General features: G+C 65.1%; 59 protein-coding genes, 2 pseudogenes and 1 riboswitch (1 of these 62 only partly in view). Of the genes and pseudogenes, 40 read left to right on the top strand and 21 right to left on the bottom strand.

The genetic code is table 11. From position 1 onward, the window contains the following. Both EKL94_RS07805 and EKL94_RS07800 read left to right on the top strand, forming a co-directional pair. On the top strand, positions 1-1,792 hold the 3' portion of the coding sequence (locus EKL94_RS07805) for a tetratricopeptide repeat protein (RefSeq protein ID WP_126928650.1). 278 nt of this gene lie to the left of the window's left edge; 1,792 of the gene's 2,070 nt are visible here — the last part of the coding sequence; its start codon lies off the left edge, out of view; its stop codon occupies positions 1,790-1,792. A 10-nt stretch (positions 1,793-1,802) separates the two neighbouring features. Then, a complete protein-coding gene (locus EKL94_RS07800; RefSeq protein WP_126928649.1) occupies positions 1,803-2,411 on the top strand; it encodes a YbhB/YbcL family Raf kinase inhibitor-like protein in 609 nt (202 codons plus the stop codon). Between the two features lie 155 nt (positions 2,412-2,566). On the opposite strand, the pseudogene EKL94_RS07790 reads toward EKL94_RS07800, so the two are convergent. Next, positions 2,567-3,295, bottom strand: a pseudogene (locus EKL94_RS07790) (META domain-containing protein); the annotation flags it as partial. A 28-nt stretch (positions 3,296-3,323) separates the two neighbouring features. After that, the gene (locus tag EKL94_RS07785) at positions 3,324-4,118 is read right to left on the bottom strand and encodes an undecaprenyl-diphosphate phosphatase (RefSeq protein WP_126928647.1); all 795 of its coding nucleotides are present in this window, start codon (positions 4,116-4,118) and stop codon (positions 3,324-3,326) included. A gap of 224 nt (positions 4,119-4,342) precedes the next feature. Between EKL94_RS07785 and glnA the strand changes: the two genes are divergently transcribed. From glnA to EKL94_RS07690, 17 genes and pseudogenes are all read left to right on the top strand, one after another. Further along, the gene (glnA, locus tag EKL94_RS07780) at positions 4,343-5,752 is read left to right on the top strand and encodes a type I glutamate--ammonia ligase (protein WP_004153533.1); all 1,410 of its coding nucleotides are present in this window, start codon (positions 4,343-4,345) and stop codon (positions 5,750-5,752) included. A gap of 344 nt (positions 5,753-6,096) precedes the next feature. Beyond that, positions 6,097-6,435 carry a P-II family nitrogen regulator gene (locus tag EKL94_RS07775; protein WP_004134334.1) on the top strand — a complete coding sequence of 113 codons (339 nt, stop codon included), beginning with the start codon at positions 6,097-6,099 and terminating at the stop codon, positions 6,433-6,435. Between the two features lie 21 nt (positions 6,436-6,456). After that, a complete protein-coding gene (locus EKL94_RS07770; protein WP_126928646.1) occupies positions 6,457-7,887 on the top strand; it encodes an ammonium transporter in 1,431 nt (476 codons plus the stop codon). 206 nt (positions 7,888-8,093) lie between these two features. Further along, positions 8,094-8,558, top strand: a complete 465-nt coding sequence (locus EKL94_RS07765) for a hypothetical protein (protein ID WP_148105801.1) — start codon at positions 8,094-8,096, stop codon at positions 8,556-8,558. A gap of 137 nt (positions 8,559-8,695) precedes the next feature. After that, a complete protein-coding gene (locus tag EKL94_RS07760; protein ID WP_126928644.1) occupies positions 8,696-9,271 on the top strand; it encodes an imm11 family protein in 576 nt (191 codons plus the stop codon). Positions 9,272-9,322: 51 nt separating this feature from the next. Continuing rightward, on the top strand, positions 9,323-9,829 hold the full coding sequence (locus EKL94_RS07755; RefSeq protein ID WP_126928643.1) for a hypothetical protein: 507 nt from the start codon (positions 9,323-9,325) through the stop codon (positions 9,827-9,829). 162 nt (positions 9,830-9,991) lie between these two features. After that, complete coding sequence (locus EKL94_RS07750; RefSeq protein WP_126928642.1) at positions 9,992-10,300, top strand: hypothetical protein; 309 nt, start codon at positions 9,992-9,994, stop codon at positions 10,298-10,300. Positions 10,301-10,365: 65 nt separating this feature from the next. Next, positions 10,366-10,572: a hypothetical protein gene (locus EKL94_RS07745; protein WP_185830005.1), complete on the top strand. Its 207-nt coding sequence runs from the start codon at positions 10,366-10,368 to the stop codon at positions 10,570-10,572. Continuing rightward, entirely contained in the window at positions 10,569-11,282 is a 714-nt protein-coding gene (locus EKL94_RS07740; protein ID WP_126928641.1) for a hypothetical protein, read from the top strand. Before EKL94_RS07745 ends, EKL94_RS07740 begins: the two co-directional genes overlap by 4 nt. A 356-nt stretch (positions 11,283-11,638) precedes the next feature. Continuing rightward, positions 11,639-12,088 (top strand): hypothetical protein, encoded by a 450-nt coding sequence (locus EKL94_RS07735; RefSeq protein ID WP_126928640.1) that lies wholly within the window; start codon positions 11,639-11,641, stop codon positions 12,086-12,088. A 78-nt stretch (positions 12,089-12,166) separates the two neighbouring features. Next, positions 12,167-12,424 carry a toxin C-terminal domain-containing protein gene (locus tag EKL94_RS07730; protein WP_126928639.1) on the top strand — a complete coding sequence of 86 codons (258 nt, stop codon included), beginning with the start codon at positions 12,167-12,169 and terminating at the stop codon, positions 12,422-12,424. Positions 12,425-12,823: 399 nt separating this feature from the next. Further along, positions 12,824-13,261 carry a hypothetical protein gene (locus EKL94_RS07720; RefSeq protein ID WP_126928638.1) on the top strand — a complete coding sequence of 146 codons (438 nt, stop codon included), beginning with the start codon at positions 12,824-12,826 and terminating at the stop codon, positions 13,259-13,261. Positions 13,262-13,747: 486 nt separating this feature from the next. Next, on the top strand, positions 13,748-14,533 hold the full coding sequence (locus tag EKL94_RS22540) for a hypothetical protein (protein WP_221767981.1): 786 nt from the start codon (positions 13,748-13,750) through the stop codon (positions 14,531-14,533). After that, on the top strand, positions 14,533-14,814 hold the full coding sequence (locus EKL94_RS07705) for a hypothetical protein (protein ID WP_126928636.1): 282 nt from the start codon (positions 14,533-14,535) through the stop codon (positions 14,812-14,814). Before EKL94_RS22540 ends, EKL94_RS07705 begins: the two co-directional genes overlap by 1 nt. After that, positions 14,811-15,206, top strand: a pseudogene (locus tag EKL94_RS07700) (N-acetylmuramoyl-L-alanine amidase); the annotation flags it as partial. The gene EKL94_RS07705 and the pseudogene EKL94_RS07700, both read left to right, overlap by 4 nt. 2 nt (positions 15,207-15,208) lie before the next feature. Next, a complete protein-coding gene (locus EKL94_RS07695; RefSeq protein WP_126928635.1) occupies positions 15,209-15,628 on the top strand; it encodes a hypothetical protein in 420 nt (139 codons plus the stop codon). Then, positions 15,628-15,972 (top strand): DUF596 domain-containing protein, encoded by a 345-nt coding sequence (locus EKL94_RS07690; RefSeq protein ID WP_126928634.1) that lies wholly within the window; start codon positions 15,628-15,630, stop codon positions 15,970-15,972. The genes EKL94_RS07695 and EKL94_RS07690 overlap by 1 nt, the downstream gene beginning before the upstream one ends. 544 nt (positions 15,973-16,516) lie before the next feature. Here the strand turns inward: EKL94_RS07690 and EKL94_RS07685 are convergent. Then, positions 16,517-16,771, bottom strand: a complete 255-nt coding sequence (locus tag EKL94_RS07685; RefSeq protein WP_126928633.1) for a hypothetical protein — start codon at positions 16,769-16,771, stop codon at positions 16,517-16,519. Between EKL94_RS07685 and EKL94_RS07680 the strand changes: the two genes are divergently transcribed. Beyond that, the gene (locus tag EKL94_RS07680) at positions 16,764-17,156 is read left to right on the top strand and encodes a hypothetical protein (protein WP_126928632.1); all 393 of its coding nucleotides are present in this window, start codon (positions 16,764-16,766) and stop codon (positions 17,154-17,156) included. The two genes, EKL94_RS07685 and EKL94_RS07680, sit on opposite strands and share 8 nt — an antisense overlap. 141 nt (positions 17,157-17,297) lie before the next feature. After that, positions 17,298-18,044 carry an N-acetylmuramoyl-L-alanine amidase gene (locus EKL94_RS07675; RefSeq protein ID WP_126928631.1) on the top strand — a complete coding sequence of 249 codons (747 nt, stop codon included), beginning with the start codon at positions 17,298-17,300 and terminating at the stop codon, positions 18,042-18,044. Positions 18,045-18,132: 88 nt separating this feature from the next. Here the strand turns inward: EKL94_RS07675 and EKL94_RS07670 are convergent, their stop codons facing one another. Next, complete coding sequence (locus EKL94_RS07670; RefSeq protein ID WP_126928630.1) at positions 18,133-18,834, bottom strand: LytR/AlgR family response regulator transcription factor; 702 nt, start codon at positions 18,832-18,834, stop codon at positions 18,133-18,135. Continuing rightward, the gene (locus EKL94_RS07665) at positions 18,822-20,531 is read right to left on the bottom strand and encodes a histidine kinase (protein ID WP_126928629.1); all 1,710 of its coding nucleotides are present in this window, start codon (positions 20,529-20,531) and stop codon (positions 18,822-18,824) included. The genes EKL94_RS07670 and EKL94_RS07665 overlap by 13 nt, the downstream gene beginning before the upstream one ends. A gap of 127 nt (positions 20,532-20,658) precedes the next feature. On the opposite strand from EKL94_RS07665, the gene EKL94_RS07660 reads away from it, so the two are divergent. The 7 genes from EKL94_RS07660 (at position 20,659) to EKL94_RS07630 (ending at position 27,684) form a co-directional block, all read left to right on the top strand. After that, on the top strand, positions 20,659-22,170 hold the full coding sequence (locus EKL94_RS07660) for an alpha/beta fold hydrolase (RefSeq protein WP_126928628.1): 1,512 nt from the start codon (positions 20,659-20,661) through the stop codon (positions 22,168-22,170). A 64-nt stretch (positions 22,171-22,234) separates the two neighbouring features. Further along, the gene (gene mltA, locus EKL94_RS07655) at positions 22,235-23,392 is read left to right on the top strand and encodes a murein transglycosylase A (protein WP_126928627.1); all 1,158 of its coding nucleotides are present in this window, start codon (positions 22,235-22,237) and stop codon (positions 23,390-23,392) included. Between the two features lie 72 nt (positions 23,393-23,464). Beyond that, positions 23,465-23,779 (top strand): hypothetical protein, encoded by a 315-nt coding sequence (locus tag EKL94_RS07650; protein ID WP_032130155.1) that lies wholly within the window; start codon positions 23,465-23,467, stop codon positions 23,777-23,779. Between the two features lie 81 nt (positions 23,780-23,860). Further along, complete coding sequence (locus EKL94_RS07645; protein ID WP_126928626.1) at positions 23,861-24,922, top strand: two-component system sensor histidine kinase NtrB; 1,062 nt, start codon at positions 23,861-23,863, stop codon at positions 24,920-24,922. Beyond that, complete coding sequence (gene ntrC, locus EKL94_RS07640) at positions 24,915-26,363, top strand: nitrogen regulation protein NR(I) (protein WP_126928625.1); 1,449 nt, start codon at positions 24,915-24,917, stop codon at positions 26,361-26,363. Before EKL94_RS07645 ends, ntrC begins: the two co-directional genes overlap by 8 nt. Positions 26,364-26,456: 93 nt before the next feature. Next, positions 26,457-27,026 carry a superoxide dismutase family protein gene (locus EKL94_RS07635; protein ID WP_014645498.1) on the top strand — a complete coding sequence of 190 codons (570 nt, stop codon included), beginning with the start codon at positions 26,457-26,459 and terminating at the stop codon, positions 27,024-27,026. Between the two features lie 31 nt (positions 27,027-27,057). Further along, positions 27,058-27,684 (top strand): superoxide dismutase family protein, encoded by a 627-nt coding sequence (locus EKL94_RS07630; protein WP_126928624.1) that lies wholly within the window; start codon positions 27,058-27,060, stop codon positions 27,682-27,684. A 122-nt stretch (positions 27,685-27,806) separates the two neighbouring features. Here the strand turns inward: EKL94_RS07630 and EKL94_RS07625 are convergent, their stop codons facing one another. Next, the gene (locus EKL94_RS07625) at positions 27,807-28,694 is read right to left on the bottom strand and encodes a hypothetical protein (RefSeq protein WP_126928623.1); all 888 of its coding nucleotides are present in this window, start codon (positions 28,692-28,694) and stop codon (positions 27,807-27,809) included. A 93-nt stretch (positions 28,695-28,787) separates the two neighbouring features. Here EKL94_RS07625 and EKL94_RS07620 point away from each other — a divergent pair, with 93 nt between their 5' ends. After that, entirely contained in the window at positions 28,788-30,083 is a 1,296-nt protein-coding gene (locus EKL94_RS07620; protein ID WP_126928622.1) for an acetyl-CoA C-acetyltransferase, read from the top strand. A 119-nt stretch (positions 30,084-30,202) separates the two neighbouring features. On the opposite strand, the gene EKL94_RS07615 is transcribed toward EKL94_RS07620, so the two are convergent. From EKL94_RS07615 to EKL94_RS07605, 3 genes are all read right to left on the bottom strand, one after another. Next, positions 30,203-31,498, bottom strand: coding sequence for a heme biosynthesis HemY N-terminal domain-containing protein (locus tag EKL94_RS07615; protein ID WP_126928621.1), 1,296 nt, complete (start codon positions 31,496-31,498; stop codon positions 30,203-30,205). 6 nt (positions 31,499-31,504) lie between these two features. Beyond that, positions 31,505-32,482, bottom strand: coding sequence for a uroporphyrinogen-III C-methyltransferase (locus EKL94_RS07610; RefSeq protein ID WP_126928620.1), 978 nt, complete (start codon positions 32,480-32,482; stop codon positions 31,505-31,507). 104 nt (positions 32,483-32,586) lie between these two features. Then, positions 32,587-33,396 carry a uroporphyrinogen-III synthase gene (locus EKL94_RS07605; RefSeq protein WP_126928619.1) on the bottom strand — a complete coding sequence of 270 codons (810 nt, stop codon included), beginning with the start codon at positions 33,394-33,396 and terminating at the stop codon, positions 32,587-32,589. 35 nt (positions 33,397-33,431) lie between these two features. Here EKL94_RS07605 and EKL94_RS07600 point away from each other — a divergent pair, with 35 nt between their 5' ends. The 5 genes from EKL94_RS07600 (at position 33,432) to EKL94_RS07580 (ending at position 36,516) form a co-directional block, all read left to right on the top strand. Beyond that, positions 33,432-33,899, top strand: a complete 468-nt coding sequence (locus EKL94_RS07600; protein ID WP_005407593.1) for a YiiD C-terminal domain-containing protein — start codon at positions 33,432-33,434, stop codon at positions 33,897-33,899. 32 nt (positions 33,900-33,931) lie between these two features. Then, positions 33,932-34,357, top strand: coding sequence for a hypothetical protein (locus EKL94_RS07595; protein WP_126928618.1), 426 nt, complete (start codon positions 33,932-33,934; stop codon positions 34,355-34,357). A 57-nt stretch (positions 34,358-34,414) separates the two neighbouring features. After that, the gene (locus EKL94_RS07590; RefSeq protein ID WP_004153552.1) at positions 34,415-34,852 is read left to right on the top strand and encodes a rhodanese-like domain-containing protein; all 438 of its coding nucleotides are present in this window, start codon (positions 34,415-34,417) and stop codon (positions 34,850-34,852) included. A gap of 99 nt (positions 34,853-34,951) precedes the next feature. Continuing rightward, positions 34,952-35,470 (top strand): protein-export chaperone SecB, encoded by a 519-nt coding sequence (gene secB, locus EKL94_RS07585; RefSeq protein WP_005407596.1) that lies wholly within the window; start codon positions 34,952-34,954, stop codon positions 35,468-35,470. Between the two features lie 20 nt (positions 35,471-35,490). Next, positions 35,491-36,516 (top strand): NAD(P)H-dependent glycerol-3-phosphate dehydrogenase, encoded by a 1,026-nt coding sequence (locus tag EKL94_RS07580; RefSeq protein ID WP_010487166.1) that lies wholly within the window; start codon positions 35,491-35,493, stop codon positions 36,514-36,516. A 143-nt stretch (positions 36,517-36,659) separates the two neighbouring features. Here EKL94_RS07580 and EKL94_RS07575 read toward each other — a convergent pair whose 3' ends face one another. Next, a complete protein-coding gene (locus tag EKL94_RS07575) occupies positions 36,660-37,115 on the bottom strand; it encodes a YybH family protein (protein WP_126928617.1) in 456 nt (151 codons plus the stop codon). Between the two features lie 136 nt (positions 37,116-37,251). Between EKL94_RS07575 and EKL94_RS07570 the strand changes: the two genes are divergently transcribed. Next, positions 37,252-37,917 carry an Ivy family c-type lysozyme inhibitor gene (locus EKL94_RS07570; protein ID WP_126928616.1) on the top strand — a complete coding sequence of 222 codons (666 nt, stop codon included), beginning with the start codon at positions 37,252-37,254 and terminating at the stop codon, positions 37,915-37,917. Between the two features lie 36 nt (positions 37,918-37,953). On the opposite strand, the gene EKL94_RS07565 is transcribed toward EKL94_RS07570, so the two are convergent. From EKL94_RS07565 to EKL94_RS07545, 5 genes are all read right to left on the bottom strand, one after another. Beyond that, entirely contained in the window at positions 37,954-39,336 is a 1,383-nt protein-coding gene (locus EKL94_RS07565; RefSeq protein WP_126928615.1) for a HipA domain-containing protein, read from the bottom strand. After that, entirely contained in the window at positions 39,333-39,596 is a 264-nt protein-coding gene (locus EKL94_RS07560) for a helix-turn-helix domain-containing protein (RefSeq protein WP_126928614.1), read from the bottom strand. The genes EKL94_RS07565 and EKL94_RS07560 overlap by 4 nt, the downstream gene beginning before the upstream one ends. Positions 39,597-40,028: 432 nt before the next feature. After that, complete coding sequence (locus EKL94_RS07555) at positions 40,029-40,715, bottom strand: hypothetical protein (RefSeq protein ID WP_126928613.1); 687 nt, start codon at positions 40,713-40,715, stop codon at positions 40,029-40,031. 156 nt (positions 40,716-40,871) lie between these two features. Further along, positions 40,872-41,144 carry a hypothetical protein gene (locus EKL94_RS07550; protein ID WP_012509703.1) on the bottom strand — a complete coding sequence of 91 codons (273 nt, stop codon included), beginning with the start codon at positions 41,142-41,144 and terminating at the stop codon, positions 40,872-40,874. 212 nt (positions 41,145-41,356) lie between these two features. After that, positions 41,357-42,352 (bottom strand): DUF2268 domain-containing putative Zn-dependent protease, encoded by a 996-nt coding sequence (locus EKL94_RS07545; RefSeq protein WP_260473402.1) that lies wholly within the window; start codon positions 42,350-42,352, stop codon positions 41,357-41,359. Between the two features lie 161 nt (positions 42,353-42,513). Between EKL94_RS07545 and EKL94_RS07540 the strand changes: the two genes are divergently transcribed. From EKL94_RS07540 to EKL94_RS07520, 5 genes are all read left to right on the top strand, one after another. After that, a complete protein-coding gene (locus tag EKL94_RS07540; protein WP_126928611.1) occupies positions 42,514-43,089 on the top strand; it encodes an OmpO family porin in 576 nt (191 codons plus the stop codon). 125 nt (positions 43,090-43,214) lie between these two features. After that, on the top strand, positions 43,215-43,982 hold the full coding sequence (locus tag EKL94_RS07535) for a helix-turn-helix transcriptional regulator (RefSeq protein ID WP_126928610.1): 768 nt from the start codon (positions 43,215-43,217) through the stop codon (positions 43,980-43,982). Between the two features lie 67 nt (positions 43,983-44,049). Continuing rightward, entirely contained in the window at positions 44,050-44,418 is a 369-nt protein-coding gene (locus tag EKL94_RS07530) for a VOC family protein (RefSeq protein WP_126928609.1), read from the top strand. 123 nt (positions 44,419-44,541) lie between these two features. Then, positions 44,542-45,516, top strand: a complete 975-nt coding sequence (locus EKL94_RS07525) for a Dyp-type peroxidase (protein ID WP_126928608.1) — start codon at positions 44,542-44,544, stop codon at positions 45,514-45,516. Positions 45,517-45,697: 181 nt separating this feature from the next. Further along, positions 45,698-46,114 (top strand): hypothetical protein, encoded by a 417-nt coding sequence (locus EKL94_RS07520; protein ID WP_126928607.1) that lies wholly within the window; start codon positions 45,698-45,700, stop codon positions 46,112-46,114. 103 nt (positions 46,115-46,217) lie between these two features. On the opposite strand, the gene pnuC is transcribed toward EKL94_RS07520, so the two are convergent. The 6 genes from pnuC to EKL94_RS07490 form a co-directional block, all read right to left on the bottom strand. After that, positions 46,218-46,787 carry a nicotinamide riboside transporter PnuC gene (gene pnuC, locus EKL94_RS07515; protein WP_126928606.1) on the bottom strand — a complete coding sequence of 190 codons (570 nt, stop codon included), beginning with the start codon at positions 46,785-46,787 and terminating at the stop codon, positions 46,218-46,220. Between the two features lie 8 nt (positions 46,788-46,795). Further along, positions 46,796-48,985, bottom strand: a complete 2,190-nt coding sequence (locus tag EKL94_RS07510) for a TonB-dependent receptor (RefSeq protein WP_126928605.1) — start codon at positions 48,983-48,985, stop codon at positions 46,796-46,798. A 70-nt stretch (positions 48,986-49,055) separates the two neighbouring features. Continuing rightward, positions 49,056-49,151: riboswitch (TPP riboswitch) on the bottom strand. A 43-nt stretch (positions 49,152-49,194) separates the two neighbouring features. Continuing rightward, a complete protein-coding gene (locus EKL94_RS07505; protein ID WP_126928604.1) occupies positions 49,195-50,319 on the bottom strand; it encodes a phosphotransferase enzyme family protein in 1,125 nt (374 codons plus the stop codon). Positions 50,320-50,444: 125 nt separating this feature from the next. After that, a complete protein-coding gene (locus EKL94_RS07500; RefSeq protein WP_005407617.1) occupies positions 50,445-50,852 on the bottom strand; it encodes a glycine zipper 2TM domain-containing protein in 408 nt (135 codons plus the stop codon). Between the two features lie 246 nt (positions 50,853-51,098). Beyond that, entirely contained in the window at positions 51,099-53,090 is a 1,992-nt protein-coding gene (locus EKL94_RS07495) for a peptidoglycan-binding protein (RefSeq protein ID WP_126928603.1), read from the bottom strand. Between the two features lie 111 nt (positions 53,091-53,201). Next, positions 53,202-53,918: a hypothetical protein gene (locus tag EKL94_RS07490; protein WP_126928663.1), complete on the bottom strand. Its 717-nt coding sequence runs from the start codon at positions 53,916-53,918 to the stop codon at positions 53,202-53,204. Positions 53,919-54,066: the final 148 nt, after the last annotated feature.

Here is a 54,066-nt window from a genome sequence, read left to right as displayed (position 1 = left end):
CGGGCTCGACCCGAACTCCTTCTCCGCCTACCTGATGCAGGCGCACCTGGCCATCGGCCGCAACGACTTCGATGAAGCCCAGCGCCTGTCCACGCTGGCTTCGCGCGTTGAGCCGGATCACCCGGAACTGCTGACCATCGACGGCATGATCGCGCTGCGCCGTGACGACCCGGATCGTGCGCTGACGCTGCTGTCGGCGGCCAACCAGGCGCAGCCCAACGACACCCGCGTGCTGTACGCACTGGGCTTCGCCTACCTGGGCAAGGACATGCTGGCCTTCGCCGAGCAGGCGTTCCGCCGCGTGCTGGAATTGAACCCGGCCATCAGCTCGCTGCATGGCCTGGTGGTGCAGCTGGCGTTGCGCCAGGGCAACGTGGAGGCCGCTGCCGAAGCGATGCAGATCGCTTTGCAGCAGGAAGGCATGGATACGCCGTCGATGCGCCGCCTGGCCGGTGAGCTGTCGCTGCGCGGTGGCCAGCCGCTGCAGGCGCTGGACCATCTGCTGCCGTTGCTGGAATCGATCCCCGACGACCGCCAGGTGCTGCAGCTGCTGCTGATGTCCTGGCAGCGCCTGGGCCGCGAAGACGAGGCCCGCGCGCGCCTGGACGCCGCCCTGGAGCAGCATCCGCAGCTGCACGACCTGTGGCTGGCGCGCCTGGCCGTGGAAGAAGTCGGCAGTCCGACTGCCGCGGCGACCGTGGAGCGCTGGATGGACGCGATGCCGGGTCATCTGCCGGCACTGGAAGCACGCCTGCGCCTGCATGACATGGTGGGTGAACACGAACAGGCCGAAGCCATCGCCGAGCGTATCGTCAGCCTTGAACCGGGCCGCGTCAGCGGCGAAACCCGTCTGGTCGAAGGCCTGCTGCAGCGTGATCCGGTTGCCGCGATCGCGCGCGTGCAGGCGCTGATCGACAGGGCGCCGGACGGCCATCGCGCCGACCTGCGTACCTGGCTGGGTGAAATCCAGGATCGCGCTGGCCAGCCGGAACAGGCGCTGCAGACGTGGATGGCGCTGCAGGCCGACCAGGCGCCGCAGCGCCTGCCGCTGCCGCCGCAGGCCAAGGCGCCGCCGAGCTGGCCGGAGAAGGGCGAGATCGACAGCGATGCCAGCTCCGCGCCGATCTTCCTGTGGGGTGCGCCGGGTTCGGGTGTGGAGCGGGTTGCGACCGGCCTGGCGGCCGCCAGCCCGGTGCTGCGCAGCGACCGCTACACCAGCAATCCGCCGGATGATGCATTCCAGAACTACCACACGCTGCAGGATCTCGCCTCCGGCGTGCTGACTCCGGAGCGGCTGGTGCAGCGCTGGCGCGAGCAGCTGCCGGCGCGCGGCCTGCAGGGCGATGCCGTCATCGACTGGCTGCTGTGGTGGGACAACGCCCTGCTGTGGGCGCTGCGCCCGCAGCTGCCGCAGGGACGACTGGTGCTCGTGCTGCGTGATCCGCGCGACATGCTGCTGGACTGGGTGGCCTACGGCGCTGCCGCTCCGCTGGCGATGACCTCGCTGGCTGAAGCCAGCGAATGGCTGGCGCGCGCGCTGGCCCAGGTTGCCACCCTGCATGAGGAAGAGCTGTACCCGCACGTGCTGCTGCGCATCGACCAGATCGGCAACGATCCGCACGCGATGGCCGAGCTGCTGGGACGCCTGTTCGAGCGGCAGATGCCGCCGGCCGCACAGCTGGGCGCACCGCGCTTCCCGCCGGGCCACTGGCGCAACTACCGCGACGTGATGAGCGCCGCCTTTGCCAAGCTCACCCCGATTGCGGTGCGCTTGGGTTACCCGGAAGAGTAAGGAGAAGCCGATGCAACTGAGCAGCCACAGCCTGACCAACGGCGCGCCGATCGACCGCGAGTTCGCCGCCGGCGACGCCGCCGGTTTCGCGCCGGACCGCAATCCGCACCTGGCCTGGAACGGCGCACCGGAAGGCACGCGTTCGTTCCTGCTGGTGTGCGTGGACCCGGATGTGCCGACCGTTGCGGAAACGGTCGGCCGCAGCGACATGACCGTGCCGCGCGACCAGCCGCGCTGCGACTTCGTGCACTGGGTGATGGCCGATATTCCGGCCTCGGTGCAGGAGATCGCCGCCGGCAGCTGCAGCGATGGCTTCGTGGTGAAGGGCAAGCCCGCGCCTGCGGGTCCGGCCGGCAGCCGCCAGGGCCTGAACGACTTCACCGGCTGGTTTGCGGGCAACCCGGACATGGCCGGCGATTACCTGGGCTATGACGGCCCGTATCCGCCGTTCAACGACGAGCGCGTGCACCGCTATTTCTTCCGCGTGTTTGCACTGGACGTGGCCTCGTTGGAGCTTCCGGCACGCTTCACCGCCGCAGACGCGTATCGCGCCATGCACGGCCACGTGCTGGCCGAAGCGGCGCTGCACGGCACCTACACGCTGAACCCGGCGCTGTAACCGCAACTCCGGTAGTGCCGGCCGCTGGCCGGCAACATCCGTGTGTTGGCGGTGCTCCGCAGGGCAGCCGGCCAGCGGCCGGCTCTACCCACAACGAAGAAGGGCGGCCTTTCGGCCGCCCTTCAAGTGCCAGCCGACCAGCAGTCGGCTCTACATCACTTCTCGATGGCCGACTCGACCACCATGTCCAGCACGTACGCCTGCGACGACCCATCGGCCGGCGGGTTCTTCACTTCGTAGCGCTTCACGCGCACCACGTTGCGCACGCCGTCTTCGTGGGTGTAGCCCTCGATGTTGCCGTAGAAGTTCTCGAACTTGCCCGGCTCACCCTGCTTCAGGCCCTTGTCGTCGAACTTGACCTCACGCACCTGCAGGCACTGGTAGTCCGGGATCAGCGGGTGCGAGCACTTCTCGGTCTTGGCGGCCACTTCCAGGAACACGGTTTCACCGGCGCCGCCGTAGCGGGTTTCAGCGGTCGGTTCCGGGTTGAAGACCAGCTTGTCGCCCTTGGCGGTGGTCAGGGTCAGCTTGCCGTCGGCATCCTGTTCGGCCTTCAGCTCGCCCTGCAGGCGGCTCGACACGGCTTCGTCCAGCGCCATCAGCGCCTTGTCGGTGCAGGCCATCATGGTCGAGGCCATCGCACTGACCGTCAGCTTGCCGTCGGCCAGGGTGTAGCCGCCACCCATGTGGTTGCAGGCGTTGCTGACCGACAGGCGGCCATCAGCGAAGTCCAGGGTGACCGGCTTGTCTTCGCGGGCGAACAGCGCGTCGATGCGCTTGCCGTCGGCGCCGGTGGCCTGCTGCAGCAGCCAGTGCTGGCTCTGCAGGCGCTGCGCGTCCAGGTGCGCCAGCGTCTGCTGGTCTGCTGCCTTGGCCGCGGCCGGCAACGGGGTTACCGTGCCCCGGCGCTGTTCAGCTGCCGGACGGCAACCACAGCAGCAGTGCTGCGCCCAGCGCGATGCGGTAGATGGCGAAGGCGGTGAACTTGTGCGACTTGATGTAGCCCATCAGCCACTTCACTACGACGAAGCCGGTGACGGCCGCGGCAAGGAAGGCCACGCCCACGTCCGCCCAGTCTTCGCTGCCCAGCTGCCCGGCCTTGGCCATCTCCAGGAAGGTGTAGGCGCTGGCGGCGAACATGGTGGGAATGCCGACCAGGAACACGAACTCGGCGGCGGCGGCGCGGCGGCTCAGGCCCAGCAGCATGGCCAGGAAGATGGCCGAGGCCGAGCGCGAGGTGCCGGGGAACACGCCGGCCACCACTTGCGCCAGGCCGACGCCGATCGCCACTGTCCAGGTCACCTGGTCGCGGTCGGGCAGGCGCGCGGTATAGGCCTCCACCAGCAGCATCCAGACGCCACCGATGATCAGCGCCCAGGCCACCGGGCTGACCGTCTCCGGCAGCGACCAGCCGGCCTTGCGCACCACCAGGCCGACCACGGCAGTGACCAGGAAGGCGGCGCCCAGCTTGAACACGTACTCGCGGTTCTCGCGCTGGTTGAAGCCGGTGGCCAGCTGCAGCAGGCGCTGGCGGAACACCAGTACCACCGCCACGATCGCACCGGCCTGGATGACGATGTTGAAGAAGTCCGAACGGGCACCCAGCCAGTGCTGGGCGATGAGCAGGTGGCCGGTGCTGGAGATCGGCAGGAACTCGGTCAAGCCTTCGAGGATGCCCAGCAGCAGGGCGGAGAGCAGGTCGGACATGGACGGTGCGGGCACGCGCGGCAGGAAGGAAGAAGGTCGAGAGGATAGACGATCACCGCCGCACCAAACGGGTGCGTCTGGTGATCGATGCACCTGTTTGGTGCGCTCCGTTCTGCACCGACGCGGGGCGGTCTTTTTCAAATCAATGACTTGCAGCCTGATAAAAGTTGGCACGGTCGTTGCTGTACCTCAGCAGGCATTCATCCCCATCCGAGGTCGTACCGATGTCCGTGGAAAACGTTGAGAAGCTGATCAAGGACAACCAGATCGAGTTCGTCGACCTGCGCTTTGTCGACATGCGTGGTGTCGAGCAGCACGTGACCTTCCCGGTCAGCATCGTCGAGCCGTCGCTGTTCGAAGAAGGCAAGATGTTCGATGGCAGCTCGATCGCCGGCTGGAAGGGCATCGCCGAATCGGACATGGTGCTGCTGCCGGATACCGCCAGCGCCTACGTCGACCCGTTCTACGCCGATCCGACCATCGTGATCAGCTGCGACATCCTTGATCCGGCTACCATGCAGCCGTACGGCCGCTGCCCGCGCGGCATCGCCAAGCGCGCCGAGGCCTACCTGAAGTCCTCCGGCATCGCCGAAACCGCGTTCTTCGGCCCGGAGCCGGAATTCTTCATCTTCGACTCGGTCCGCTTCGCCAATGAAATGGGCCACACCTTCTTCCAGGTCGACTCGGAAGAAGCGGCGTGGAACAGCGGCGCCAAGTACGACGGCGCCAACAGCGGCTACCGTCCGGGCGTGAAGGGCGGTTACTTCCCCGTGCCGCCGACCGACACCCTGCACGACCTGCGCGCCGAGATGTGCAAGACCCTGGAACAGGTCGGCATCGAAGTGGAAGTGCAGCACCACGAAGTGGCCACCGCCGGCCAGTGCGAGATCGGCACCAAGTTCAGCACCCTGGTGCAGAAGGCCGACGAACTGCTGCGCATGAAGTACGTGATCAAGAACGTCGCGCACCGCAACGGCAAGACCGTCACCTTCATGCCCAAGCCGATCGTTGGCGACAACGGCAGCGGCATGCACGTGCACCAGTCGCTGTCCAAGGGCGGCACCAACCTGTTCTCCGGTGACGGATACGGCGGCCTGAGCCAGCTGGCGCTGTGGTACATCGGCGGCATCTTCAAGCATGCCAAGGCCATCAATGCCTTCGCCAACTCGGGCACCAACAGCTACAAGCGCCTGGTGCCGGGCTACGAAGCACCGGTGATGCTGGCCTACTCGGCCCGCAACCGTTCGGCGTCGTGCCGCATTCCGTGGGTCTCGAACCCGAAGGCACGCCGCATCGAAATGCGCTTCCCGGACCCGATCCAGTCCGGCTACCTCACCTTCACCGCGCTGATGATGGCCGGCCTGGACGGCATCAAGAACCAGATCGACCCGGGCGCACCGAGCGACAAGGACCTGTACGACCTGCCGCCGGAAGAAGAAAAGCTGATCCCGCAGGTCTGCTCCTCGCTGGACCAGGCGCTGGAAGCGCTGGACAAGGACCGCGAGTTCCTGAAGGCCGGTGGCGTGATGAGCGATGACTTCATCGACGGCTACATCGCGCTGAAGATGCAGGAAGTGACCAAGTTCCGCGCGGCCACCCACCCGCTGGAATACCAGCTGTACTACGCCAGCTGACCGGTGGCGATGGCGGTGGGCATCCCCCTCCCACCCGCCGCCATCGCTTCCGTTCTCGTGGCTGGGGAGCCGCACGGCGGGCCCCGGCCGGCCGTGGTAGAGCGGGTCGCTGGCCCGCTGTGGCAGAGCGGACTGCTAGTCCGCTGAAACAGGGCAAGAGAAAGACCGGATACGCGACCAGGGCCGCCCTCCCTCCCGCGTCGGTCGTGCAAGGAGAGAGGCACGGCCGTCCCGGCCCTGTACGTGTCCGGTGCAACAGCCGCGGCCATCACCCTGATGGCCGCTGGTTGCCTGATGCCAACGCGCGCTGGCGCGATGGCCCCATCCACCCTCGGGACATGCGCATGAAACTGATCTCCGCCATCATCCGGCCGTTCAAGCTCGACGAGGTCCGCGAGGCCCTGTCCGACGCAGGCGTGTCGGGCATCACCGTGACCGAAGTGAAAGGCTTCGGTCGCCAGAAGGGCCACACCGAGCTGTATCGCGGCGCCGAGTACGTCGTCGATTTCCTGCCCAAGATCAAGATCGAAACCGTGGTCACCGACGAGCGTGCCGACGCGGTGATCGAAGCGATCCAGTCGTCTGCAGGTACCGGCAAGATCGGTGACGGCAAGATCTTCGTCACCGCCGTCGAACAGGTCATCCGCATCCGCACCGGCGAAATCGGTGCCGACGCGCTGTAACCCCCTTCCGGAGACTCCCCCATGAAGATGCGCCTTCTCACCGGGTGGCAAGCCCGGTTCCATCTGGTGTGCCTGTTGATGCTGCTCAGCGCGCTGGCTGCCGGTGCCTGGCCGGGCAGTGCCCATGCCCAGGTGCAGGTGTCGCCGCTGCCGAGCGAGAGCGTGGCGGTTGAACCACTGCAGGATCCGGTTGCCGCAGCGGCTGCGCCGGCCGTGGCCGAAGCGGCGGCCGCCTATGATCATGGTGATGTGGCCTGGATGCTCACTTCCACGCTGCTGGTGCTGCTGATGGTGGTGCCAGGTCTGGCCCTGTTCTACGGCGGCCTGGTGCGTTCGAAGAACGTGCTGTCGGTGCTCAGCCAGATCCTGGTGGTGTTCTCGCTGGTGCTGCTGCTGTGGGTGGCCTATGGTTACAGCGCGGTGTTCAGCGCGGGCAATCCGTTCTTCGGCTCGTTCACCGAATTCGCCTTCCTCAAGGGTTTCACCCCCGAGTCGGTCGGCAACACCCCGATCAAGGGCCTGCCGGACTACCTGTTCGTCGCCTTCCAGTCGACCTTCGCCGGCATCACCACTGCGCTGATCGTCGGTGCCTTCGCCGAGCGCATCAAGTTCCGTGCGGTGCTGCTGTTCTCGGCGCTGTGGTTCACCCTCAGCTACATTCCGATGGCCCACATCGTCTGGGGCGGCGGCTACCTGGGTGAGATGGGCGCGATCGATTTCGCCGGTGGCACCGTAGTGCACATCAACGCGGGCGTGGCCGGCCTGGTCGCCGCGTGGTTCGTCGGCAAGCGCCTGGGCTATGGCCAGACTGCGCTGAAGCCGCACAACGTGCCGTTTACCTATATCGGCGCGATGCTGCTGTGGGTGGGCTGGTTCGGCTTCAACGCCGGTTCGGCCGCCGCCGCCGATACCGTGGCCTCGCTGGCCTTCCTCAACACCGTGCTGGCCACTGCTGCCGCCGTACTCGGCTGGACCCTGGTGGAAGCAATCGGCAAGGGCAAGCCGTCGGCACTGGGCGCGGCCTCGGGTGCAGTGGCGGGCCTGGTCGGCATCACTCCGGCCTGCGGCACCGTCGGCCCGCTGGGTGCGATCGTCATTGGCTTCGTCGCCGGTATGGTCTGCGTGTGGGGCGTGACCGGCCTGAAGCGCCTGTTGAAGGTGGATGACACCGCCGACGTGTTCGGTGTGCATGGTGTCGGCGGCATCGTCGGCGCGATTCTCACCGGTGTGTTCAGTGCACAGTCGCTGGGTGGCACCAAGGCCGATCTGGATATCGCCCATCAGGTCTGGGTGCAGGTGGTCAGCGTCGGCCTCACTGTGGTGTGGTCGGCGGTGGTGACCACGCTGATCCTGCTGGTGGTGCGCAGCGTGGTCGGCCTGCGCGTGACCGAGGAAGCAGAGCGCACCGGCCTGGATGTGACCTCGCACGGCGAGTCCGCCTACGAGGCCTGAAGTAGCGGTGGAGCTACTGCATTGATGTTGTGGGTGCCGACCGTTGGTCGGCACTTCTACTGTTCTGCTGGGTGCCAAGCTTGCTTGGCACTGTCGGCGACTCAGCCACGCATGGCGTGGCTCTACCGTTCCTGCTTCAATGGTTGTCCGCAGGTGTGCGTGTACGCGCCACCAACGACTTCGATGGACTACAGAACGGAGTAGGCGTGATTCAGGCGACTTCCGCAGCAGTGATGGAAGACATCGAATGGTATGTCTACCTGCTGACCCTGGACGACTACAGTCCGCATGCGCTGGTGGGTAGTGTGGCCGGCGCAGCAGATCGAGAACACTGGAGCTTCGCGGTGGAGCTCACCTATCGCTGCCTTTCCTCCGGTCTGTGGCGGCTCTCCTACGGCCTGCCTGCGGAGCTGGGGCTTTCCAGCATCGATGCCTTCTGCCACAAGCTCTCGGTTGTCCGTCCGGATCAGCTTTCCGACGAGGGGCAGGTGCTGTGGCTGGATACCTACATGGAAGCGACGGAGCTGTGCCTGGATCTGGTCTCGCGTTACCTGCGTTCGCAGTCGAGCGTTGAGGTGACATTTCATCCAGGATTCCAGGATGAGATCGAACGGATGTTTTCCGATGCCGGCGTGGCCTGGAGCCGTGGGCCGGTATTCCCCATCGGCTGAAGCGCCTTTGGGGAACGGCTGCTCGTAGGAGATGCCTTTTTCCTTCAAGCTATGATCCGGATCAGGATGTCCTGTCCCGTTACCGGGACGGGTGTCGCTCCAGGTTCTCAACGACGACCAGCGCGCAAGGAGCAGGCGTGAACTATTTCAGACTCAGACCATGCATCGGCGTTGGTAACAAATGGGTGCTGGGCGATGTGGATCACGTGGACAACTGGCTGTTCATCCAACCACCAGTGAATTTCATGGAGCCGGGGCGCTACAGCCTGCAGGTGAAGCATGACGGCGCACAGAGGGATTTTTCGCTTGCTGGCTATGCCAGCGTTCCCATCGTGAGTGCCCGGTTCCGTAACGCATTGGAAGGTCTGCCAGAAGTCGACGAACCCCATGCGAACACCGTGATGGAACCTGTCGTGATTGAAGGCCAGCGCGCGCGGGGAAGCTACTTTGTACTGATTGTCGAAACCTGCGTCGATTGCGTCGACGAATCGCGCTCCGCATTCGAGAAGTTCGAGCGGGATGACCCAGTGAGACCTGATCTTGCAGGGCAGTATCGCGCGTTTGCGAAGTTGGTTCTGGATGGCGGGAAAGTGGGTTCGTGGCATATCTTCCGGCTTGGCGGATTCGGTGCTGCGCTGATCGTCAGTGAGGAAGTGAAGTCACGCCTTGAGCGGGCTGGCGTGACTGACGTGATCTTTGAGCAGGTCGGGTAGACCGGAAGTGGGACAAGGGTTTCCGTTGTGGAGACAGTGAATGGGTTTCGAATGACCATCCAGGCAGTTCTTTTTCCCTACTGGACTGGCGATTGCCACGTTCCTTCCAGTGAAGAGAAGATCGGTGACGCGCCGGTCGTCCGCCATGGGCAGGGACGGGGTGTCGGTGAAATCGCAGCGTGGCTGGATGGAGACTTCGGCCATCTCGGCCGCGACAGCGAACTGCGGACCCGGAGCGCCTTCGCCGCGCCTACAAATGGTGGCGAGGGCAGCACGTGCGTCCATTGTGGAGAGGGACATGCTGTCCTTCGGGTAGCCGATTTCTTCTTGGTGTACTCGCGATGGAACCCCCAGGACGTTGTCTTGTTGACGCGGCCTCAGATACTGGCTGTGCTTGAGGGCTATGCCGCGTTTCGAAGCATGAATCCGCGAAAGATGCATCGTCCGCCGATGCCGTTCGCCATCGAGTACGAGGCCGAGGGTGAAGAGGCGATCCGATGGGTCACACAGGCCGGGGGCTGCTTCGACCCGGAGATGGATGCTGGACCGGAGTACTGAGCGAAAGCCATGTGGCTCTGGCCCCCGGTACACCCGCGCACGTGCGCTGCACGAAGGAATGGCATGGCGGGCATGAGGCGTGGATCGCGGAAATCTGCCCCGGGCAGCATATGCATCGGTCATTGATCGGTACGGGTTCAGTCAACTCGAACGGAGACGGGAATGAGTAGCGCAGATAGGTGGACCTTGCTTCTATCAAGCGCCAGCGCACTGGCCTGGCTTTTCCTGCTCGCCCTTTGGGGGGCGGTCACTTTCAATCGGAACACCGACAACTCCCTCGGCATTTACGAGCTGTCCACTGTGCCGGGTGTAGACACGCTCTTCTGGGTCTGCTTCTTCGGGCAGCCCATGCTGACCGTGGTGATGTTCATCCGGATGGCATTGCGGCACCGTTCCGCGTTCTACGAGATCCCACTCGCGATCGCGGTCTGGGGCCTTTTCCTGTACAACCTGTCGTTCTTTAGAAGCTGAGCGGCATGCCAGCTGGCCGAGCGTCGGCCTGACCAGGCTCCGCGGTCCATGGTTACAATCTGCCCATGATCAGCCCCCGCCTTCTGGTTTCCGCACTGCTGGTGCTGACGGCCTGCACCGCCACCGCGCAGCACAACCCGCTCGCCATCTGGGCGCCGTCGCCCAACCAGAACGCGCGCACGCCGGCCATCAAGGTTGTGGCCGAAGCTCACTACTTCATCCGACAAAGTGGTATGGACGATGTGATTTCTGTGAGGATCAGAAATCAGTGAGCACTGAGCGCATTGCAATCCATCTTCAGGCACGGCCTGACAGATCCATCTCGATTGCCGAGAGGCATCTCAATGTCATGGATAGGATGTCGGCAATCGAGTGCCCATTGGGATTCCATGGTCTCGAGCTGCCGCCTGTACCCGACTGTGGAGAAGAATTGCTGGCAAGCTATGAGATCAAGACTGGACTGAAAGGTCTGTCGATCATCGGTACATACGCTTTCAGGGGGCCCGGGTACGAGTACGCGGATGTGGCTGCGTTGGACGAGATCATTCTGTATGGGTTCAGAAGCAGCAACAAGGCACTGGACTATCCGAGCGTTCTGAGGAACGGCGTCGCTTCTGTTGCCGAGGCGTTCGGTGCGTACAGAGTGAAGGTCACGTACGGCATGTATTCGATGGACTATCAGGACGGTGTGGGCCGAGAGGGGCCAACCCTTGAGGATCTGAAAGCGGCTGGAGTCAAGGATGTCGACGGGAGGAAGAACATCCTGACGATGTACCCTGCCCAGTTCTGGGATGCCCGGCTTTGCAGCGACGCGCTTGGATTTGGACCCGAGGAGGTTTTCTCCCGCCTTGAAGGCAAGGTTGATAAGGTGGAACTGACAGACAGTGGTGTCTACATTCTCCTGAGTGACAAGGTTGATCTTTCCTATGAGGAGTATCTGGAGTTCAATCGCCGCGCAAAAGCGCTTCTGGGTTTGCAGTAGTCCGGAGCGTGACGGGATGACCCGACTGGTTACGTAATGCACCTCGTCGATCCGAGCACCAGCAGTCTGATCAACATCACGGTGCCTGGAGCACATGCATCGGATCCGGGCTTTGTGATCCGACAGGTGCTTCCGGATGGATTCGGTGGATTCTCTGTCTCAACCAGAGGCTGGGGTACGGGTTCGAGTCCAATGTTCAACTCGAATCCGTGGGCCGATAGACAAGTGTGGAGTTCCAATACGCGCGATATTGGTAGCGAAGTTGGCAAGTTGCAGTGGCCTTGGAGTACTTTTCCCTCAAGGCAGAAATGCATGAGCTACCGGGGCCCTGATGGAAAGATGGTGGAGGTCTGCCAGTGAGTGAGCGTGAGTTGGGGGCAAAGATTGTGTCCGTGATTGCCAGTTCCGTGCTTGGAGCGGCTCTATTCATAGGCATTCCGCTGAGTTCTCGGATAGGCAGCTTTTCGCAGGCTGCAATTTTCACATCGCTGGTTTGCGCCATAGCCGCTGTGTTGGGCCTCATCTTCGGTGTGCCCGGGGTTATGCTTGTGGATAAATTTCTTCCGCGGTTCAAAGCTCGTCATGTTGTAGCTGCACCAATCTGTGCCTTGTTGGCGTGGCTCGCGTTCGAGGGTGCGTTCTCTCCTGGTGCTTGGATAAAGGTCTGGACCAGTCCTTCCTTTTGGTTTGGGTGGGCTCCCAGGCGCGCTGGCATCATGCTTTTCATCGGGTTGGCCGTGGGCGCCTTCTACATGTTGATCTGGCCGCGGATTGGACGAATGATGAAGGTCAACACGGCCTTGTGACTGAGGGCGATGGAATCGGGGGCCTGTGCGCAGCAAGGTGGCGGCGGCAAATAGCCAGGCATACAGCGGCGCGGGGAAGTGGGGCGCCTCGATGAGTACAACCGTGCACTGAACGCAGTGACGACGGCGCTGGTGGGTGGTGTGGCGGGACAGGGCGCTGGTCAGGTCGCGTCCAATGCACTGGCGGCCTATGCCGCTTACTTCATCGGCAGCAAGCTGGACCCGAACCACGGCAGCGATCCCAAGGCGGCGAAGTCGGTAAAAGCGCTGGGTAGCCAAGATGCCCGGCTTGGTACGTTTGATTCCAATTTGAAGAAGATAGGGGGTGAATTTTGAGCGGGTCTTCTTGGGTGGTTCGTGGTAAGACGATCCGAGATTTAATTGAGGAGCTTACGACTTTCGAAGATCAGGGAATGTATGTAGAGATTTCAGTTGATGGTGGTGATACCGTTCGGCCGATAAGCTTGGTTGGGAAAGATGAAGGAAAGTGCGTGCTGTTCTATTTCGGTGATGACGCTTGATGCTAGGTATTTCCTCTCTATATCCTGCCTCAGGAATACACTGTAGCTGCACTGGCGGAGTGGGCCGGCAATCTTGAAAGGACGATCGATCAGTACGGCCTCTTCTCGAAGAAATCGTCAGCTGAGCTGGGGCTTGGACTTGCGAAGGTACTGCTTCGAAAATATGGCGCTGTTACCATAATCGAAGGGAACGGAGGCCTCGGGAAGGGCGCGAATGCAGGCAGTTCTGAAGCGCTGCGATGAAGGGTTTGGAAAAAATTCTCTGGCGAAGAAATTATTACTGGTAAGTGAGTGGCTGCTTCTAATGTCTGATGTTTTCGAAAAATTCTCCTGCATTGATTTTCCGGCTCTGTATGGAAATATTGTTTCGTTGAGGGCTTTTCTGGTTGTTCGTGGTAGGGAATGCTTTCTGGTGGATGGTCGTGATCATCAATTTTCTGATCTTAGGGTGGAGGTGAGTTCACCTGGTCTCGAAAGATTGCTTGATGAGGCAGTGGGAGGATGGGTTGGTGGTGTTGCCTCATACCTTGATGAGGTCCTCATCTCGGGAGTAGTTCGCGAAGCGACGACCCGAAGAGATCTTGCGTCCATTGCGGAAGTTTCAAGGCTTACGCTTTTTAGGGATGAATTGGTGTTTGAAGTGATAGTTTAATGTCAGTTGTTTGTGGGTATTGATTGGTACTTTGTGATCTGATTGAGGTTGTGGGTTTTTGATTATTTTGGTTGTTATTGGAGGGTGGGGCTGTGGCTATTGTCGGGCGGGGCGTTGTGGACAGGGTCGCTGGTTCCACCCCGGGCGCGGATGCAGCATTTGCTTATCGTCAGCTTAAAAATGGCGCCCTCGCTTCAGGTATGACAGCCGTCGGAGAGATAATGGACAAGGTTCTCGATAGATGGTTTATGGATAAAAGTCAGCGAATCCTCGAGGCAGCATTGGAGGGTCTCTCTTCGACGTTGAGCTTGATGCGGGGCTATGTATCATCTCCTCATCCTGACATCTACAGGCAGGGTGCTATCGATCAATCGTCGGTCATTACGAAGACCGAAGAGATGGCTGCTTAACCTTGCGATCCTGTCACGAGGGGCAGATAGGGAATTGGGAGCATTGCGGGGCAATTGGGGCATCAAAAGCCCGGGCATGGGCTCGGCTGTTTCTGGAGCCAAGGGTGTAATCAAAGCGAGTGAGACCATTGGCCAGCCAGTTGAGGCTGTTATTGGTGGCCGAAAGAGGTTGCTGCGGGTCGACATCGCGCCCAATAGTAAGCTTCAAATACAATCCGGTGGGGGTAAAGACTCAATCGTAGACTTCCGTCCAGGCCTTTCATTGCCGCTAGCCCCTCAGATAGACAAGGAATTCGAACGATTGCCGCAATCAGCGAGGGATCAGTTGGTTAAGAACGCCGAAAAAGGGGCTGCGACGTCTTCAGGGAACGGGAAATATGTGATGGGAACTAGATACGTGGTTGTGCTGGTCGCTGGAGAGGCGCTTCCTGAGAGAAACTCCCTGGTCTATCAGGCGTGGGGTGAAGTTCCGTTTTCATACTTTCAAGATCACGGAAGTTTGAATGAAAGTATTTTTCTGGATTTGAAGGTCAATAAGTGGGAAGTCAATGCTGAGTGGAGTCGGAAGTCGGATATTGAGCCGTGGATCAGAATTGAAATATTGAGGAGTGGAGTAGTCACAGAGTATCTGGCGGCGCAGGGATTTTCATTGGTGGTAGGGGTAGGGGAGGAGTTGCTCAGCATTGAGATGGACGATGGTGGTGGTGAGATTGACGAGATTCTATTGGCCCATCTTGTGTCGGTTTTCATGCCGGGCAGTAGAGTTTTCCAGTGGCGTGATGGGCTTTCTGAGATTGATGGTGAGTACATTTCACGTCTTCCCACTCGGGAGGCGGTTCTCGAGCAACTACGCCGCTGTTGATGATTGCAGTCTGCGCGGGCTTGTTGAATCCGCCCAAACTGAACTGGATGTTCGCGCCGAGAATGTTGAGGCCGCGCTGCCGCGATCAATACGTGCAGGTGTCATTCGGCACTATCGAGAATGCAGACGTCTTCGCCAGTGCAGTCAAGGCCAACCGCAGCTATCAGGGCGTTGGCCAGCAGAGCGGCCTGTTCGCTGACAATGGCGGTTACTGCGTCGGTGCCGGCCACGTGAACCTGGCAGGCGGCGCGATTGCGAGGATGGATACAGTCTGCCCATGATCAGCCCCCACCTCCTGGCTTCCACACTGCTGGCGCTGGCCTTGACGGCCTGCATCGCCACCGTGCCCGTGCGGCACAACCCACTCGCCACCTGGGTGCCATCGCCGAAGCGGAACGCGCGCACGCCGGTCATCATTGTCATCCACCACACCGAGCAGAAATCGGTGCAGCAGAGCCTGCACACGCTGCGTACCGCCAACAGCGGTGGCCGGGTCAGTGCGCACTACCTGATCGGTGCCGATGGCCATCGCTACCAGCTGGTCGCCGATGAGCGCCGTGCCTGGCACGCCGGTGCCGGACGCTGGGGCACCATCACCGATCTCAACTCGGCCTCGATCGGCATCGAACTCGACAACGATGGACGCAGCCCGTTCAGTGCGGCGCAGATCGACCGGTGAAACCGGATCCGCGTGTCGCTCAAGCGGAACGAACAAGAGTTTCAGATGCGGAAATGACAAGATTGGAAGGTCTATTCAATACAAGTTCAATCCATCCTCGAGATTTCGATGTTGTGGTAAATGGAAGAACCTTGAAGGCTGATCAGACCGTGAGTGTCGGTGCACCTGTGTTCCCCGGCGCGTCGACGCCGGAAGTCATGGGGTATTACAAGGAGTTTGCTGGAATGGATGCGATGCCGACTGTCAAGGCTATTCCCGGCAAAGGTAATGTCTACGTTGCAACTCGGCCTGACGGTTCAAAGGTTAATCTGCGAAGCTTCTCTTCATCAGCCCAGCAGGCAGGCGCAGTGTGGACTATTGAAATCAGGCATCCTCTGATTAGCAATAATGGAATTGTGGAGATCAAGTTCAAGTGATGTCTGACGCGATCAGGGATGTTCTTCATTACTCCTATGGATACTCCATGGGAGTCCTATGGAGAAATATGAATATGGAATTTGAGGGGGGCGATATCAGTTTTGGGCAGCAGACGGAAGAGTTCTTCTCGATGCTTAGGATGTTGATGGAGGAAGGGAAGCTGAAGCTTGCCTCGGATGGTGTCTTCGCCGATGGCGATATCGATGCGCAATTGGGTGTTCTGCGTCACGCTTGGCCTGCTACAAGAGATCAGGAAGATCTCGATGAGGATGGATTATGGTTTCTTACGGATGCTCCGTTTGGATTGGTTTGGATCACGCCTGAGGGAGACGTCTGGACCTGATTTGAGCGTGGACTTCATCGGATACAGCCCTTGAATCAACTCGCTTGGCGTGAACAAAGGCGGGGGTAGTGTTTTGAAGCTAAAGTCCGCTCTCGCGAGTGACTTTTCAGGATTCCGGATCGCGATGGCGCGGTGATCTAAGTCGCCGGGTGGTGTATGTATCTACTGTCGAAGGATGATTGCTATCCACATGCGCTGTTGGGCGCCCTCACAAAGTAGGGGGCACAAATAGCAGTTGATGCCGAAGCCGGGGAATGAAGCAATCTACAACGAGGTAATCATCAGGTCGGGCTGCAGAACTATGGATGAAAGAATTAGAAAGCTCTGCGGTGAGATGTCTGCAATGGACGCTACGGCCGCATCAGAGTGGCTGATGAGTTACGCGCCATTGAAGTCGGACAATTATCGGGATGCATTTGTTCTGATGAAGTGCCGCTCTTGGTCAAGGGCAGAGCAGAAGAAGCTGGCAAGCTACTATTTGCACGGCGTTCCTTTTGCGAGTTCATATCCCTATGAGGTGTTTCTTTCGTTTATGTCGGTGAGGTCATTCCTGGGTTGTCTTGATGCTTTCATTCCAGAGGCCGGTGTCTATCGTGACCTTCTTGCCTACCATATTGGTCCAGTTCTGGATCGGGCTGGAAAGAATGATTCGGATCGGGTGCTGATTGCGGATTTCATGGGTAGGATCAGGGGATGAAAGGATCACTACATCCGCATGCCCGATACGCGGATGAGAGCGCTCTGCCGCAGCACATGACCTTTGATTATGACGCCGCTGTAGAGATTCGACGATGAGCATTTCGCTGTTTCTCGAAGTCGAGGTCGGTTCCAGCTTCGAGGCCGTGCTACAAGCCTTGGATTCTATCCAGGTCGCGTACTCCGATGATCTGGACAAGCTGCAGGGGTATCTCCCAGCGTCCAACACGGGATTCGGTTTCCGCATCGTTGAACCGTCGGAGGCTGTCGTCGCGGAAGGGCTGGAGGCCGAGTGGCGTATGGGGTTGCTGGGTTCGTTCCATTTCCGCGCAAGTGGATTTGAATGCGCTTGGGAGGAAATTTGCCGTTTCATCAAGCGCTATGCTGCGGTATGTGAATCGCGCTTCGTGCTTTCCTTCCAGTTCGAGAGCATCTATGCCGCAAGATTTGAGCAGGATCTGATCTTTCCGGACCCTGCTGCCCCATAGTGCCGCTTCGCTCTTTTGATGTGATCCGCTACATCTTCATGATCAGGCACAGCGATCAGCACGCGGACTGCGGAGCCACTGGCGATGTCGATCGGTACGCTGCGTCGAACCACGGCTGCGGTCCATGGTTACAATCTGCCCATGATCAGCCCCCGCGTTCTGGCTTCCACACTGTTGGCGCTTGCCCTTTCGGCCTGCACCGCCACCGCGCCCGTGCAGCACAACCCGCTCGCCACCTGGGTGCCGTCACCCAACCAGAACGCGCGCACCCCGGTCATCATCGTCATCCACCACACCGAGCAGAAATCGGTGCAGCAGAGCCTGCATACGTTGCGTACCGCCAACAGTGGTGGACCGGTCAGTGCGCACTACCTGATCGGCGCCGATGGCCATCGTTACCAGCTGGTCGCTGATGAGCGCCGTGCGTGGCACGCCGGTGCCGGGCGCTGGGGCACCATCACCGATCTCAACTCCGCCTCGATCGGCATCGAGCTCGACAACGATGGCCGCAGCCCGTTCAGTGCGGCGCAGATCGAATCGCTGATCGTGCTGCTGCGCGATCTCACCACGCGCCTGAACATTCCGCCGCGACAGGTGATCGGCCATGCCGACCTGGCGCCGACGCGCAAGCAGGATCCGAGCCGGTTTTTCCCGTGGCAGCAGCTGGCCGAGGCCGGGTTCGGCGTCTGGCCGCGCGCGGCCGATGGTGCTGCACCGGAAGGCTTCGATGCGTGGAATGCGCTGGCCCGCCTCGGTTATCCGCTGGACAACCGCGAGGCCACCATCGCCGCGTTCCATCGCCGCTTCCGTGGCCGCGACGACCTGCCGAAGACGCTGGATGCCGAGGACGCCCGCATCCTGCACTCGCTGCTGCTGCAGACGCCCTGACCCACGCCCAGCGCGATCGCAGTGCAGTCATTTCCATGTGGTTCCCGCCCCCCAGTAGCGCCAGGCCATGCCTGGCATCCTCCGGCGATCACCCCAGTCCCAGCGCATCGCGTAGCGCCACGACATGCGCGCGGCCCACGGCCAGCTCGCTGCCATCGCTCAACACCAGCCAGTAGCGGCTGCCGGAACCGGCATGCAGCGTACGCACGTGCCGCAGGTTGACCAGATGCGATCGATGGCAGCGGACGAAATCCGCAGGCAGCACGTTGGCCAGCGCGGCCAGCGATTTGTCATGTAGTTCGCTGCGGCCATCGCGCATGCGCACCTGGCTGTAGTCGCCGTCCGCCGCGATCCACATCACCTCCGAGAGCTCGACGGTTGCCGTTCCCTGCGCGCGCCAGATGCCCAGGTAACGTGCCCTGCCTGAACGCGTACCGCCGATACCCAACAAGCGTTCCAGCGCCTGGCCAAGGCGTTCGCGCGAAAACGGCTTGGGAACGAAGTCGAGTACACCGTGTTCAAACGCCTGCAGCGCACGATCACGGTGGGCCGACACCACTATGCACTGGTAGCGGCCGGCTACCGCACGCCGCAGCAGTTCGAAACCGTCCTCGCCCCCAAGGTTGAGGTCCAGCAGCAGGCCGTCATAGACATTGCGCTGCAAGCGGTCGCCGGCTGCCTCCAGATCGGCCACGGCATCGAAGCGCGCGCGCGTACCTGCCAGCTCGGCGCACAGCCGCTGCAGGCGCTGGCGTACCAGCGGTTCGTCCTCGACGATCAGGATGCGCATGTCAGCTCGATCCGTCCGCACCACTGGTTGCCGTCGATGCCCTGCACGAAGTTCCATCCGTCGGGACTTGCAGCAGCCAGGCTGGCTTCGATGTAACGCGTGCCCGTGCCGCGACCGCGGTGCGAGGATGAGCCGCGCGCGCTGTGCAGTTCCAGCACCCAACGGTCATCGTCGCGTTGCACGCGCAGACGGAACGGGTGCTGCACGCACGCCAGCGCGCCGGCGTGGGTCAGCGCGTTCTCCACCTGCGCATGCAGGATGCCGGGTGGCAGCGATAGCGGCGCGTCTTCGCCCTCCACCTCCAGCAGCAGCGGCTGGCCCAGCGACTGGCCAACGATGTCCAGATGGCTGCGGCACAGGGCCAACTCGTCCTGCAGGGGAATGCTCTGTCGGCTGCTGCTGTCGCGCAGGCGATCGAACTGATCGGCCAGCGATTCCACCAGGCGGCTCGCGCGCTGTGGTGCCTGTTCGATCAGTTCCTGCAGGCTTGTAAGGGTGTTCATCAGCCAATGTGGCTGGATGCCTCGCTGCAGCAACTGCAATGAAAGCCGTGCGCGCTCTTCACGCAGCAACGCGTTGTGCCGGTCCAATGCCTGCAGCTGTGCCGCGTGACGCAGCAGCAGGAACACCATCAGCACCGCCAGCAGCAGGAAGTACGGCCCGTCAAGGAAAGCGCCGCGCGCGACCAGCAACGCCAGCAGGCCGACCAGCAGCAGGGCCAGGATCGGCCATCGATCCTCTGTGTCGCCGCGCGCACGCAACAGCAGCCACACTGAAGCGAGCAGGCTCAGCAACAGCACTGCGGCCGAGCGCGTATCGAAGCCGGGCAGGATGATGGCGAGCGCCACGATCACTGACAGATAAGCGAAGCTCGCGGCACGCGGCACCATCACCTGGAACCGCCGCGCCAGATAGGCTGGCAGCAGTGCCGCCGCGGCTACGTGCAACGCCAGCAGTGCAATCAGGCGCGGGCCATGCCACGGGTAGTCATAGCCCAGCAGGGAGCGCCACGCTTCCACCACCGGCAACGCCAGCCCCACCACGCCCAGTGCCAACAGCAGGCGCGTGCCGGGCGTGCGGGTCTGGCCGCGCAGGACCGCCAGGAAATACAGGCACGCCGCCGCCAATGCTCCCGTGGCGAAAGCAGCGATCAACCACGGCAGGATGATCTGGCCATACAGCACGGCGGCGGGCGCGATCAGCGCCATCGCGTCGGCGCCGTGCAGGGTGAAATGTTGTCGCTGGCTGGATGCAAGCACGACCAGCTCATCGGTGGCATTGCCAGAAGCGGGGGGAAGCACGTGGACAAGGTCGATACGTCCCGGTTGTTCTTCTTCAGCGGTGCGGCCCACGACGCCATTACTGATCCAGGGCGTGCCGTTCCAGTACAGCTGGCTGGCAGCGCGCAGTGACAGCCGCAACGTACGGCCATGATCGTCGGTGCCGCTTGACGCCGGCACCTGCCAGCGCAGCCAGTACGGGCCGCGCCACTGCGCCAGCCGCTGCTGGTCCAGCGGCCGCCAGTCCAGGTCCTGCGGCGGCCGCGCAGGCAGGGTGCTGGACGCCCCGGCGTCCGCAGGTGCCATCTGCGCCCCCTGCACGAACATCACGCAGGCGGGGGGTGTCGACACGATCAGCCACGCCGCCACGGCCGCAAGCAGGACAGCAAGGACAGCCAGGGTTCGTGTGATCTGCATGGTGGCCATCGTATCGGTTGCGTGGAGCCATTGGACCGCCTTCTGGAGACGTTCGGCAGGCGGGCGCCTCGGCAGCCCCGCGATCGACCCGATGCTGGCCACGCACGTCCTTCCTTTGGAGCCCACCATGAGCCGCAACGCCTGCACATCGTCCAGCAGTCACCCTCCTCGTCGCTCTGCCTTGATCGCCACGGCGGCCACGTTCTGCCTGGCGTTCGCGGCGGTCATGCCGGTGCAGGCCACGCCTACGGCATTGGCGTTCGAGCCGTACACACTGCAGACCAAAGCACATGGCGCCATCCCTGCAGAGATCGCCGTGCTGGATGTGCCGCGCCGGCACAGCGAGCCGGATGGGCCGCGCATGCGGCTGAAAGTGGTACGCCTGCGTGCAACCGGCAGCACTGGCCGAAGCGCCCCCGTGGTCTATCTGGCCGGTGGTCCGGGTGGTTCCGGCATCGATACCGCGCGCGGTCCGCGCTGGCCGGTGTTCGACCAGGTCCGGCGCGAAGCCGACGTGCTGCTGCTCGATCAGCGTGGTGCCGGCCTGTCTGAACCGCCGCCGGAGTGTCCGCATGAAACCCGCTTCGACGATGGCCAACCGCTGCAGCACGATGCGGCCCTGGCCGCATTGCAGGCGACGGCTGCCAAGTGCGTGGCGTTCTGGCGCCAGGCGGGCGTCGATCTGGGCGCCTATACCACCGCAGAGAGTGCCGATGACCTGGATGATCTGCGGCGCGCACTGGGTGTGCCCAGGATCAGCGTGTGGGGCATGAGTTACGGCACCCACCTGGCGCTTGCGACGGTGCGCCTGCACGGCAAGGGCCTGGAACGCGTGGTGCTGATGGGCACCGAAGGCCCCGATGACACGTTGAAGCTGCCGCTCAGCAGCGATGCCTTGCTGCAGGAACTGGCGCCACTGGCCCGCAAGGACGGCTTCGACGATCTGGCCGGATCGGCAAAGCGTGTGCTGCAGGCATTGCATGAGCAGCCGCGACAGGGTCGCAGCCGCATGCATGACGGTCGCCAGGTGACCATCGGTGAATTCGATGCGCAGATCCTGATGGCCAATGCCCTTGGCCAACGGCATACCCAGCAGTGGCTGCCGCTGGTCCTGCGCGAGGCCGAGCGCGGCAATTACGATCCGATGGCCGACCTGGTACTGATCGTGCGTGCGCAGTTCGCCCAGTACCCGGCGATGGGGCTGGCCATGGATGTGGCCTCCGGGCAGAGCCCGCAACGCCTGGCACGGGTAGAGGCGCAGGCGCGCGAAAGCCTGTTCGGCAACGCCCTGAACTTCCCGTTCCCCGCCATCGGCAACGGCCTGGGCCTGGCCGATCTGGGCGAATCCTTCCGCGGGCCGCTGCGCAGCGACGTGCCGGTGCTGTTCATCAGCGGAACTCTGGATGGGCGCACGCCGCCAGCCAATGCCGACGCGCTGCGTCCCGGTTTCAGCAACGGCCGCTCGCTGCTGGTACGCAATGCCAGCCATCATCACGAGCTGTGGGTGGGCAATCCTGCCATTGCACGCAGCATCGTCGACTTCCTGGCCGGCCGCGCCGTGAACGATGCCGTGCTGGACGTGCCGCCGCCGGTGTTCGCCACCAGCAACAGTGGCCTGCTGGGAGGCGGCGGACGCTGAAGGGAGAGCGTGGCGCCGGATCCCCGACGGTCCGGCGCTGAGCCATTTCCTCTACATTGGGGTAATGAAAGACATCATCGCCCCCCTGAACCGCACGAGCTTGAGCCTTCTTGCGCTGGCCGTGCTCGCCGGCTGCTCCACCACGGGCACCCGCCCTGAAGGCCCGGCAGTACCGAAGCCCACGGCCACCTACGCCAAGGCCGCATGGAGCGCATTGCCGCCGGTCTCCGACAGCGACCTGCAGGCCGGCTTCGTTGCCTGGCGCAGCAGCTGCACCCGCCTGAAGAACGATGCGGTCTGGGCCAAACCCTGCGCCACCGCCGCGACGGTGGCGGACAAGGACCCGGCCGCGATCCGCCAGTTCCTGCAGCGCGACCTCGATGTCTACGCGCTGCGTGCCGGCGGCCACCAGGCCGACGGGCTCATTACCGGCTACTACGAACCGATCTACCCCGGCAGCCTCACCCGTACCGCCAAGGCCACGGTGCCGGTCTACGGCACGCCGGATGATCTGGTGGTGGTGCAGCTGGAGAGCCTCTACCCGGAGCTGAAGGGCAAGCGCCTGCGCGGGCGCGTCGAAGGCAAGGTGCTCAAGCCCTATGACGATGCCGGCACCATCGCGACCAAGGGCGCCAAGGCGACGGTGCTGGCCTGGCTGACCGACCCGATGGACCTGCAGTTGCTGCAGATCCAGGGGTCCGGCCGCGTGCGCCTGGCCGATGGCAAGCAGGTGCGGCTGGCCTATGCGGAACAGAACGGCCACCCCTATCGCGCCATCGGCCGCTGGCTGGTGGACCAGGGCCAGCTGAAGAAGGAAGACGTCACCATGGACGCGATCCGCGCCTGGGCCCGGGCCAATCCCGCGCGCGTGCCGGAACTGCTGCGCAGCAATCCCAGCTACGTGTTCTTCGTGCGCAACCCGGACAGCCCGGAAGGCCCGCGCGGTTCACTGAACGTGCCGCTGACCGCCGGTTACAGCGTGGCGGTGGACCGCACCGTGGTGCCGCTGGGCAGCCTGCTGTGGCTGTCCACCACACGCCCGGACGGCAGCCCGGTGGTGCGCCCGGTCGCCGCACAGGACACCGGCGGTGCCATTGCCGGTGAAGTGCGCGCCGACCTGTACTGGGGCAGCGGCGATGCCGCCGGCAAGCTGGCCGGCGACATGAAGCAGAAGGGCAATATCTGGATGCTGTGGCCGAAGGGCGTGGCGCTGCCGCAGTAGGTTGGCCCCCGGATGCCTGATAATGGCGCCATTCCGAACTTTCCGGCCGCGCCTGCGGCCAGGACCTCTGCAATGACCTACGCAAAGCACAACGCAAAACCCGGCGCGAAATCCGCCGCAAAGAAGTACTACAAGCACTGGGCCGAATCGGGCCTGGGCAAGGGCAACGTGCTGATGGAAGCGCGCGGCGAGAAGATCGTGCGCCAGGTGGAAATCTACGGCACCAAGATGGTCTGGGCCGACGAGCACGCCCACAGCGACGACCGCTTCCTGCTGGCCGACCAGCCGGTGTCGTTCCTGGATTTCGACGAAGATGACGAGATCAGCGCGCGCGAATTCGAAAGCGCCTGGAAGAAGGCCCGGGAAGCCACCGGCTACCCAGTGTAACGCTGCCCCGCCGGGGTCAGAGCCCTTTCCTGACGGAAAGGGATCCGACTCCGGATCCGCGTTTTGCACTACATTGGTGCAATGTCCGACCCCGCACCCCCGCCGTCCCTCGATGCCCTGGGCACGCCGCTGGCCTGGGCCGGGGCCGATGGCTGCATTGCCGGCTGCAATCCCGCCTTCGCCCGCTGGCTGGGCGTCAGCGCCCGGCGCCTGCTGGGCCGGCCGCTGGCCGCACTGGAAGTGCAGGGCGAGGCACTGGCCCATTTCCTGGCCCGCGATGAGCGCGACAGCCTGCGTCTGAACCGACTGGCGCTGGCGGTGCCCGGCGAGGCCCCGCGCTTCGCCGAGGGCTGGATGAGCCGCCGCGACGATGGCGGCTGGCTGCTGGAGGCGCATCCGGTCGACGAATTCCCCGGGCTCGACCCGACCCAGGCCCTGCCCAGCGCGCTCAGTGCGGCGCTGAAGGGGCTGGCCCACGAGCTGCGCAACCCGTTGGCCGGGCTGAAGGGCGCGGCCCAGCTGCTGGCCCGCCGCGCGGCCCAGCGCGACGCCAGCGAACGCGAGCTGATCGAACTGATCGGCTCGGAGATCGAGCGCCTCAACGGCCTGCTCGACCAGCTGCTGTCGCCGGCCCCGGCCGCGCCGCATGCCGAACTGAACATCCATGCCGCGCTGGAACGCGTGCTGCGCCTGGCCGAGAACGAGGCCGGCTGGGCGGTACGCCTGCAGCGCGACTACGACCCCAGCATTCCCGAATTCCATGGCGACGCCGACCGCCTCACCCAGGCGGTCTGGAACCTGGTGCGCAACGCGATCCAGGCCGGCGCCGGCAGCATCACCCTGCGCACCCGCGTGGAGCATGGCGTGCGCATCGCCGAGCAGCTGCACACCTTGGCGTTGCGCCTGGAGATCGCCGACGACGGCCGTGGCGTGCCTGAGGAGCTGGCCGAGCACCTGTTCCTGCCGCTGGTCAGTGGCCGCGCCGAAGGCACTGGCCTGGGCCTGGCGCTGGCCCAGCAGGTGGCGCGTGAGCATCGCGGCACGCTGACCTATCGCTCGCGCCCGGGCCATACCGTGTTCACCCTGCTGCTGCCGATCGTCAGCGGCGCCGCCCCGGCCGAGGAGGCCCCGCGCGATGTCTGAGTCTTCTTCGTCCCCGCAGCGCATCTGGGTGGTCGATGACGATCGTGCCGTGCGCTTCGTGCTGTGCACCGCGCTGCGCGAGGCGGGCTACCAGGTCGTCGATTTCGACAGCGCCGCACCCGCCCTGCAGGCGTTGAGCGAAGGCCCGCCACCAGCGCTGCTGTTCACCGATGTGCGCATGCCCGGCGACGATGGCCTGGTGCTGCTGGACAAGCTCAAGGCCGCGCTGCCGCAGCTGCCGGTGGTGGTGATGTCGGCCTATACCGATGTGGCCAGCACGGCCGGTGCGTTCCGCGGTGGCGCGCATGAATTCCTGTCCAAGCCGTTCGACCTGGACGATGCGGTGGCGCTGGCGCAGCGGGTGTTGCCGGCCGTTGCACCGGCGCTGGCGGCATCTACACCTGCGGCGGAAGTGCATGGCGACCAACCGCCGCAACTGGTGGGCGATACCCCGCCGATGCGCGCGCTGTTCCGTGCCATCGGCCGCCTGGCGCAGGCGCCGCTGGCGGTGCTGATCACCGGCGAGACCGGCACCGGCAAGGAGCTGGTAGCCAATGCGCTGCATCGCGAATCACCGCGCGCGGAGGGGCCGTTCGTCGCACTCAATACCGCTGCAATCCCGTCCGAGCTGCTGGAAAGCGAGTTGTTCGGCCACGAGGCCGGCGCCTTCACCGGTGCGCAGCGCCGCCATATCGGCCGTTTCGAGCAGGCCAACGGAGGCACGCTGTTCCTGGATGAGATCGGCGACATGCCGCTGCCGTTGCAGACCCGGTTGCTGCGTGTGCTGGCGCAGGGCGAGTTCTTCCGCGTTGGTGGCCGCGAACTGATTCGCGTCGATGTGCGCGTGGTGGCCGCCACCCACCAGGATCTGGAAGGGCTGGTCGCGCAGGGGAAGTTCCGCGCCGACCTGCTGCACCGCCTGGACGTGGTGCGCCTGCAGCTGCCGCCGCTGCGCGAGCGCCGCGAGGACATCGCACAGCTGGCCAGTACGTTCCTGGCCGCCGCCGCGCGCAAGCTGGACACGCCACCGAAGCGCCTGACCGCCGCCGCTCTGCAGGCGCTGCGCGAGCACGACTGGCCGGGCAACGTGCGCGAACTGGAAAACGTGTGCTGGCGGATGGCGGCGTTGGCTGCCGCCGACACCATCGGCGTGGCCGACGTCGATACCGCGCTCAACCGTACGCGCGGTCGTCGCAGCAGCACCACCGGCGCCGATCCGGGGCAGTGGGAAGCGCTGCTGGCCGAATGGGCACGCCGTCAGCTGGCCGAAGGCGTGGAAGGGCTGCACGCGCAGGTGCGCGAGCGGGTCGACCATGCCCTGCTGGAGGCCGCGCTGCAGATCACCCATGGCCGCCGTGCCGAAGCCGCGGCCCGTCTGGGCCTTGGCCGCAATACCCTTACCCGCAAGCTGGGCGCCGGGCGCCGCCGCGGGGGCCATTGAACGGTCCCTGCACGCGATCCTCGCGCCCGCTTGCCGAACCGTTGATCGTTCATGGACGATGCCGTCCGTAGTGTCACCTGCAAGGAGTCTTCGATGCGTCTGTCCTTTGCCATCCTGCCGTTGTCCGCCGCCGTGCTGCTGTCTGCCTGTGGCAGTGCGCCGAAGAAGGCCGAGCCCACCCCGCCACCGCCGACCGTGGTCAGCGCCGCGAAACAGGGCGAGGCCAATCTGTCGCCGGCCTCGGCCAGCATCGTCAGTGGCCGCATCGCGCTGATGGTGGAGCCCGGTGGCATCCACATCACTGGCCTGATCGGTGGCCTGCAGCCGATGCAGCAGGCCGGCTTCCACATCCACGAGCGCGGCGACTGCAGCGCGGTGGATGCCAGCAGTGCCGGCAATCACTTCAATCCCGGTGGCGCTGCGCATGGTCGCGCCGGCACCGGCAAGCACCACCTGGGCGACATGGACAATCTGCGTGCCGACGCTCAGGGCCGCGCCAACGTCGATATCCACCTCAAGGGCGTTACCCTTGGCGGAGGCGCCGCCACCGATATCGCCGGACGTGCACTGGTCGTGCATGCCAACGCCGACGACTATCGCAGCCAGCCCGCCGGCAATGCCGGCGTCCGCATCGCCTGTGGCGTGATCCGGGTTGTCCGCTGATCACTGCAGGCACCATCCAGGGAGAGATTCCATGCGTTTGATCCACACTTCGCTGTTCGCAGCCATTGCTGCTCTGGGCCTGGCGGCCTGCAACCAGCAGCCGGCCGCGCCGCAGGCTGAAACCCCGCCGGCCGCTCCGGCCGACGGCGCCACCACCGAACCGGCTGCAACGCCGGCCCCGGCGGCTGCACCGGTTGCCGATGCCTCGGCCACGGCCGAGCTGGCACCGACCCAGGGCAACGAGACCAAGGGCAGCGTCACCTTCAAGCTGGTTGACGGCAAGGTCCACGTGACCGGCCAGATCAGTGGCCTGAAGCCGGGTAGCGAACACGGCTTCCACATCCACGAGAAGGGCGACTGCAGCGCCCCGGACGGCATGAGCGCCGGTGGCCACTTCAACCCGGGCAAGCAGGACCACGGCAGCGTGGCCGCCGATCCGCACCACGGCGGCGACATGCCCAACATCAAGGCCGACGACAAGGGCGTGGCCACCATCGACGGCCCGGTGTCGAGCAACGTCAACATCGGCAAGGGTGATGACTTCGACATCATCGGCCGTGGCCTGATCGTCCACGCCGATGCGGACGACTACAAGACCCAGCCGACCGGCAACGCCGGCGCGCGCCTGGCGTGTGCGGTGATCCAGAAGGCGCAGTAAGCCATCAGAAAACGCCGGCGCAAGCCGGCGTTTCTCTTGATTGGTAGTGCCGGCCGCTGGCCGGCAATCGCGAATCCGGAGGTTGCCGGCCAGCGGCCGGCACTACCCACAGATCACCCGGATCAGCGCGCCAGCAGCTCGCGCGCGTCCTGGCCGGCCTCGCAGTGCACGAACAGCACCGGCACGCCATGCGCTTCCAGCACTGCGGCCATCTGCCGCTGGCGCATCAGGAACTGCTCGTAGATGCCCTGCAGGCGGTCGCAGTCGTTCTTGCCGTGATCGTAGTGCGCGCACCAGCCGGCCGGGTCGAACAGCGCCATGCGTGCTTCGCCATGCGTGTAGCGCAGCAGCGGCTCGGGCGCGGCGTTGAGCCATTCGTCTTCGCCCGGGGCCATGATCGCGGTCTCGATCAGCGGCCACAGCGCGGCCAGGCCCTGGTTGTCGTACTGCATCGACATCATCGCGGCCAGGTCGTTCACGGTGAAATAGCGCGCATGCTCGATGCGCGCGCCGAAGGTGTTCTGCGCCATCAACGCGGTGTCGGCATGGGCCATGCCGTTGGCCAGCAGTGTGTCTTCCAGCGCCTCGGCCACTGCATTGGTCGTCGCCACGTCGCTGCCGGTCAGCAGGAACGGCACCACGCGCAGGCCACCGCCCACCAGGGTGGCATCGGCCTGGAACGGCAGCGGTACATCACCGTTGGCGTCGGTGCCGAACGCCAGCAGGCGCGGACCCTGGTTGCGGCCCGGCGCACGCATCTGCAGTTCTTCCAGGCGGCGGTGGATCGGCCAGCCCGGGCGCAGTACTTCGGCCGGGTCGAAATGGGCGGCGGCGAACACCAGGTCCAGCTCGGCCACCTGCGGCACCAGCTTGGACAGGTCACGGCCGACGCGTTCGGCCAGTTCACCGGCCTGTTCGGCGCTGAGCACCGCCTGGCGGGGGATTTCGCCGCCGGCCAGTTCCAGGGCCAGCACGCCAAGGGCATTCATCGCGGGGTCGGGTTTGCTCATGGTTCCACGGTTGGCCCATCACAGGGCGGCAGCTACACTTGGCTCCATTATGCCTGCTCCGCCGTGCAGGCCATGTTGCAGACACCCTCATCCATGCCAGGTATCTCCATGCCCAACGCTCGTCCCGTCGCCATCCTCGGTGGCGTCCGCATTCCGTTCTGCCGCCAGAACACCGCGTATTCGGATGTCGGCAATCTCGGCATGTCGGTCCGTACGCTGGGCGCGCTGGTCGAACGTTTCGGCCTGCACGGCCAGCAGCTGGGTGAAGTGGCAATGGGTGCGGTGATCAAGCACTCCAGCGACTGGAACCTGGGCCGCGAAGCCACGCTGTCCTCCGGCCTGTCGCCGTTGACCCCGGGCATCACCCTGCAGCGCGCCTGCGGCACTTCGCTGGACAGCATCATCACTGTCGCCAACAAGATCGCGCTGGGCCAGATTGAATCGGGCATCGGCGGCGGTTCGGACACCACCTCCGACGTGCCGATCGTCTACGGCAAGAAGCTGCGCGCGCGCCTGCTGGCCGCCAACCGTGCCAAGAGCACCGGCGACAAGATCCGCGCGCTCACCGCCGGCTTCAAGTTCTCCGAGCTCAAGCCCGAGTTCCCGGGCGTGGCCGAGCCGCGCACCGGCAAGAGCATGGGCGATCACTGCGAGGACATGGCCAAGGAATGGAACATCTCGCGCGACTCGCAGGACGAGTGGGCGGTGTCGTCGCACAAGAAGCTGGCTGCCGCCTATGAGCGTGGCTTCTTCAACGACCTGATCGCACCGTTCCGTGGCGTTGAGCGTGACAACATCCTGCGCCCGGATACCTCGCTGGAGAAGCTGGCGACGCTGAAGCCGGCATTCGACAGGGTCTCCGGCCGTGGCACGCTCACGGCTGCCAACTCGACGCCGCTGACCGACGGTGCCGCCGCGGTGCTGCTGGCCAGCGAAGAGTGGGCGCGTGCGCACGGCCATGAGCCGCAGGCGTACCTGCGCGATGCGCACGTCTCTGCGGTGGACTTCGTGCATGGCGAAGGCCTGCTGATGGCACCGACCGTGGCCGTGCCGGAGATGCTCAAGCGCAATGGGCTGACCCTGCAGGACTTCGACATCTACGAGATCCACGAGGCCTTCGCTGCACAGGTGCTGTGCACCCTGCGTGCGTGGGAGAGCGAGGATTACTGCCGCAACCGCCTGGGCCTGGACGCGCCGCTGGGCCGCATCGACCCGGACAAGATCAACCTGCTGGGCTCGTCGCTGGCCACCGGCCATCCGTTCGCCGCCACCGGCGCCCGCGTGATCGCTACCGCAGCCAAGCAGCTGGCCGAGCGCGGCGGTGGCCGCGCGCTGGTGTCGATCTGCACCGCCGGCGGCATGGGCGTGGTGGCGATCGTCGAACGCTGATTGTTGCGACCGCACGCCAACCAAGGTTGGCGACTACCGGGTTCCACACATGAAAACGCCGCCCAATGGGCGGCGTTTTTTTGTTGCTCCGGTGGGTGCCGACCGTTGGTCGGCACGCTTCACGGCAACCGCGGGTTGCCGAATTCGTCGCGCTCTTCGTTGGCGTCATACACCGGCGGTTGCACCGCGATCGGCTGCTCTTCCACCGTGGCACGCAGCGGCGTCTCGGTGCCGCGCATCAGTTCCACGCTGTCCTCGCCACGCTGCAGTCGCAGCGCATTGGCCAGGCACTGCGCGGCCAGCGCGTGCTCGCCACGCTGTGCGAACAGCTCACCCAATGCCTCCCACGCCGGGGCACCGGCACCCGCGGCGATGGCCTCGTGCAGGAACGTATCTGCGGCATCCCACTGCTGCTGACCCAGGGCCACGCGGCCCTGCGCCAGATGCAGTGCGGCCGAGCCATCATGCACATTGCGCCAGCGCGCCAGGTTGGCCTGGCGGGTGGCCAGGCGCTCGGCCGGCAGGCGGCCGTACAGCGCCACCAGTTCGTCGTCCCAGCGCTGGTCCAGCGCCTGTTCCAGCGCCAGCAGCGCCGGCTCATCCCAGTTCAGGGCCACCGCACGGCTGGCATAGGCACCCACCACATCCGGGGTCGGCCGCAGCGCCTTCGGCGTGGCTTCCCACTGTGCGGCCAGTGCGTTGACGTCGGCCGCTTCCAGCAGCGCATGTGCGGCCAGGCGTGCTTCCAGTTCGCTGTTCGCGTCGGCCGGCAGCACCTTGCTCTGGCGCAGCGCACCCAGCTGGCCATACGCCTCGTGGGCGCGGCCGGCCTGTGCCAGCGCTTCGGTACGCAGCCACAGGCCGCGCGGCGGCAGCGGCTGGATTGCCGCTACGTCCAGCGCGTTGATCGCATCCACCGGCAGATCGCGCGCCAGCAGCTGTTCTGCACGCAGCAGAGCCTGCAGGGTGGCATCGCTCTCGCCCAGGCGCTGCAGCAGCGCCTCGCCCGCGGGGCCATCGGCACGCGCCTGTGCACTGCGCACGGCATTGGCCAGCGCCACCGCGCTCACCTCCGGGTCCTTGGCAGCGCCGTCCAGCAGCTTCTCGGCACGCTGCCACTGGCCGTGCTCATAGGCCTGCAGGCCGTCGATCAGGCGCACCCGGCCCTGCTTGCGGCGGTAGCGGCCCCAGGCACGGAACGGTGCGGCAATCAGGCTCCACAGCAGCCACAGCACCAGCACTGCGATTACCGACAGCAGCGCCACCTTGGGCAGATTGCTGTGGTAGTCGTAGCCGCCGTAGCGCAGCGTTACTTCGCCGAAGCGGTTGAGGTCATCGGCGCCGAGCCATTGCGCGGCAACCACGCCGATGGCCACGGCCAGCAACAGCACGACCAGGGATTGCAGGGGTTTCATGCGGGATTACCTCCGGTCGGTCTGGGTGCGCAGTTGCTGCAGGGTGCTGCCAAGCACGGTGTTGCTGGCCTGCAGCGGAAGCTCGCGCAAGGCCTTCAGTTCAGCACGTTGCGCGCGCAGGGCCGGTGAATCCGGCCAACGCCGCTGTGCCCAGTGTTCCACGCGCGCCAACGCGGTATCGCGACCGGTGCGGTCGCCACGTTCGATGGCGGCACGCGCCAGGGTCAGTTCCAGTTGCAGTGCATCGTCGGCATTGCGGCGTTCGGCGGCGGTCAGCGGACCGTTCTGGCGGCTGGGGCTGATGTCCACGAACGGTGCCAGCGTGGCCTGCCACCAGGGCTTGCCGGCGCCGGGTGCGCTGCCGCCTGCCACCTGCGAGGGCAGGCCCTGCAGGGCTTTGGCCAGGTTATCCAGGCGCTGCAGCGATTGCGTGCGCGGGCCGGTGCCAAGCGCATCCAGTGCATCGCGCTCCTGCACCAGGGCCTGGCGAAGGTTCAGGCCATCGCTGTCGGGCAGGTCGGCCAGCGCGGTGGCGGCCTGTGCATACAGGCGGCGCGCGCCTTCCACGTCGTCGGCGTAGTTCAGGCGTTGCGCCGCCTGGGTCAGCAGCAGTTCGGCCTCATCGCGCTGTACCGCCTGGCGGCCCTGATTGGCGCTGTCGGCCAGCTTGGCCAGATTCTCTTCCAGCAGCGCACTGCGCTGCGAAAGGCCCAGCATCTCGTCGCGCAGCACGCGGTTGGTGGTCGCCGCATCCTGCAGGCGCTGGCTGGTCGCGCGCTGGTCGCGGCGCAATGCATCCAGCGTCGCCTGCAGGCCCTGCAGCTGCACGGCCGTGGTCTGTGCCTGCGCTTCCTGTTCGTGCTGTTGCTGCTGCCAGACGTACCAGCCGGCATAGCCGCCCACGCCAAGCACGACCACCCCGGCCAGCGGCAGCAGCCAGCGCACGGGTCGACGGGGCGGGGAAACGGGCGGAGTCTCGTTCATGGGGCTTCCTTGTCGGCAACGTCGCCGGTCAGGTTCCGGCAGGCCGCGTTGTGCACAGCATCACTGTTGCCGACCACAGCGGCAAGCGTGACCCACGTCCCTGTTCAGTTCGCTGCCGGGACGGTGAGCGTGGCGTGTGCAGCGGCCACCAGTTGTGCCGTGGTGGGCCCGGCCGCGCGCACCACACGCTGCAGCCCCAGTGCGTGCACCTGATCGCCCAGTCGCTCGCTGGCCACGACGACGGTGGCATGAGCCTGAAGGCGTTGCTGCAATGCCGGCGGAAGCTGCTGCCAGAAATGCAGCAACGCCTCACCACTGCTGACCGCCAGCACCCACGGATACGCTGAATGCGCCAATCGAGCCAGTGTGCGGGGCGACAGGCGCAGCAGGCGACGCTGATAGACATCGGCACGTTCGATCGTGGCGCCAGCAGCCTGCAGGTGTGCAGCAATCAGGCCGCGTCCGCCGGGGGCGGTGACCAGTCCGATGCGCAGGCCCTGCACCTCGGCCAGCACCGGCAGCGCCAGCAGGCCCTCGCTGTCCATCCGCTGCGGTGCATGCACCTCGGCGACGCCCTGCGCCCGCAGCGCGCGCGCGGTGCCTTCGCCCACGGTCAGCCACGGGCAGCGTTGTGCCTCGGCCAGTGGCAGCAGGGTGGCGGCCGCGGTAACGGCGGCCGGGCTGGTGAACACCACCCGATCGCAGTTCAGCGCGCGTTGCAGCTGACGCACCACTGGCGTGCCGTTCAGGCGCTGCAGGCGCCAGGGTGGCAGGGCCACCACATGCCCGCCCAGCCCAGCAACGGCGCGGCGCAGCGCGGAATTCTGGCCCTGCGGTCGCAGCGAAATGAAGGTCCAGCCCGGCTCGGAACCGGCGGCGCCAGTGGGTATCGTATGGTCGGCCATTGCCTGCATTATGCGGGCCCTTCGTTGTCGTGGTCTCTGCTCCGATGTCCGTTGATGCTCTGACTTCCTCGCTGGCCGCCCTGCAGGACGTGCTGGACTGCATGCCGGCGGTCCGCGCCATGCAGATCCAGCTCGACGGCTATGCCGATGGCGTGCTGCGCATCACCGCGCCGCTGGCCGCCAACGTCAACGACAAGGGCAACGCCTTTGGTGGCAGCCTGGCCTCGGTGCTGACCCTGTCCGGCTGGGCGCTGGTCAGCCTGCGCCTGCGCCTGGCCGGCCACGATGCCGAGGTCTACGTGGCCGACAGCAACCTGCGCTACCTGGCGCCGGTCTACGAAGACCTGCACGCCCATGCCGAAGCGGCCGAGGCCACTGGCTGGGATGCCTTCCTGAACACCTTCCGCCAGCGCCGCAAGGCCCGCATCAGCATCATCGCCACCCAGCCCGGTGCCGATGGCAAGCCCGCCGCCGAGTTCAGCGGTCGCTTCGTTGCCTTCGCCAAAGGGTAGGATGGCAGGCTGACGTTCTGGGGAAACCACCGATGCGCCGCCTCATCCAGTTCCTGATGTGTTCCCTGCTGCTGGTCAGCGCCGCGGCCTCGGCCGACGACCTGAGCCGCAAGCAGCGTAAGCTGCTGGAAGAGACCCAGATCGCCTACGGCGCGACCATCCGCTGGGGCAGCATGGACGATGCGATCGGCTATCTGGACCCCAAGCTGCGCAAGGAAAAACCGCCCACCGAGTTCGAGCTCAACCGCTACGCGCAGCTGCGCGTGTCGTCCTACCGCGAGCGCAGCAGCGCCGCGCTGGACGGGGGCCTGGTCGAGCGCCGGGTCGAAATCGGGGTGATCAACCAGAACACCCAGGCCGAGCGCACCGTGGTCGTGGTCGAGCGCTGGCGCTGGGATGCCGAGGCCAAGCGCTGGTGGCAGACCGCCGGCCTGCCGGACCTGTGGAAGGGGCAGTGACGGGCCGCGTCCGGCTTGTGCGACAATCGGCGCCCGCTTAATCGACCCGTGACCTGAGTGAATTACGAAGAGTTGCTGGCCTTTGCAGGCCGAAACCCGATGCTGTCCGCGGCCCTGGTCGGCCTGACCGTGGCCATCATCGTCACCGAGATCCGCCGCCTGTTCCGGGGCTTCAAGGGCATCAAGCCCGCCGAACTGACCCAGCTGATGAACGCGGGTGGCACGGTGGTGGTCGACCTGTCCGCCAGCGGTGACTTCGAGAAGGGCCACATTGCCGGCAGCCGCAATGCCCAGGCCAGTGCCTTCGGCCCGGACAACAAGCTGGTGGCCAACGCCAAGCAGTCGCCGGTGGTGCTGGTGTGCCGCAGCGGCAACGCCTCGGAAACCGCCGCCAAGGCGCTGAAGAAGGCCGGCTTCGAGAAGGTTTACGTGCTCGACGGCGGCATTCCCGCCTGGCAGCAGGCCGAGCTGCCGCTGGTCAAGGGCCGCAACTGATTGCCGCAGGTGGCGGATCCGGCCTTGTATGGGCCTGATCCCGCCCCCATCGCAGTAATTCGACCATCGTTTTCATTGCATTCATTGGAGTTACTGGAAATGTCCGAAGAGATCACCAACGGCGCCGCTGCGCCGGTCGATGCCGCTACCGGCCCTGCTTTCACCGTCGAGAAGATCTACGTCAAGGACGTCTCCTTCGAGTCGCCGAACGCTCCGACCATCTTCAATGACCAGGTGCAGCCGGAGCTGCAGCTGAACCTGAACCAGCAGGTGCAGCGCCTGGGTGAAAACGCCTTCGAAGTCGTGCTGGCCGTGACCCTGACCTGCCAGGCCGGTGAGCGCACCGCCTACGTGGCCGAAGTGAAGCAGGCCGGCGTGTTCGGCCTGGTCGGCCTGGACCCGCAGTCGATCGACGTGCTGCTCGGCACCCAGTGCCCGAACATCCTGTTCCCGTACGTGCGCCAGCTGATCAGCGACCTGATCCAGGCCGGCGGCTTCCCGCCGTTCTTCCTGCAGCCGATCAACTTCGAAGGCCTGTACGCAGAAACCCTGCGCCAGCGCCAGGAGCAGGGTGACGCACCGTCGCTGGCTGACTCCGAGCCGGCCGGCAACGCCTGATCCCTGCTGCGACGTCACGGATGAGCACTCCCGCTGACAAGATCGCCGTGCTCGGTGCCGGTTCCTGGGGAACCGCGCTGGCCAGCCTGCTCGCGCGGCACGGTCACCCGACCGTGCTGTGGGGGCGCGATGCTGCCGTGGTCGAAGCCATCGACCAGCGCCACGAGAATCCGCGTTACCTGCCGGGCATCCCGCTGCCGGACAGCCTGCGTGCCACCACCGACCTGGCGTCGGCGGTGGAGGGCGCGGCCTGGATCCTGGTGGTGACCCCGTCGCATGCCTTCGGTGAAACCGTGCGTGCGCTGGCGCCGCTGCGTCCTGCCGGTGCCGGCGTGGCCTGGGCCACCAAGGGCTTCGAACCCGGTTCGGGCCGCTTCCTGCATGAAGTGGCGCGCGAAGTGCTGGGTGAGGACGTGCCGCTGGCCGTCGTCACCGGGCCGTCGTTCGCCAAGGAAGTGACTCAGGGCCTGCCGACCGCGATCACCGTGCACGGCGACGTGCCCGAGTTCGCGCAGACGGTGGCCGAGGCGATGCACGGCCCGGCGTTCCGCGCCTACACCGGTGACGACATGGTCGGTGCCGAGCTGGGCGGCGCGATGAAGAACGTGCTGGCCGTGGCCACCGGCGTGGCCGATGGCATGCAGCTGGGCCTCAACGCCCGTGCCGGCCTGATCACTCGTGGCCTCAACGAGATGCTGCGCCTGGCCGCTGCCATCGGTGCCAAGCCGGAAACGCTGATGGGCCTGGCCGGCCTGGGCGATCTGGTGCTGACCTGCACCGGCGACCTGTCGCGCAACCGCCGCCTGGGCCTGGCCCTGGGCCGTGGCCAGACGCTGCAGGATGCCGTGCGCGAAATCGGCCAGGTGGTCGAGTCGGTGCAGACCGCCGACGAAGTGATGCGACAGGCGCGCCGCCATGGCATCGACCTGCCGATCTCCGACCGCGTGCGTGCCGTGCTGCACGGTGAGCAGACACCTGAAGAAGGCCTGCGCGCATTGCTGGCGCGGGAACAGAAACCGGAGTATCCGGATACGCTGTTCAAGTGAATCGAAAAACCCCGGCCACGTGCCGGGGTTTTTTTGTGCGCGGCCCATCCACGCATGGCGTGGATCTACGACGGAACCCGCTTCTGGTAGCTGCCAACCTTGGTTGGCGCCCGGTAGCGCCGGGCCATGCCCGCCGGCATTCATCACCGCGCCCGTGGCGGCGCGCTGGTGTTGTCCATGTCCGAGAAGATCAGCCACGGCCCATCATCCACGCGCTTCAACGTGAGCGTGAACTTGCCGGTGTCCACCACGTTGCTGCCGTAGCGGTAGGCACCAATGATGTAGCCCGTGTTCCCCTCCACAGAATACGCCAGGACACGCAGCCGCAATGGACTGCTGCCCTGGCCGGCATACGTGGCCTCGATTGCGCTGCGGCCGCGCACCGGCGGCTGGTTGCTCTGCAGCACAAAGCCATCCTCGGCGAACAGCGCAGCCAGTGCCTTGGCATCACCCGTGCGCCACGCCTGCTCGTAGTCGCGCAGTACACGGTCCAGCGGCGCGGGCAGGGCTGCATCCGGGAGAGGCTGTGCAGGCTTCGCGCCTTCTGCATCGTGGGCAATTGCCGGCGATGCCAGCAGCAGGGCACTGCAGAAGTTCATGGCGAGTCGTGTGCGGCGCATGCGTCCAGGCCCTGGCGATGATGGGAAGGCGACGGACGCATCCTAGCGCGCCGCTGGTTAGAATCACGCAGGCGTCCGCGTGGCGCATGCACTGCAGATCAGACAAGGACACGGAATGAAGATTCGAGTCACAGGGATGGCGATGATGGTCGCACTGCTGGCGGCCTGCGGACAGGCACCGGCACCGGCCGCAGCGCCGGCCGGGCCGGCACCGACCGCCGAAGCACCGGCCGCCACAGCGACGGTGGTCGAAAAAGAACCGTCCATCGAAGACGGTGTGGACCCCTCGGTGTGGGACAACGAAGGCGAACCGGAAGACCCGAGCGCCGGCGGCGAACTCACCTGTGCGGACAACCCGCTGGCGACGCATTTCTTCACTCTGGTGGGCGGCAACACCGTGGACGACTGCGGCCGCAAGGACCCGAAGGTGCTGGCCGCGTTCAACGCCCTGATGAAGAACACGGCCGCGGCCGAATCCGCCGACAAGGAGATTCCGTCGCTGCGCGAACGCCTGTTGAGCGGGCCCAGCGGACCTGGCGAGCTGGTGGTGCTGCAGGGCGAGCCGTGGTGGTTCTATACCGCCTGCCAGGCCCACGACTGCCCCGGCACCACGTTGGCGATGCTGTATTCGCCCGATCAGTCGAAGATGGTCGGCCGTCTTACCGCGCGCTGCCGTGTGTGGTGGCTGGGCGAGCCGAGCGACGAGCAGCGCGCGCTGATCGAGCGCGAGCAGCCGGTGGACAAAGCGATGCTGAAGGAAGAAGGCGAGTCCTGCGAGTAATCGGTGGTGACGCCGGATGATGTTCCGGCGGCCGCATCATGCAGGTGAAAGCTGCCTCACCATGTCAGCGATGATCACGTGGACCAGTGTTCTCAGGAAATGCACCTCGCCTTCCAGGGTTGGGCCGATGTCGAAACGGGTCGACCATTGCTGGTTTTCCTGTAGCACCAGCGCGTAAAGCGCCTGGGCTTCGCTCGTGATGCGGTCGATCTGATGGCGCAGCTGCCGGGTGGCAGCCGGCCTTCCCAGGCCCAGCGCTTCACCGGCAGAAACCAGATGCTCGAAACGAAGGTCGTGGAAGCGCGCGACGCCGAGAATGGGCCACGACAGTTCCGAGCGTTCTGGCCAACGTGCGCCCTCGTCGGCATACGCGCGGGTCTCGTAACATGCGGTGGACAGCAGGTCGTAGTGGGGGGCCAGTTCGATGCCCCTGCTGCCGACCAGGAAGCTCAGGTTCTTCAGGTGCGCATCGTTGTTGCCGGTGAGTACATTGAAGATCAACCAGTCGAACAGGCGGACGCGCGTCTTGAGCTTGCTTCTGCATTGCTCGACGATGACCTTCAGGGTGTCGATGCTGCCGAGCGTGTACTTGAACTGCCGGTCGAGGTTGAGCAGCTGGCAGGCGTCGATCGCGTGCCGTCGGTGGATGGCGTCGGCGGTGATTTCGCGATCAAAGCGCTCGATGATGAAGACCGGCTCCGGTACGTAGCGGCGCTCGATCTTCGGCACCTGCAGCCCCATGCGCTGTGCAAGGCGCATCACGAACCATTCGTTGGCCACGCTGTGCGGGTAACTGCTGCTGGTGCTGTCAGGCTTGAGAATGTGGGTCGAGGGCTCGGCGCCCAGAGGTTGATAGAGTTCTCCCCCTGTGTCGATGATTGCCAGCTTGTGCTGGGCACCTGCCAGTGACATGCGCTTGGCGGCACCCGCCGCAAGCGACGTGCGTGGCAGGCCTTGGATACGAGTGGAGAGTTCCGCATCGGGCAGTGGTTTTCTGCCGCCGGGTGGCAGGCGCTCGCCTGGAGGCAGCAGCGTCAATGAGCCTGCCGATTCCGCGCCATAGGTGGCCAGCAATGCGAACGCGTCCGCGCCATCCACCCTGGCATCGGTTGCCATCAGCGTGCGTTGCTGCTCTTCCGGCAGCAGATTGTCGAAGTACCACTGCACGGGCCGTTGGCTGGAGCCATCGAGGATGGCGGTGTCTTGCAGTGGCAACGCAGGCGCCAGTGGAAACCGATGTGCGCTGCCGAGCCACTCCGGCGCATAGGTGAAGTGCCACAGGTTTGCTGCTTCGGTCAGGCGGCCCACCGGCGCTTCGTCGATGCTGACCTGCAGTTCGCGTGGTGGAAGCGGATAGTGCAGTCCAGACAGGACGGTCGTTGTAATGACGTCCTTGAGGTCGATAGGGGGGGCGCTCATGGCACCTTCCCGTTGACATGTTTGGCCAGCAGGGCCATCGCTTCGTCCGGCACGTCGATTTCGACATGCAGCCCCAGCTCATCAAGCACGGTGAACAACTTGCCCCATTGCACCGTGGTACCGCCGCGTTCGACCTTGGCCAGGAAATTCTCGCTGACCCCGATGCCTTCGGCGGTTGCATCCTGGCGTAGCCCCTGATGCTTGCGGGCGGCTCTCACCAGTGGTCCCAAGGCCTCAGCCTTCTCAAGCCTGATCTTCAATGGGAACTCCCCCAGCAGAGCCTGACGCTCTGGATTCGACCCATCGTCTATACCATATAATCCTCACTACAGTGAGGATTTTTCGCGCAGAACCCGAGATTACTTAAAATCCTTTCGTCCTTGAGGATTTCTTTGCAAAAGAGCTGGATGCAAGAAAATCCTCATTAGAAGAAGGATTTATTTGCAAAGGCGTCCAGCCTGCAAAAAATCCTCATGAATTCAAGGATTCTTTGACGTCGTGGGAGCGCGATGCCATATCCGGTCCATATGGGCAGCGCCACGACGACGGCGGGACGTCCGCGATGAGTGGGGTCCAGGTAGGGCCTGCCAGGAGCGTGCCCGGGAACCTCTGCCTGCAGCGCAGGCTCGCGTCGTCAACAGGCCTGGTCGCACCCCGACCACAACCAGCCACGGCCGCAGGCAAAGCGTCCGCTACTTGCTCGCGCGCCGCGCGCCTTTCTCGTCTTCGTCCTTTGCATCCCCGCGGCTCTGCGCGAACTCCGGGAACGTCTTCGCGATCGAATCCTTGTCCGGCAGGATGTAGAACACACCACCCTTCTCGAACGTGGACTGCACGATCTGCTCGTAGAACGCGGGCGTGACGTTGATGCAGCCGTGCGTAACGCGGTTGTCGTCCGGCGAAGGTGATGCCAGCCGTTCGGCGCGCTTCTCTTTCGGGGTGCCTGGCGGAAGCGGGTGCATCGAGACGGCGGAATCGTAGTCCACCCACAGCACGCGACCGGCATCGTCGGAGGGGCCGTAGCCACCAATGAAACGGCCCGCCGGGGTGGTGCGGTCATGGCCTGGAATCGCACTCAGCGCGAGCTTGGCAACGCCGGGGGCCGAGTGATCGCCGACGGCCGAACCGAACAGCGCCGGTGCCGCGCCACGCAGCTTGCCGTCTCCACCGAAGACCAGTACCTGCGCAGCCGCCTTGTCCATGATCGCGAACGGATAACCCTGGTTGTCCTTGCTGGCGACCACCCAGCCGGCCAGTTCGATCACCGTCTCGGAGACGCTCTGGTCGGTGGGAAGTTCATCGACTGCGGCCACCGGAGGTGCAGGTGCGTCCTTGTCCCTGGCATTGGCTACGCCGCTGCACGCAACGACCAGTGCCATGGCCAGTGCGGCATGGAGGGTGCGGCGTGCAGGGGAGGAGGAGGTACGAATGGGACGACTCCTTGCAATGCAATCTTGGTGGAAGGATGCCAGTGGCCGGCGAAGGCCACTGGTTCCCGATACAGAGGTGGATCAATTCAAACGGTGAGGGAGCGATTAACCGCGCGGCTTGCGGCCGGCAGGGGCCCTTTCAAGCTGCTGCACGCGGCCTTCGATCTGGTCCAGACGCTGGTTGGCCTGCTGCGCCGACTGGTTGGCGGACTCGGCACTCTGGGCGGCGCCCTGCACCTTTACATCGAGCTGGTCGAGACGCGAGTTGATCGTTGCAAATTCGTTCTTGTAAGAGGCGCAAGCGCCAAGGCTCACGGTGGCGATGAGCGCCACGCTGAGTGCACGGGCCATCTTCATGTGTTGCGAGGTCAGTTTCATTCCACTCCCTCCTTCGTCTGGGGAAGCTGGAATATAGCGGCGTTTGTTCCCGGCGCTACCAAGCGCTTTCAGCTGGAATTTGAGTACGTGGATGGGCTGTGAAGGCCTGCAAATCAACAAACCTTAACAAGCGGGATCAAGCGAGCTGATCTGCATCGGCGTATCGCCTTGTGCCTGTTAAACATCACCCATTCACCTGCATGAAGCCGGCATCACGGCATGCGCGTCTGCGTGCTTTCGCCTGCTCCGCACGCAGGTTGCCATCCACTTGCTTTCAGCAGCGCTGCAGCGTTTCCAGGCTGGACATCCAGCAGTTCGGCGATGGCGTTGTGCGTGTCGGGCGCGCGCGCAACATAGGCATGGGCGATGCGGTAGCCGATCCAGTAGCCGAGATCTCCGCGGCGCGCGTCGTCGCCGGGGCCGTTGTACAGCCACCTCGAAAGATCGGTACCCATGCTGTCCTGCAGGAACGCGCGCTCCAGCGCACACTCGCGACCCTGCGTCCAACGCTGCAGATGTGCGTTGGCCGGTTGCCCGGAGATCCGTTCGGCCACGTATTCGGCACCGCCTTCCAGCAGCGTCTGATAGAGCAGGGTGGGCTGCTCGGCATCAACGCGTGCACCGGGCTGTTGCACGTGCACGTACTCATGGGCGATCAGGTGCACGAAGCGGTCGCTTACATCGGCCTGCATCCAGTCGGCATTGCACAACGCTTCCAGTCCGATGACCACACCTGCTTCGGTGGTCACGCCACCACTGTTGCCGCGGCCCACCAGCACGGTGACCGGAGGAAAGCGCGCAGACGGCAACAGGGCGCCCAGCTGATCGACGGCAGCGGCGACGCGCGTGCGGATCGATGGCAATGCGGTCGCGCAGGTTCTCACTTTCGCAAACAATGCCGGCTTGTCCTGGATGGCCCTGGCCAGCCGCTCCATCGAGCCGATACGGCTGTCGGTGAAGCTGCGCAGGGCATCCGTACCCGCATCCAGATAGCCGTGCTGCAGATCATCGGCGCTTGGGCGCCCTTGGTTGGCGTCCAGCACCTTGAAGAAGCGCGTGACATCGTCTGTCTGTACGACGATGTGCCCGGCAGAAACGATGCGCTCAGCCGCCTGTGCCTGCAGCAGCGCGACTGGCGAGGCGATCAGGATCAGTGCCCGCATCAGGCATCGAGCGTGGTGCACGTAAGAAGCCGACAGCAATGCCATGCGGAGTTCCCTGAACGCGAGCCTTATTTATACACCAGTCAGTTCAATATTCAGGGTTGATTAGACCCCCTAACGGATAATTCACACCTGTCGACCGCCTCCTCTCTCTCCCCCTCCCGGGAGGCGGTCGGCGAAACCAAAATAATTAAAGGTGTGTCCCGATGAACAAGAATTCGCTGCTTGCCCTGGGTCTTCTGGCTGCTCTGCCGTTCGCTGCATCGGCAACCGATGGCCTGTCGTACAACTACGTTGAAGGCGGCTACGTGAACACCGATGCCAAGGGCGGCGACGCCGACGGCTGGAAGGTGAAGGGTTCCGTTGCGGTGCACCCGAACTTCCACGTCTTTGGCGACTACAGCTCCCAGGAAACCGACAAGTTCAAGAATGACGTCGACCAGTGGCGCCTGGGTGTCGGCTACAACTACGGCATCGCACCGAACACCGACCTGGTGGCCCGTGTTGCGTACCAGAAGTACGACGAGAAGCGCGGCCTGGACTTCAACGGCTACTCCACCGAAGTGGGCGTGCGCACCGCATTCAACCCGTACGTGGAAGGCTACGTGATGGCCGGCTACGAAGATTTCAGCAAGAAGCACGGTTACAACCCGGACGGCGAGTTCTACGGCCGTGTCGGCGCCACCGCCAAGTTCAACCAGAACTGGGGCCTGAGCGGCGAAGTGAAGCTGGCCAAGGCCGGCGACCGCGAGTGGTTCGTGGGCCCGCGCTTCACCTGGTAACAAACGCCTGTCGTTAGTGCGTGTTGTGCTGGCGTGTGACTCTCTCTCTCTCTCCCACACGCCAACCGAAGCCCGGCCTCGCGCCGGGCTTCACTTTTATGGGCCCTGTGGCGCCACAATGCGGCATGGGCGACCCTTACTCCCTCGCAGGTACTGGCACGGCCTACCAGGAGCATCTGGCGCCTGCGCCGCTGCGTGGCCACTTTGGCCAGTTGTGGCAAAGCCAGCTTCCTGCCGATGCCGATGGGCACATCACCGTATTGCCCGATGGTTGCGTGGATATCCTCTGGCGCGACGGTGCGTTGTTCGTGGTCGGCCCGGACCGCGTGGCCGCGCACCCGGCGCTGGCACCCGGTGCGCAGGTGCTGGGCGCACGCTTCCGTCCCGGCCAGGCATTGGCCGCGCTGGGCCTGCCCTTGGCCGGGATCATCGGCCAGGCCGTGCCACTGGCTGATCTGAAGGGCGCATGGGCGAAGAAGGCTGCGGCCTCCATCGGCGACACCGCGCCTGCACAGCGCCTGCAGCGGATGGCGCACTGCCTGCAGCAGCATATGGGTGCGTCCGCGCTCGATACCCCGGCGCAGCGCGCACATGTCCTGTTCCGGGCGCTCGCCGCTGGTGACGCCACGCTGGATACGCTGGCGGTGCACCTGAACCTGAGCCCGCGCAGCCTGCGGCGTTTCAGCCAGTCGCAGTTCGGCTACGGGGCCAAGACGCTGGAGCGGATCCTGCGCCTGCAACGTTTTCTTCGCCACAGCCGCGCGCTGCCGCAGCACTCGTTGGCGATGCTGGCCGCCGAGGCCGGCTATGCCGACCAGGCCCATCTCAGCCGCGAGGCGCGTGAGCTTGCCAGCATGACCGCACGCGAACTGCGCCTGGAATGGGGCCAATGATGGCCGTTTCGTTCAAGACCGCGGTGCCGCGCTGACTGAAGCTGGGCTCCCACCCAGGAGCCACGCCATGAGCCATGCCGCTACTCACGATGCCGAACGCCGCATCGACAACATCGAATTCAACGTCGCCGGCATTGCCCGTAGCAAGCGCTTCTACGGCGAGGTGTTCGGCTGGCATTTCACGGACTACGGCACGGCCTACACCGAGTTCGACGACGGCCGTCTGAAAGGTGGCTTCGTGGCCGACGCGCCGGTGCGTGCCCATGGGGGGCCGCTGGTGATCCTCTACTGCGCGGACCTGGCCGATGCACAGCAGCGTGTAATCGCTGCCGGTGGCGAAGTCGTACAGGCGGTGTTCGCCTTCCCCGGTGGCCGCCGCTTCCACTTCCGCGATCTGGATGGCTATGAGCTGGCGGTCTGGAGTGATGTGGATTGAGGTCTTCGTACCACCGCCGGTGGACGGAACGAGAACCGCTCCGTCCCTGGTCAGGCGGTTCCGCTATGATCGCCCGCACATCGCCACACGCGATGCGCCCGCCTCAAGCCAGCAGGAACCGCCGTGAACTCCCAGCCCGCACCGATCACCGCCCTCAACCACACGCTCGACAACGAGCCGCAGCAGATCACCGCGCCACTGACCCATTCGGCGGCGTTCCTGGTGCTGAAGGTGAAGGACGATGAGGCGTCGATCGCGAAGGCGCGCGAGGTACTGGCCAGCACCGATGACCTGATCAAGAACACTGCCATCCGCGAGATCGAGCGCACCTTCACCTGCAACGTGGCCATCGGCCACCGCGTGTGGCAGCCGCTGGTGGGCACCACGCCGCCGCGCGAGCTGAAGCCGTTCCGCGAGATCAAGGGTGCGACCCACACGGCCGTGTCCACACCCGGTGACCTGCTGTACCACATCCGTGCACGCACGATGGATCTGATCGTGGCGTTCGAGCGCAACCTGCTGATGGCCTTTGGCGATGCGGTGGAGACGGTCGATGACGTGGCCGGCTTCCGCTATTTCGATGGCCGCGACCTGCTCGATTTCGTCGATGGCACCGCCAACCCGGAAGGGCTGGCGCTGCCGGAAGCCACCATCGTGGGCGAGGAAGACCCGGAGCATGCCGGCGGCAGCTACGTGGTGGTGCAGAAGTACCTGCACAATCTTGATGCCTGGCGCGCACAGAAGACCGAAGCGCAGGAAGCGATCATCGGCCGCACCAAGCACGACAACATTGAGCTGGACGATGCGCCGGCCGATGCGCAGAAGTCGCACAAGACGCTGTGCACCATCGAGGATGCCGACGGCGAGCACGAGATCCTGCGCGACAACATGCCGTTCGCCAACCCGGGCCGCGGCGAGTACGGCACCTACTTCATCGGCTACACGCGCCGCCTGTGGGTGATCGAGACGATGCTCGAGCGCATGTTCATCGGCAATCCCGCACCGCTGCATGACCGCATCCTTGATTTCTCCACCGCCACCACCGGCGTGACCTTCTTCGCGCCCTCGCGCAAGGTGCTGGCCGACCTGGGCGACTGATCGCGCCTCTCGTCCTTGCGCATGCTACTGGCCGATCTGTTCCAGTAGATCCACGCCATGCGTGGATGGTGCACACGTTGCCCGTAGCAGCCACGCATGACGTGGTTCTACTGTGCCGCCATCTGCCTGTCATCTACCGCGCCGACCATGTCGTGCTGGATGGGAGTGCAGGAGGCGGGCGATGACCATGACCGGAAACAGGAGCGGCGCACGCCGCGGGTGGAAGCGGCTGGCAGCATTGTTCGGTGCGCTGGCACTGGGGAGCGCCGCGGTGTCCGCGCAGGAAGCCCCTCCGCACTGGATGGCCTACGCCGCCGCCGTGGGTGGTCAGCTGCAGCAGCGCCTGCAGCAGGAGCAGGACCCGCAGGCGCAGCGCGTGCTGGAATGGCTGCAGGCACATCCGGATGCGCCGACGCCGTTGCCGGTGAGCGTGTGGATCGCGGCAGATGGTCGCATTTCGAAGCTGGAGTTCGACAGCCTGGGTGATGCCCAGGTCGACGCCGACCTGCGCGCGACGCTGCAGGCCGCGCCGTTGCAGGCGGCCCCACCGGCCGACATGCGGCAGCCGCTGCGGCTGGGTTTGCTGCTTACCCAGTAGATCCACGCCATGCGTGGATGTGCCTGGTAACCGACCGTGGTCGGCAGGCGCGCCAACCAAGGTTGGCGACTACCGGTGGCCTCCAGCCACGCATGGCGTGGCTCTACTGCGTTGCCACCTGTGGCTCACGCGCGGCGGCGCTCCATGCGCGCAGGCCGAACACGGCCAGGCCGAGGAAGAACACGTACAGCGCGGCGGTCACGTGCAGCGACTTGAACAGGTACGCACCCACATAGACCACGTCCACCGCGATCCACACCCACCAGCAGGCCACGTGGCGGCGCGCCTGCCACCACTGGCCGACCAGGCTCAGCGCGGTCAGCATCGCGTCCAGCCAGGGCAGTGCGGCATCAGTGAAGGTGTGCATGCCCGCACCCAGCGCCACGCCACCGCACAGGCCGATGGCCAGGTCGCGCAGCAGCTTGCTACGCGCCAGCGGCACGATGCGGATGCTGCCCTCGTCGGCGGCATGCTGCCGCCAGTTGAGCCAGCCATAGACCAGGAAGCCACCGAAGGCGACCTGCAGCAGGGTGTCCGAGTACAGCTTGGCCTCGGCAAACACCAGGCCATACAGCGTCACCGACAGCAGGCCCACCGGCCACGCCGCCAGCCGGCGCCGGGCCATCAGCCAGACGCCGAGGATGCTGCACAGCGCGGCGGTCCACTCGAGCATGACGCCGCTCACAGCGCGAACGTCACCGACAGGCGGGCCTGTCGCGGTGCGCCGGGGAACAGGTAGTAGTCACCGCCGCTGCTGCCGGTATCGCGCCAGTAGAAGCGGTTGAACACGTTGTCCACCGACAGGTTCCAGGTCACCGCACGCTCGTGCAGGCGATGCTGGAAGCGCAGGCCAGCATCGAACACCGAGTAGTCCGGTGCGCGTACGCCACCGTCGGCGCGTGCCACGTTGGCACCGGCATAGCGCCAGCCGCCGGTCACATCCAGGCCCTGCACGAACGGCAGCGCGTAGGCCACGTGCACGCTGGCACGCACCTTCGGCACGTTCACCAGCTGATGGCCTTCATAGGCCGGCGTGCCGGTGTCGCGCGCGCGCGCCTGCAGCACGCTGGCGCTGGCCACGATCTGCAGCGCGTCGGTCAGCTGGCCGTTGGCGGTCAGCTCCAGGCCGGTGTGGGTCTGCGTGCCTTCTTCGATGAAGGTGTAGCCCACGTCGCTGTTGTCGGGCTTGGCGTACTGGTACGGCTGCGAAATGCGGAACACCGCCGCGCCCAGGGTCAGCGCCTCGACCGGCACGTACTTCACGCCTACTTCCAGCTGCCGCGACTGCACCGACGGCAGGAAGGTGTCGGCGTTGCTGGTCCAGAACGGCGCCTCCTGGCCCAGCGAAATGCCGCGCACGTAGCTGGCATAGGCATTGAGCTGGTCGGTGGCCTTCCACACCAGCGCGGTCTGCGGCAGGAAGCGCGACAGGCGGCTGTGCCGCTGCGGGACGCCACGCTTGTCGTAGGCGCGCTCGTCCAGGCGCACGAAGCGGCCACCGGCCAGCCACTGCCAGTCATCGCCGAAGCTGATCCGGTCCAGCGCGAAGAACGCGGTCTGGCGGCTGTCCAGGCGACGTGCGGACGGTCCCGGCATCTTCGGCGACGGCACGAATACCGGCACCTGCGCGTCGTGGATGTTGGTGGTGCCGACGTATTCGTTGACGCTCGGGCGCTTGTCCACGGTGCGGCGGAAGTAGTCGGCGCCGAGGGTCAGCTCATGGCCGACGCTGCCGGTCTCGAAGCGGCCACGCAGTTCGGCTCGGGCCTGCTGGTTGCGGCGGGTATCGTCCGGGCTGCGGTAGTCGTAGACGTCGTAGTCGCCGTTGGGCGCGAAGTAGTTGCCCGGCACGCTGCCATCGGCGCACTGCACGGCGTAGTAGCAGCCATAGGCGAAGGCGACGTTGTCATCGATCACCGAACGGCTGTGGCCGACCGAGACGCGCGACTGCCAGGCCTCGTTGAAGTCGTAGGTATGCAGCGCGGTGATGTTGGTGCTGGCGATGTCCACCGGGCGCTGCCACGGCTGGTAGCCGAGCAGGTGCTCGCGATCGACGCCGCGCGGCAGATCACGCGCGCCCAGCAGCTGGTAGCCGGACACCGAACGCTGCGAACTGGTCTGGTAGTTGGCATCCACTTCCAGCTTGCCGCGCTCGCCGATCAGCCAGTCGGCGGCCAGCGAGTAGAAGTTGCGACGGCCATCGGCGTGCTCGACATAGGAATTGCTGGAGTCCCAGGCGGCATTCAGGCGCAGGCCGAAACGCGGGGTGATCCAGTGGCCGACATCGACGGCGACGTAGCGCGAGCCTTCCGAGTCGGTGCCGAGCGTGGCGGTGCGCACTTCGGCCGGGCGCTTGCCGATGTAGTTGATGATGCCGCCGGGCGCCATCACGCCTGCGGCCAGACCGGCTTCACCCTTGAGGATCTCAACCGACTGTATGTTCTCCAGCGCCAGACGCTGTTCGCCGGCGATGGACAGGCCGTTGAAGCGGTAGCCGGTGGCCGCGTCCAGCGCGAAGCCGCGGATGGCGATGTTCTGGTAGTAGCCCACCGGTGCATAGGCATCACCCAGCGAGGCATCGTTGCTGGCCAGCTCGGACAGCGAACGTACCTGGCGGCGGTCGAGGTAATCGCGCTCGAGCACGTTCACCGAGGCCGGCGTGTCCTTCCAGCTGCCGCCACCGAAGGCGTTCACGCGTGAGGTATCGGTCTTCGGTTTGCCGGCCTGCACGCGCACCGCCGCAAGTTCGGTCGGCGAGCGTTCGGCGCCGGTGGCAGCCGCATCAGGGGACGCCTCGGCCTCGCTGGCGTGCAGCGGCAGCGCGGCGCAGAGGGCGAGGGAGAGCAGGGTGGGGCGCAGGCAGCGGTTCATTCGGTTCGTCTTCGGACAACAAGGGAGACGAAGCGACGGCGCGCAGGTGCACCGGCCCATGATGGGGGTGTGGCTGCGGCTCAAAGCTCCCTACGCCGGTGCAAACCGGATCAGGTTCCAAGGGACTCTCTCAGCCTGGCAGATCCAGGCACCCCCGCTTCAGGTGACCATTTCACTACAAATGGTACGGATTTGCGAGCCGGTGCCCTTCAGGCTGCCGCGTGCAGCGCCTGCAGCAGTGCCTGTCCCGGCGCGCTGTGGAACCACGCCGGATGCCCCAGCATGAAGGGCTGCCACGCTACGTCGGCATTGGCGGTCGAGCCGGTGACGCCTTCGAAGTACTCCACTTCGGACAGTGCGAAGTCGAAATGGACCATCGGCAGCAGGTCGGCCAGCAGGTGCACGCGTGCCGCCGACAGCGGCAGCACCTGGCGGTAGCCGTCGAGCAGGGCCAGCGCGATATCGATACGCACCGCCTCCATGCCGCGCTCCAGTTCCAGCCACGCCACCGCGTTGCGCTCGATCGCCGTGGCGAGGTCGAACAGCGCACTGGTGGGCGAGGCCAGGCCGAAATCCATCACGGTACTGATCTGCCCATCGCGCCACAGCAGGTTGGAAACGTGCCAGTCGTTGTGCGCCCACAACCGTGGCTCAGCGCGCAGGCGCTCGGCCAGGCCGGCATGCCACGGCAGCACGTCACGCTGCAGCTGCGCTTCCCACGGAATGCGCGCGAGATAGCGGGCCAGCCCGGGGCGCTCGTGCAGTCCTGCCTTGATGGCCGCGATCGGATCGTCGGCACGGATCAGATCGTCGCGCGCGACCAGCACATGGGTGCTGCGCTGGGGCGCGTGGTAGCTGGCGGCGGCGTGGTGTAACCGGGCCAGCATGCGACCAGCCTCGCGGGCCTGCGCGGCATCGGTCAGCAGCGACCACGACACGGCATCGCGGTACAGATCCTCGCCGATGCCGATCGCATGCAGCTCGAAGGTCCATTCGCCGTGTTCGATCGCAGTGTGGCCATCGGTCGCTGGCAGCACCTGCACCACCGGCACGCCCGCTGCGGCGAGATGGGTGATGAAGCGGTGTTCTTCTTCCAGGCAGGCCGCGCTGCGCACGCTGTGGTGGTGGCGCTTGATGAACACCGCGCCGTCCACGCCGTTGACGATGGCGGCGGCCGACAGCGGCCGTGGGCTGTGCCAGCGCGGTTGGCTGCGCTCGTCCAGCTGAGGGTAGCGCTGGCGCAGCCACGCAATGTCCGCCGCGCTGATAGGTGGCCAGTCGGCAGCAACCTCGTCGTTGTTGAGGCCCTGCACGCGGTGGGAGGAAGAAGTCATGCCGCAGCCCCAGTGGGGAAAGTCACATCCAAGGCTGCGCATTCAACGCCATGCACGCGGCCAACGCAAACGGGCGGGTCATCGGCCCGCCCGTCCGTGCATCGGCATGGGAGATGCCGCGCTGCTTACCAGCCGCGATGGCGACCGCGGTCGTGGTAGTAGCGGTTGTCGTAGTAGCGCTCGCGCTGCCAGCGACGGTCGTTGCCACGGTCGTAGTAGCCGCTGCGGTAGTAGCCACGGTCGTAACGGCGATCGTAGCGGTCGTCGTAACGACGATTGTCGTAGTAACGGCGGTCGCGGCGGTCGGAGGTGGTCAGGTTGCCGATCGCACCGCCGGCCACGGCGCCGCCGACGGTGGCAGCAGGATCGCCGTTGGAGAGCAGGTTGCCGGCCACGCCACCGACCACGGCGCCGACCAGGGTGCGCTTGTCCTTCCTCGACATCGCGCTGGCATCGCTGACCACGGCCACACCGGCCACCAGTGCCAGAGCCATCGCCAGACCACGGAAGCTGAGTGCGGAAGTACTGAGCATGTTCGTTCTCCTGTGAGGTGCATGCCACGCTGGGCAGGGAGGGCGCGGGGCGCCCCGGCTGCCGTGATGTCCACGCTGGCGTTCCAACATTGCCGGAACATTGCCTGGTCCACCGTGCGGCTTGCGCATTCATCTAGCGGCAGGCGGCATGAAGCAAGGCTGAAAGCGGCCTCGGCCGCTCAGCTGGCAGAAAGGGAAAAGGCCACGCGGACGTGGCCCTCCCTTCTCTGCCAAGGCGCTGCGGGCTTAGACGCCCATCGCCTTCTGTGCCTGCCGGGCCTGCTCCTGCTGGGCGTCCTGCTGCTGGTGCAGCACGTTCGGCGCGCCCTGCACGGCACCGCTGCTGAGCGCCAGGCTCTGCTCGCTGGCCGCACGGGTGTCCACCGCCACGCGGCTGGCGGCGGGGTCGCCGATCGTGCCCTGCACGGCAAACAGGCGCTCACCGTTCGGGCTCGGCACCACCGTGTCGATGCGCTGCAGGCCGGCGGCATGCGCCTCCCTGGTCAGGGCCGCGGCGGCGCTTTCCAGCGCGTGGCGATCCTTGAAGGTGCCTGCCGGCATCAGTTCCAGACCCTTGCTGGCCTGGATGAAGAGCGGATTGCGCGGGTGCCGTTCGTCGTTCAGCAGCGGGCGCTCGCGGGCTTCCTTGATTGCCTCCAGCGTCTTCACCCCGACAATGCCGTCGGCCACCAGGCCGTTGTCCTTCTGCAGCTGGCGCACCGCCGCGTCGGTGTTGCGGCCGAAGCGGCCATCCTCGACCAGCGGCTTGCCGTCGGCACCGACGTAGCCGAGGTGGCCCAGCTGCTCCTGCACCTTGCGCACGCCCTCGCTGTGCGCGCCCTGCTTGTACAGTTCGGCGTGCGGGGTGGCAGCGGCCTTGTGCTCGGCGGCAGGCTTGCCCTGGGTCTGCTCATGCGACTGGGTGCGGTTTTCCAGCAGGTCGCGCGCCTTGGACAGCGGATCGGAGGCGTACAGCTTCCAGTTCGGGTGGTCCTTCACCTGCTTGAGGTAGTCCTCGACCGGCATGGTGTGCACGCCCTTGCTGCCGGTGGACTGGCTGATCAGCAGCTTGTCGGTGTTGGGGTCGCGCACCACCATCACGATGTGGTCGATGCCGTTCCAGTGCTCATGGCGGGTCCTGGCCGTATCCAGGCCGATGATCATGCCTTCCTTCAGCGCATCGGGCTTCAGGATCGCGTCGCGGTCCAGCAGCACGCCGGACTGGTCGAACGCCTTGCGCACGATGCCGCCGGAACCCAGGTTGCCCAGGTCGATGCGATCGGCCTTGCTGAACACCGCATGCCCGGCCTTCTGGTTGATCTCGTCCATGGTCCGGTTCTGCAGCGTGCCGACCCAGCCGGAGCAATCGATGTAACCCTGCTCCACGTTCTTGCCGGTCTTGCCCGGTACGTACAGCGCGTGACCCGGAATGTTGATCGCGTACTTCACGTGGTCGTACTTCACGCCGGCCTCGTAGGCGGCCTGCAGTACGATGCCCGGCTTCGGCGCGGTGGCCGCCGTTGCGGTTGCCGCCAGCGTGGCTGCACCCGCCGCCACGGCTGCGCTGGCCTGTGCAGGCGCTGTCGGGGTCTGGCCCTGGCCCTGCGCCACAGTCTGCGGTTCGATGTTCTTTTCCGGAATGCTGATCGCCGCGTACTTGTGGATGTAGTAGCTGGAGAACGTCCGCGCCAGGTCGCCATCGTTCATGCCGCGCATCTCGGCCAGGGTGTGGCCGGTCAGCGCCTTCGCGTCGGAACCGATCTGGTTCAGCACGTTGCGGCGCATGTTGATCTCTTCGCCGTGGCTGTTGCGGACCACGCCGAAGGTGCCGGTGGCAATGGCGGTCTGTACCGAGCCATAGCCGGCGCTGCCCTGCTGGTGGGCCAGGTACAGGTCCAGCCCGGTGGGCGTGCTGCCGCCGGACAGGTAGGGGTTGCCGGTGCGCTCGTTGCGGCGCGCCATCGAGTCCAGGTTGTCCTGGTACATCTGCGCGGCCGCTTCGGTGTTGCGGGTGGGGTCGAACTCGTGGCCGGTCAGGTGGTACTGGCGCGCGGAGCCGGGCACGAACTGGAACAGGCCCTTGGCGCCGGATGAGGTGTTGTGGGCGCGCTCGTTGAAGGTGCCGCCAGTCTCGATGTGCGCGAAGCGCATGAAGTCATCGACCGGAATGCCTTTCTGCCGGGCGACCTGCTCGACGATGTCCAGGACTTCCTTTCTGCTGTAGTCATGCTGTGCCATGACGTTTTCCTCGGGGTTGATGGAGCGGCGCATGCCGCGAATCGCCAACCGGACTCATCCGTGAGTCAAGAACATGTCGGTCAACAGGGAGCCCGCGCGTGGCGGGTGCTATCAGGGCGCGACGTACTGCTGGGTCGCGCTGTCGAAGGTGTAGTGCACGGCGTCGCCGGCACCCAGTGCGCGGGTCTTGCCGGGGCCTTCGATGGTGGTGCCCTTGAAGGTCACGGTCAGTCGCGGCAGGCCGTTGCCGTCGGCAGCGAAGGCCAGTTCGCCATCGCTGTCGGTGCAGGGCATCACGTTGCCTTCGTCGCAGGCGGCGCTGTTGTCCTCGCCCGTACGCACCGAACCGACATAGCGCCAGACCTTGCTGTCCACGTCGTCTTCGCTGCGCTTGGGGTTGAACAGCAGCAGTGCATAGCCAGTACTGCTGATGCCGCGGTCGAAGCTGCTGGTCGGCACCGCCAGCAGCAGGCGACCGTCGGCGGTGCGATGTTCAAGCGGCTTGCGCCGGGTATCGACATCGTCGGCCTTGTCGTACGCGCCCAGTGCGCCGATGGTCCATTCCTGGCCACGGAACTTCCATGGCTTCCTGGCGTCCGCGCCGGCCAGCACGAAGGTGGCCTCGGCGAGGTTGGCGCGGTCATCCGGACCGGCCGGCGTCTGCTCGCCCGGCTTGCCGTAGTGCTCGCGGGTATCCCAGGAGAAACCCGTGTAATACGTGGTGCCATCGAGGGTGAAGGTGTGGCCGAACCAGAAGGTCGCCACGCTGCCGTTCTGGACCTCGTAGGAGGTCGCGCCATCGCCGTCCACCTGGTAGGTGAAATACATCACGGTCGGCGCGTCATTAACCTCTCACGCTGCCACCGGACCTACCCGGTTGGAACCGTTGTGACCGCCCCCCTGCGAACCACACCCTATCAAACGACACAGGCCTTCCACACTCATACGTGTTTGTGACACGGAGAGTGCGTCGTGG

Source organism: Stenotrophomonas maltophilia (assembly GCF_003970865.1).
In the GTDB taxonomy this organism is placed as follows: domain Bacteria; phylum Pseudomonadota; class Gammaproteobacteria; order Xanthomonadales; family Xanthomonadaceae; genus Stenotrophomonas; species Stenotrophomonas maltophilia_AR.
The sequence above is the reverse complement of the archived record's forward strand: the minus strand, read 5'-3'. Positions and strand labels throughout refer to the sequence as shown.

Coding starts and splice junctions, on each gene's coding strand:
- EKL94_RS07800 (WP_126928649.1), top strand. CDS start 1,803: ATGCAACTGAGCAGCCACAGCCTGACCAACGGCGCGCCGATCGACCGC.
- EKL94_RS07785 (WP_126928647.1), bottom strand. CDS start 4,118: ATGTCCGACCTGCTCTCCGCCCTGCTGCTGGGCATCCTCGAAGGCTTG.
- glnA (WP_004153533.1), top strand. CDS start 4,343: ATGTCCGTGGAAAACGTTGAGAAGCTGATCAAGGACAACCAGATCGAG.
- EKL94_RS07775 (WP_004134334.1), top strand. CDS start 6,097: ATGAAACTGATCTCCGCCATCATCCGGCCGTTCAAGCTCGACGAGGTC.
- EKL94_RS07770 (WP_126928646.1), top strand. CDS start 6,457: ATGAAGATGCGCCTTCTCACCGGGTGGCAAGCCCGGTTCCATCTGGTG.
- EKL94_RS07755 (WP_126928643.1), top strand. CDS start 9,323: ATGACCATCCAGGCAGTTCTTTTTCCCTACTGGACTGGCGATTGCCAC.
- EKL94_RS07750 (WP_126928642.1), top strand. CDS start 9,992: ATGAGTAGCGCAGATAGGTGGACCTTGCTTCTATCAAGCGCCAGCGCA.
- EKL94_RS07745 (WP_185830005.1), top strand. CDS start 10,366: ATGATCAGCCCCCGCCTTCTGGTTTCCGCACTGCTGGTGCTGACGGCC.
- EKL94_RS07720 (WP_126928638.1), top strand. CDS start 12,824: ATGCAGGCAGTTCTGAAGCGCTGCGATGAAGGGTTTGGAAAAAATTCT.
- EKL94_RS22540 (WP_221767981.1), top strand. CDS start 13,748: ATGGGCTCGGCTGTTTCTGGAGCCAAGGGTGTAATCAAAGCGAGTGAG.
- EKL94_RS07705 (WP_126928636.1), top strand. CDS start 14,533: ATGATTGCAGTCTGCGCGGGCTTGTTGAATCCGCCCAAACTGAACTGG.
- EKL94_RS07690 (WP_126928634.1), top strand. CDS start 15,628: ATGTCTGACGCGATCAGGGATGTTCTTCATTACTCCTATGGATACTCC.
- EKL94_RS07680 (WP_126928632.1), top strand. CDS start 16,764: ATGAGCATTTCGCTGTTTCTCGAAGTCGAGGTCGGTTCCAGCTTCGAG.
- EKL94_RS07685 (WP_126928633.1), bottom strand. CDS start 16,771: ATGCTCATCGTCGAATCTCTACAGCGGCGTCATAATCAAAGGTCATGT.
- EKL94_RS07675 (WP_126928631.1), top strand. CDS start 17,298: ATGATCAGCCCCCGCGTTCTGGCTTCCACACTGTTGGCGCTTGCCCTT.
- EKL94_RS07670 (WP_126928630.1), bottom strand. CDS start 18,834: ATGCGCATCCTGATCGTCGAGGACGAACCGCTGGTACGCCAGCGCCTG.
- EKL94_RS07665 (WP_126928629.1), bottom strand. CDS start 20,531: ATGCAGATCACACGAACCCTGGCTGTCCTTGCTGTCCTGCTTGCGGCC.
- EKL94_RS07660 (WP_126928628.1), top strand. CDS start 20,659: ATGAGCCGCAACGCCTGCACATCGTCCAGCAGTCACCCTCCTCGTCGC.
- mltA (WP_126928627.1), top strand. CDS start 22,235: ATGAAAGACATCATCGCCCCCCTGAACCGCACGAGCTTGAGCCTTCTT.
- EKL94_RS07650 (WP_032130155.1), top strand. CDS start 23,465: ATGACCTACGCAAAGCACAACGCAAAACCCGGCGCGAAATCCGCCGCA.
- EKL94_RS07645 (WP_126928626.1), top strand. CDS start 23,861: ATGTCCGACCCCGCACCCCCGCCGTCCCTCGATGCCCTGGGCACGCCG.
- ntrC (WP_126928625.1), top strand. CDS start 24,915: ATGTCTGAGTCTTCTTCGTCCCCGCAGCGCATCTGGGTGGTCGATGAC.
- EKL94_RS07635 (WP_014645498.1), top strand. CDS start 26,457: ATGCGTCTGTCCTTTGCCATCCTGCCGTTGTCCGCCGCCGTGCTGCTG.
- EKL94_RS07630 (WP_126928624.1), top strand. CDS start 27,058: ATGCGTTTGATCCACACTTCGCTGTTCGCAGCCATTGCTGCTCTGGGC.
- EKL94_RS07625 (WP_126928623.1), bottom strand. CDS start 28,694: ATGAGCAAACCCGACCCCGCGATGAATGCCCTTGGCGTGCTGGCCCTG.
- EKL94_RS07620 (WP_126928622.1), top strand. CDS start 28,788: ATGCCAGGTATCTCCATGCCCAACGCTCGTCCCGTCGCCATCCTCGGT.
- EKL94_RS07615 (WP_126928621.1), bottom strand. CDS start 31,498: ATGAAACCCCTGCAATCCCTGGTCGTGCTGTTGCTGGCCGTGGCCATC.
- EKL94_RS07610 (WP_126928620.1), bottom strand. CDS start 32,482: ATGAACGAGACTCCGCCCGTTTCCCCGCCCCGTCGACCCGTGCGCTGG.
- EKL94_RS07605 (WP_126928619.1), bottom strand. CDS start 33,396: ATGCAGGCAATGGCCGACCATACGATACCCACTGGCGCCGCCGGTTCC.
- EKL94_RS07600 (WP_005407593.1), top strand. CDS start 33,432: ATGTCCGTTGATGCTCTGACTTCCTCGCTGGCCGCCCTGCAGGACGTG.
- EKL94_RS07595 (WP_126928618.1), top strand. CDS start 33,932: ATGCGCCGCCTCATCCAGTTCCTGATGTGTTCCCTGCTGCTGGTCAGC.
- secB (WP_005407596.1), top strand. CDS start 34,952: ATGTCCGAAGAGATCACCAACGGCGCCGCTGCGCCGGTCGATGCCGCT.
- EKL94_RS07580 (WP_010487166.1), top strand. CDS start 35,491: ATGAGCACTCCCGCTGACAAGATCGCCGTGCTCGGTGCCGGTTCCTGG.
- EKL94_RS07575 (WP_126928617.1), bottom strand. CDS start 37,115: ATGAACTTCTGCAGTGCCCTGCTGCTGGCATCGCCGGCAATTGCCCAC.
- EKL94_RS07570 (WP_126928616.1), top strand. CDS start 37,252: ATGAAGATTCGAGTCACAGGGATGGCGATGATGGTCGCACTGCTGGCG.
- EKL94_RS07565 (WP_126928615.1), bottom strand. CDS start 39,336: ATGAGCGCCCCCCCTATCGACCTCAAGGACGTCATTACAACGACCGTC.
- EKL94_RS07555 (WP_126928613.1), bottom strand. CDS start 40,715: ATGGCACTGGTCGTTGCGTGCAGCGGCGTAGCCAATGCCAGGGACAAG.
- EKL94_RS07550 (WP_012509703.1), bottom strand. CDS start 41,144: ATGAAACTGACCTCGCAACACATGAAGATGGCCCGTGCACTCAGCGTG.
- EKL94_RS07545 (WP_260473402.1), bottom strand. CDS start 42,352: ATGGCATTGCTGTCGGCTTCTTACGTGCACCACGCTCGATGCCTGATG.
- EKL94_RS07540 (WP_126928611.1), top strand. CDS start 42,514: ATGAACAAGAATTCGCTGCTTGCCCTGGGTCTTCTGGCTGCTCTGCCG.
- EKL94_RS07535 (WP_126928610.1), top strand. CDS start 43,215: ATGGGCGACCCTTACTCCCTCGCAGGTACTGGCACGGCCTACCAGGAG.
- EKL94_RS07530 (WP_126928609.1), top strand. CDS start 44,050: ATGAGCCATGCCGCTACTCACGATGCCGAACGCCGCATCGACAACATC.
- EKL94_RS07520 (WP_126928607.1), top strand. CDS start 45,698: ATGACCATGACCGGAAACAGGAGCGGCGCACGCCGCGGGTGGAAGCGG.
- pnuC (WP_126928606.1), bottom strand. CDS start 46,787: ATGCTCGAGTGGACCGCCGCGCTGTGCAGCATCCTCGGCGTCTGGCTG.
- EKL94_RS07510 (WP_126928605.1), bottom strand. CDS start 48,985: ATGAACCGCTGCCTGCGCCCCACCCTGCTCTCCCTCGCCCTCTGCGCC.
- EKL94_RS07505 (WP_126928604.1), bottom strand. CDS start 50,319: ATGACTTCTTCCTCCCACCGCGTGCAGGGCCTCAACAACGACGAGGTT.
- EKL94_RS07500 (WP_005407617.1), bottom strand. CDS start 50,852: ATGCTCAGTACTTCCGCACTCAGCTTCCGTGGTCTGGCGATGGCTCTG.
- EKL94_RS07495 (WP_126928603.1), bottom strand. CDS start 53,090: ATGGCACAGCATGACTACAGCAGAAAGGAAGTCCTGGACATCGTCGAG.
- EKL94_RS07490 (WP_126928663.1), bottom strand. CDS start 53,918: ATGTATTTCACCTACCAGGTGGACGGCGATGGCGCGACCTCCTACGAG.